The following is a 56,833-nucleotide window of genomic DNA, read 5'->3' as shown; positions in this document are numbered from 1 at the left end:
TGGGGTTGGCCAGTGCGAAGATGATCGGCTGATCAGCCATCTGATTGACCATCTCGGGGGTGAGCACCCCGGGGGCCGAGAGGCCGAGGAACATGTCCGCCCCTGCGATCACATCCGCGATGGTGCGCGCGTCGGTGTCCTGGGCATAGGCTTCCTTCTGGGGCGTCATCTCTTCGGTGCGGCCCTTGTAGACCACGCCCGCCACGTCGCACAGAGTGACGTTCTCGCGTTTCACCCCGAGTTTCAGCAGCATGTTGAGGCAGGCGATGCCCGCCGCCCCGCCCCCGGTGGAGACGATCTTGAGATCCTCGAAGGTACGGCCCGTCACGCGCAGGGCGTTGGTCGCCGCAGCCCCCACCACGATGGCGGTGCCGTGCTGGTCGTCGTGGAAGACGGGGATGTTCATCCGCTCCCGGCAGATCTTTTCCACGATGAAACAGTCCGGCGCCTTGATGTCTTCGAGGTTGATCGCCCCGAAGGTGGGCTCCAACGCGCAGACCAGCTCCGCCAGCTTTTCGGGGTCTTTCTCGTTCAGCTCGATGTCGAAACAGTCGATATTGGCGAATTTCTTGAACAGGACCGCCTTGCCCTCCATCACCGGCTTGGAGGCGAGACTGCCGATATTGCCCAGCCCCAGAACGGCGGTGCCATTGGTGACCACGCCCACCAGGTTGCCGCGCCCGGTATAGAGTGCGGCGGCGGTCGGATCGGCCTTGATCTCCAGGCAGGCCTCGGCCACGCCGGGGGAATAGGCGCGCGCCAGATCGAGCTGGTTGGCCAGCGGCTTGGTCGCGCGCACCTCCAGCTTGCCGGGCCGCGGGTGCGAGTGGTAATAAAGCGCGGCCTGACGGGCGCTGTCATCTTTGCTGGCAGACAAGGGTCCCCTCCCCGAATTGAAACTAGTTTAGCCTTAAACCATCTCGCCTCCCCTGTGAACACGGAATCCGCGCCGATGACCGCAGCCAGGCGGCACGGGCCGGGTTTGGGCACGGGCGGTCTTGCAAACCCCGGTGGGCCAAAGCACTGTGCGCCCATGCAGGAGGTGCTGAGATGGAGCTGATGGAGGCCGCGCGCGCGGTTCGCGAAAACGCCTACGCGCCCTATTCCGAGTTCAAGGTGGGGGCCGCGATCCGGGCCGCATCGGGGGCGGTCTATACCGGGTGCAACGTGGAAAACGTGGCCTATCCCGAGGGCACCTGCGCCGAGGCGGGCGCGATCGCGGCCATGGTCGCGGCGGGCGAGACCGTTCTGACCGAGGTCGCGGTGATCGCCGACAGCCCCAGCCCCGTGCCCCCCTGCGGCGGCTGCCGCCAGAAGCTGCGCGAGTTCGGCGCGCCGGAGACGGTCGTGACCCTTGGCACCACCGGCGGCGCGCGGGCCAGCATGACCCTGTCGGAGCTACTGCCCGGCGCCTTCGATCAGAGCCACATGGCCGCCCCGTGACCGCGCGGACGGTGATCGCGGCGGTGCGGGACGGCGCGCCGGTGGTGGCGGAGGACCTGCGCGCCTTCGCCCGGGGCCTCGCCTCCGGCACGGTCAGCGATGCCCAGGCCGGGGCCTTCGCCATGGCGGTCCTGTTGCGGGGCTTGGGCGATGCGGGGCGCGTGGCGCTGACGCAAGCCATGCGCGACAGTGGCGATGTGCTGGCTTGGGACCTGCCCGGGCCGGTGCTCGACAAGCATTCCACGGGCGGGATTGGGGATACGGTGTCGCTCCTGCTGGCCCCGGCGCTGGCGGCCTGCGGGGCTTACGTGCCGATGATCTCGGGCCGGGGGCTGGGTCATACGGGCGGCACGCTCGACAAACTCGAGGCGCTGGAGGGCTACCGCACCGACATTTCCGAGGATGCGCTGAGGGCGGTGGTGGCCGAGACCGGCTGCGCCATCGTCGGGGCCACGGGCCAGATCGCGCCCGCGGACCGGCGGCTCTATGCCATCCGCGACGTCACCGCCACGGTCGAAAGCATCGACCTGATCACCGCCTCGATCCTGTCCAAGAAGCTCGCGGCGGGGCTGGGCGGGCTGGTGCTGGATGTCAAATGCGGCTCGGGCGCGTTTCTGACCGACCCCGCGGCGGCCCGGGATCTGGCGCAGGCGCTGGTGCGCACGGCCAATGGCGCGGGCTGTCCCACCTGGGCGCTGCTGACGGATATGGATGAGAGCCTCGCCAGTGCCGCGGGCAATGCGCTGGAGGTGGCGGAGGTGCTGCGTATCCTGCGGGGCGACGCGACGAGCCCGCGCCTGCGCGCGGCGACCGTGTCCCTGGGCGGGGCGCTGCTGGCCCTGGGCGGGCTGGCGGACGACCCCGCGGACGGGGCGGCACGGATCGACGCCACTCTGCGCGATGGCCGCGCGGCGGAGGTTTTCGCCCGCATGGTCGCTGCCCTCGGCGGGCCGCGCAACGTGGTGGCCACGGGCCTTGCCGGGTTGCCCGAAGCGCCGGTGGTGCGCGAAGTGCCTGCGCCCGCGGCGGGCGTGCTGACCGCCTGCGATGCCAAGGCGCTGGGCTGGGCGGTGGTGTCCCTGGGCGGCGGGCGGCAGGTGGAAACCGACCCGGTCGACCCGGCGGTGGGCCTGTCGGATATCGCCCCGCTCGGCACCTCCGTCGTCCGGGGCGAGCCCATCGCCCGGGTCCATGCCGCCCGCGAAGAGGCCGCCGACCGCGCCGTGGTCGAGGTTCAGGCGGCCTTTACCCTCGGCACGAGTTTCGACGCGACGCCGCTTGTCCTCGGAGAGGTCCGCCCATGACCCGTGCTTTCCTGATCGTGATGGACAGCGTCGGCTGCGGCGGTGCCCCCGATGCCGCGGATTTCGGCGATGAAGGCGCCAACACGCTGGCCCATATCGCCCAGGCCTGTGCCGCCGGTCGGGCCGACGCGGGGCGCAGCGGCCCCCTGCGCATGCCGGTGCTCGACGGGCTGGGGCTGGGCGCGGCGATCCGGCTGGCCTCCGGCGCCGAGACGCCGGGGCTGGCGGCAACGCCCACCGGGCTCTGGGGGGCGGCGACCGAGGTGTCGCGCGGCAAGGACACCCCCACCGGGCACTGGGAGCTTGCGGGCGTTCCCGTCCCCTGGGAATGGACGACCTTCCCCGACACCGACCCGGCCTTCCCGCCCGACCTGCTGGCCGAGATGGCGCGGGCCGCGGGCACCGAGGGCACGCTGTGCAACACCCATGCCTCGGGCACCGAGGTGATCGAGCGTTTCGGGGCGGAACATCTGCGCACCGGCTGGCCGATCTGCTACACCTCCGTGGACAGTGTGCTGCAGATCGCCGCCCATGAAGAGGCCTTCGGGCTCGACCGTTTGCTGGACGTGTGCGAAACCCTCGCGCCGCGCCTGCACGCGATGAAGGTCGGCCGCGTGATCGCGCGGCCCTTCCTCGGCTCGGAGGCGACAGGCTTCGTGCGCACTCAGAACCGCCGCGACTTCGCCATCGCGCCCCCGGCGCCGACCCTGTGCGACCGGGTTCAGGCCGCCGGGCGCCGGGTCCATGCCATCGGCAAGATCAAGGATATCTTCTCGGGGCGCGGCATCGACACGGTCGCCAAGGGGTCCGATGCCGCGCTGATGGAGGCGCTGATCGCCGCCGGGCAGGTGGCCGAGGGGGGCTCCCTCACCTTTGCGAATTTCGTCGAATTCGACAGCCTCTATGGTCACCGCCGCGACGTGGCGGGCTATGCCCGCGCTCTGGAATGGTTCGACGCGCAACTGCCCCGTTTCCTCGCGACCCTGCGGCCCGGAGACCTCGCGATCTTTACCGCCGATCACGGCAACGACCCCACCTGGCACGGCACCGAACACACACGCGAACGCGTCCCGGTGGTCGGCTACGGCGTGGGCGTCCATGAAGTCGGAATTGTTGGATTTGGGGATATCGGGGCGACGATTGGCGCCCATCTTGGGATTGAAATGTTCGATATGGGCAAGGCGATGCTGCCATGAAAGAGCTTCCGAAACTGGAATTGCACCTGCATCTGGAGGGCGCTGCGCCACCCGCCTTCATCCGCGGGCTGGCCGCGGAGAAATCCGTGAACCTGTCGGGCATCTTCGACGCGCGCGGCGCCTATGCCTACCGCGATTTCGTCGATTTCCTGCGGGTCTACGAGGCCGCCTGCACCGTGTTGCAGACGCCCCAGGATTTCTATCGGCTCACCCGCGCGGTGCTGGAGGCGTCCGCCGCCGAAGGCGTGATCTATACCGAGGCCTTCCTTAGCCCCGATTTCTGCGGCGGCCGCGACCTGGATGCCTGGCGCGACTACCTCGCCGCGATGACCGAGGCCGCGGCAGACGCCGAGGCCGCCGACGGCATCGTGATGCGCGGCATCGTCACCTGCATCCGCCATTTCGGCCCCGAAGCTGCCCGCGAAACCGCCCGTTGCGCGGCGGAAACCGCGGGGGCGTTCATCACCGGGTTCGGCATCGCGGGGGAAGAGATGAAAGGTGCGCCCAAGGATTTCGCCTATGCCTTCGACATGGCGCGCGAGGCGGAGCTGCAGCTGACCGCCCATGCGGGCGAGTGGGGCGGGGCGCGGTCCGTGCGCGACGCGGTGCGCGACCTGGGCGTGACCCGGATCGGGCACGGGGTGCAGGCCATCGAAGACCCCGGGCTGCTGGAGGAGCTGGCCGAGGCCGGCATCACGCTGGAGGTCTGCCCCGGCTCCAACGTCGCGCTGGGGGTCTACCCCAACTGGCGCGCCCACCCGATCGAACGCTTGCGCAAGGCGGGGGTGCCGGTGACCGTCTCGACCGACGATCCGCCGTTCTTTCACACCACCATGAGCGGAGAATACGAAAACCTCGCGCAAAGCTTCGGCTGGGAGCTTCCGGATTTCGCCGCGATCACCTATGCCGCCCTCGACGCCGCCTTTTGCGACACCGCGACCCGGGAGGCTTTGCGCACCCGGCTGGCCCCCACATTCGGAGAGTTCACATGACCGAGCACTGCACCATCGTCGATCACCCCCTCGTGCAGCACAAGCTGACCTTGATGCGCGACAAGGGAACCTCCACCTCGGAGTTTCGGCGGCTGTTGCAGGAAATCGCGCTGCTGCTGGCCTATGAGGTGACGCGGGACCTGCCGCTCGGGACCGCGCGGATCGAGACCCCGCTGGAGCCGATGGACGCGCCGAAGCTGGAGGGCAAGAAGCTGGCGCTGATCTCGATCCTGCGGGCGGGCAACGGGCTGCTGGACGGGGTTTTGCAGCTGATCCCGTCGGCGCGGGTCGGGTTTGTCGGGCTCTACCGGGACGAAGAGACGCTGGAGCCGGTGGAGTATTACTTCAAGGTGCCGGAAAACCTTGAAGAGCGGATGGTGATCGCCGTGGATCCGATGCTGGCCACGGGCAACTCGTCCGCGGCGGCCATCGACATGCTGAAGAAGGCGGGCGCGAAGGACATCCGGTTTCTGTGCCTGCTGGCCGCGCCCGAAGGGGTCAAGCGGATGAAGGAGGCGCATCCGGACGTGCCGATCGTAACGGCGGCGGTGGACAGTCACCTCAACGAGAAGGGCTATATCGTGCCCGGTCTCGGGGATGCGGGCGACCGTCTGTTCGGCACCAAGTAGTCAGCCCTCGCAGAGCGCCTGCAGCACCACCCAGGCATTGTCGTCGAGCACCACGGGGCTTGCGGCATCGCGGTAGGGATCCGCCTCGATCAGGCCGAGCGTTGTTTCGCCGGTGACATCGAGCGCCCTTGCATAGGGCGTGGTGGCAACGCGGGCGCGGGCGAAGCGGTCGAGCAGGGCGGCTTCGGGAATGGCCTCGGGCGGGGTGCGCAGGGCGTGACGGGCATAGGCCTGCAGCGCGCGGTCGGGCAGCTTGCCCGTGGTCAGGAAGCGCAGGGTGGTGGTCGTGCCCATCACGTCGAGCATGTCGCGCAGGGGGTCGTGCAGCTCGGCCCGGGCCAGTTCCGACAGCAGCGCGCCTGCGGCCACGTCGGCGGTCTCGTGATCTTCGATCACGCTGCGGCCCAGCACGACAAGCGGACCCGGCAGCAGCAGGCTCGTCTCCACCCCGCTGCGCACCACGTGGACGCGCGGCGCATCCGGGCTGGCCACGCGGCGGGTAAGCTGGGCCAGCACCCGGCGGCCTTCGGGCGTGGTGCACGCCGGGCCGGTCATCTGTTCCAGCGCGCCGAGGGCCTGGGCACCGATGGCCGCGCGCTGGGCGACGGGCACGACGGAGGTGGCGTGGTCCTTGATCGCGTCGGGCAGCCAGAAGGCGCCCGCGGCGAGCACGAGCAGCGCGGCGCCCGCGGCACTAAGCAATCGCAGGCGTCCGGGTCTGGGTTCGGCGCGTTTGACCGCGCGCTGAACCCGTTCGATCGCCTCGATCATGTCGGTGTCTTCGATCTCCAGCGTCTCGTCTTCATCCGGGCCGGGGGCAAAAAGCGCGGGGCGCACGCCGGGATTGCGCCGCTCGATCGCGGGCAGGGACCAGTGGGAGAGGGGCGCTTCGGTCTTGTCGGCGATCACCAGCGAGGCGGTGCCCACGAAAACATAGACGTCGCGCCGCTGGGCCGCCTCGTCGGCGCGCCACAGACCCGTGGATTCCAGCCGGATATAGTCCTTGAGCGCGGTCACTGCCGGGGATGCCTGTGTTTCTCGTTGTGGCGCTCACCCTAGCCTGTCGCCGGGGCACGCTCAATCCAAACCGAGAGGGCGGGGTGGATTGGGGTGCGCGGCGAAACGCAGGGTGCGCGTCGGGCGGCGCGGGTCGGGCGGGTCACGTAGTGCGCCGTGCCGCGCACGTCGCCCGAAGCGGGGGCTTCGCCCCCGTCGCTGCGCGACCCCTCCTGGAGTATTTCGGCACACATGAAGGGGGGGCCGGGGGATCTGCGGGGTGGAAAAGCCCCGAAAGGTTAAAGCGGCAGGCCCGGGCCGGGGTGATCTTGCCGACAAATTTTTTTGCGAAATCCGGGCGGGTCAGGGGGTTACAGGGATTTGTTTCGCATGCGAAACATTCCAGTTCTTGAATAGGTTAACGCCCGCGCCGCCGGAGGGTGCGCGGGCGGCCGGGTTACAGGGCCTTGGCGCGGTTGCGCAGCTCGAACTTCTGGATCTTGCCGGTGGAGGTCTTGGGCAGTTCGGTGAAGACGACCTTCTTGGGGGTCTTGAAGCCTGCCAGCCGCTCGCGGGCGAAGGCGATGATCTCGGCCTCCTCGGCTGTCTTGCCGTCCTTCAGTTCGACGAAGGCGCAGGGCACCTCGCCCCAGGTCGGGTCCGGCTTGGCCACCACCGCGCAGAGCAGCACCGCCGGGTGGTGCATCAGCGCGCCCTCGACCTCGACCGAGGAGATGTTCTCGCCGCCGGAGATGATGATGTCCTTGGCCCGGTCGGCGATCTGGATGTAGCCGTCGGGATGTTGCAGAGCGATGTCGCCGGAGTGGAAATAGCCGCCTGCGAAGGCTTCGGCGGTGGCGTCGGGGTTGCGGTAATAGCCCTTCATCACCGAGTTGCCGCGCATCATCACCTCGCCCGTGGTGGCCCCGTCCATGGGCACCTGGCGCATCTCAGCGTCCATCACGGTGATATGCTCCATCTGGGGCAGGGCCACGCCCTGGCGGGCCTTGATCGCGGCGCGCTCTGCCTGGGGCAGGGTGTCCCAATCGGGGTTCCAGACGCATTCGGTCACGTGCCCATAGGTCTCGGTCAGCCCGTAGACTTGCGTGACGTTGAAGCCCAGCTCCTCGATCGCGGCAAGGGTGGCGGCGGCGGGCGGCGCGCCGGCGGTGAAGACCTCCACCGTGTGCGAAAAGGGGCGGCGGGCGGCCTCCGGCGCGTTGACGATCATGTTGAGCACGATGGGCGCGCCGCCGAAATGGGTGACACCGTTCTCGGCGATGGCGGTGTAGATCGCCTGCGCCGACACATCGCGGCAGCACACCACCGTGCCGCCGAGCATGGGCATCATCCAGCTGTGGTTCCAGCCGTTGCAGTGAAAGAGCGGCACGATGGCGAGCCAGCGGGGGTAGAGCACCATGCGCCAGGAGATCACCGTGCCCATGGTCATCAGATACGCGCCGCGGTGGTGGTAGACCACGCCCTTGGGCCGCCCGGTGGTGCCGGACGTGTAGTTGAGGGCCAGGCTTTCCCATTCGTCCCGGGGCATGATCCAGGGGAAGTCCGGGTCGCCGCCCGCGAGGAAATCCTCGTATTCCGTGTAGCCGCCCAGGGCATGGACCCCTGCGGCGTCGTCGGCTACCTCGATCAGGAGCGGCGCGGGCCCGTCGAGCCGTTCGCAGGCCTCGGCGGCGAGCGGCAGGAACTGGCTGTCCACCAACACCGCCTTGGCGCCACCGTGGGAGAGGATATAGGCGACCGTGTCCACGTCGAGCCGGATGTTGATCGTGTTCAGGACCGCGCCGCAGGCGGGCACGCCGAAATGCGCCTCGACCATGGCGGGGGTGTTGGGCAGGAGCGTCGCCACCACGTCGCCCGGGGCGATCCCGGCGCCCGCCAGCGCCGAGGCGAGGCGGCTGACGCGGCCGTGATACTCGGCATAGGTGAAGCTGCGGTCGCCGTAGACCACGGCCTCGCGCGCCGGATAGACCCGGGCGGCCCGCGCGAGATGGCTGAGCGGCGTCAGCGGCACATAATTCGCGGCGCATTTGTCGAGCCCGGTTTCATTTGCCAGCCAGCCCATGGCGTGCCCTCCCCTTGATTTTCGCAGCCTCTTGCCCGAATAGAGTGCGTCACCCCGCCGCGGTCAACTCTTGCCGTGCCGAAAGAGGTCCCGATGCAGATGTCGTCCAATCATGTGCCCGCTGCGGCGGGTCTGCTGTTGCTTGCGATGGCGCTGATCGCCTTTGTCGACAATTTCGTGCGGCTGATCGCCGAGGATGCGGGGCTGTGGCAATTCCTCGCCGTTCGCAGCGCGATGGCATTGCCGCTGCTGTGGGGTGTGGCGCGCTGGCGTGGCTGGTCGCTGCGGCCGGTCAGGTGGCGGGCGGTGATCCAGCGCTCGGTGCTTATGGCGACGGCGCTGACGCTGTATTTCGGCGCGGTGGCGGTGGTGCCGATCGCGATTGCGGGCGCGGGGCTTTATACCTCGCCGATCTTCGTGCTGCTGATCTCGATCGTGCTGTTCGGGGTGCGGATCGGGGTCTGGCGCGCGGCGGCGGTGGCCATGGGGTTTGCCGGTGTGCTGCTGGTGCTGCAGCCGGGCAGCGCGGCGTTCTCGCCGCTGACCTTGTTGCCGGTGCTGGCGGGGGCCCTCTATGCGGCCGGGGCGCTGACCACGCGGCGGCTCTGCATGGGCGAGAGCCCGGCCTGCCTCGTGTTCGGGTTTTTCCTGGTGATGGCGGTCTATGGGAGCCTGGGGTTGGCGGTGCTGGCCTTGGTCGGGGCGGGGGGCGCGCCGGGGGAGGCGAGTTTCTTCGGCACGGGCTGGCAGGAGGTGACGCCGCGGTTCCTGTGGCTGTGCCTGATGCAGGCGATCCTGTCGCTGGTGGCGGTGGGATGTCTCGTGCGGGCCTACCAGATCGCGGATCCGTCCTATGTGTCGGTCTTCGAGTACAGTTTTTTGCCCTTTGCCGGGGTTTGGGGATATTTGCTGTGGTCGGAGGTGCCGGGGCCGGTCGCGATCCTCGGGATCGGCTGCATCCTCGTGGCGGGCTGCGCGATCATCCTGCGCGGGCGGAAAGTGGCGGCCTGAAACGGCAACAGGCCCCGCCGGGGCGGAGCCTGTTGCGCGGCGCGACGGGTGCCGGGTCAGGCGGCTTTGCGGGTCTCCGCCCCGAAGCGGCCATAGAAGGTCTCGCCCTTCTCGGCCATTTCGCGCAGGAGCGCGGGCGTGGTGAAGCGGGCGCCGTGGGTGTCGGTCAGCGCATCGCAGATCTCCACCGCGCGGGCGGCGCCGATCATGTCGAGCCAGCTGAGCGGGCCACCGGACCACGGCGCGAAGCCCCAGCCGAGGATGGCGCCCACGTCGCCCTCGCGGATGTCCATGAGCACGCCGTCCTCCAGGGCGCGCACGGCCTCCAGCACCTGGGCCATGAGCAGGCGGTGCTGCACGGCGGTCAGCTCGGGCTGTTCCTTGGCCGCCGGGTAGCGGTCGGCCAGCCCTTCCCAGAGCAGACCGCGCTTGCCCGCCTCGTCATAGGTGTAGAAGCCCGCATTGGACTTGCGGCCCAGACGGCCTTCGTCGGCCATCCAGAACAGCACTTCGTCCACGGCCCCGTCCGGGTAGGCGTCGCCCATGGCCGCGCGGGTGGCCTTGGCGATCTTCACGCCCAGGTCGATGGAGGTCTCGTCCACCAGTTGCAGCGGCCCCAGCGGCATGCCCACCAGTTTCGCGGCGTTCTCGACCAGGGCCGGATTGACGCCCTCGGCGACCATGCGGATCCCCTCGTTGATGTAGGGGATGATGCAGCGGTTGGCGTAGAAGAACCGCGCGTCGTTGACCACGATGGGGGTCTTGCGGATCTGGCGCACGAAGTCGAGCGCCTTGGCCACGGCCACATCGCCGGTCTGTCTCCCCTTGATGATCTCCACCAGCAGCATCTTGTCCACGGGCGAAAAGAAATGGATGCCGATGAACTGCTCGGGCCGGGCGCTGGCCTTGGCCAGCTCCGAGATCGGCAGGGTGGAGGTGTTGGTGGCGAAGATCGCATCGCCGGGGATCACGGCTTCGGCCTTTGCGGTCACCTCGGCCTTGACGCCCGGATCTTCGAACACCGCCTCGACCACCAGGTCGCACCCTTCGAGGGCGGCATAGTCCGTGGTGGCGGTGATGCGGGCGAGCACCTGCTCCTTCTTCTCGGGCGTGACCTTCTTGCGCGCGATGCCCTTGTCGAGGATGCCCGCGGCATGGGCCTTCCCGCGATCCGCGGACTCTTGGGCGGCGTCGATCAGCACCACTTCAATCCCGGCATTGGCCGAGACATAGGCGATGCCCGCGCCCATCATCCCCGCGCCGAGGATGCCGACCTTCTTCACCTTCTGGTCGGGCACGTCGGGACGGACGGCGCCTTTTTCCAGCGCCTCCTTGTTGATGAAGAGCGAGCGGATCATGGCGCTGGACGACGGGTTCATCAGCACGTTGGTGAACCAGCGCGCCTCGATCTTGAGCGCGGTGTCGAAGGGAACCATGGCCCCTTCGTAGACCGCACTCAGCAGCGCCTTGGCCGCCGGGTAGACGCCCATGGTCTTGGAATGGATCATGGCGCTGGCGCCGACGAAGGTCATGAAGCCCGCCGGGTGGTAGGGCGCGCCGCCGGGGAACTTGTAGCCCTTGAGGTCCCAGGGCTTGACGATGTCGGCGTCCTTGGCGGAGAGCACCCAGGCCTTGGCGGCGTCGAGCAGCTCCTCCGCGGGCACCACTTCGTCCACGATGCCGGCCATCTTGGCCTTTTTCGGCTCGAAAAGCTTGCCTTCGAGCAGGATGGGCGCAGCCTGCATCGCGCCCAGCTTGCGCGACACCCGCATGGTGCCGCCCGCGCCGGGGAAGATGCCGACCATGATTTCGGGCAGGCCGATCTTGGCCTTGGGGTTGTCCGCGGCGAAAATCCGGTGACAGGCGAGCGGGATCTCCAGCCCGATGCCGAGCGCGGTGCCGGGCAGGGCGGCGGCGACGGGTTTGCCGCCCTTGTTGGTCTTGGGGTCCATCCCGGCGCGCTCGATCTTGCGCAGGATGGCGTGCATGGCCATCACGCCCTCGAAGAGGCCACGGGCCGGGTCGTCGCCGGCGTCGTCGCGCATCTTGGCGATGACGTTGAGGTCCATGCCACCCGCAAAGCTGTCCTTGCCGGAGGTGATGATGATCCCCTTGACGGTGTCATCGGCCAGCGCCTTGTCGACGAGCGCGTCGAGATCCTCGAACCCCTGCTGGTTCATGACGTTCATGGATTTGCCCTGAACGTCCCAGGTGATGATGGCGACGCCGTCGGCGTCTGTTTTCATGGTGAAATCGGTCATGTCTTTTCTCCCGCTCACACGCGTTCGATGATGGTGGCGGCACCCATGCCGGAGGCGACGCAGAGCGTGGCGAGGCCGGTGCCCTTGCCGGTGCGCTCCAGCTCGTCCAGGAGCGTGCCGAGGATCATGGCACCCGTGGCGCCCAGCGGGTGGCCCATGGCGATCGCGCCGCCGTTCACGTTTACCTTGTCGTGGTCCACATCAAAGGCCTGCATGAAGCGCAGGACGACCGAGGAGAACGCCTCGTTCACCTCGAATAAATCAATGTCCGAGATGCTCATGCCCGAATCGGCCAGGATCTTATCCGTGGCGGGGACAGGCCCGGTCAGCATGATCGTGGGATCCGTGCCGATCTTGGCCGTCGCCTTGATGCGGGCGCGGGGTTTGAGCCCGTGCGCCTCGCCGAACGCCTTGTTGCCGATCAGCAGGGCGGCGGAACCGTCGACGATCCCGGAGGAGTTCCCGGCGTGGTGGATATGCTCGATCTTCTCCAGATGGGGGTATTTCATCAGGGCGATCTTGTCGAAGCCGGGCATCTGCTCGCCCATATCCTTGAAGGCGGGCTTCAGCGCGCCCAGGGACTGCATGTCGGTCTCGGGGCGCATGTATTCGTCGTGATCGAGAATGTTCAGCCCGTTCTGGTCGCGCACGGTGAAGACCGAGCCGTTGAAGCGGTTCTCGTCCCAGGCGGCCTTGGCGCGGCGTTGGCTGGCCACGGCCAGCGCGTCCGCGTCATCGCGGCTGATGCCGTATTCCGTGGCGATGATGTCGGCGGAGATGCCTTGGGGGACGAAATAGGTCTTCATCGCGACGCTGGGATCGGCGGCAATGGCCGCCCCGTCGGAGCCCATGGGCACGCGGCCCATCATCTCGACCCCGCCGGCGATATAGGCGTTCCCGCCGCCGCCGCGCACCTGGTTGGCGGCGAGGTTCACGGCCTCCAGCCCCGAGGCGCAGAAGCGGTTGATGGCAAGGCCGGGGATGCTCTCATCCAGGTCAGACGCGAGCACGGCGGTCCGCGCGAGGCAGCCGCCCTGTTCCATCACCTGGGTTACGTTGCCCCAGATCACGTCCTCGACCGCGTGGCCGGTCAGCCCGTTGCGGTCCTTGATCGCGTTGAGGGTCTGGGCCGACAGGCTGACGGCGGTCACCTCGTGCAGGCTTCCGTCCTTGCGGCCCTTGCCGCGGGGGCTGCGGATCGCGTCGTAGATATAGGCTTCGGTCATGTGTCCTCCGGTCATGCCGCGGCCGGGTAGGCGCGGGGCATCAGGTCATAAGGGTGTTTCCAGCCGGGCAGGGCTTTGAGCCCGTCGAGCCAGCGGTCGATATTCGGGTATTCGGCGCGGTCGAACCCGAACGGTTCGGGATAGAAAAGGTAGGAGCAGCAGGAGATGTCGGCGGCAGTCACGTCGGGCCCCACGAGCCAGTCCCGGCCTGCGAGCGCGGCATCCAGCGTCCTGAGCGCGCCGCGCAGGCGGCCCTGGTGCCAGGCGATGACCTCGGCGGGTTGTTTGTAGGCGGGCAGGAAGTTCATCAGGAACCGGGTGACGCCCGCGACGGAGGACATCTTGTGATTGTCCCAGAGCACCCAGCGCAGCACATCGCGCCGGATCGCCGGGTCGTGCAGGCCGAAGCGGCCGGTTTTCTCCGACAGATAGTCGAGGATCACGCCGGACTGGGTCAGGGTCAGATCGCCATCCACCAGAACCGGGCACTCGCCCATGGGGTTCAGCGTCAGATGCTCGGGGCCGCGCCCGCCGCCCTTGAAGAAATCCACATAGACCGGGGTCCAGTCGATCCCGGCGAGAGTGAGCGCGAGAGCCGCCTTGTAGGAATGCCCGGATTCGCCGAAACAGTGCAGTTTCACGGTCATGCTGTACCTCCGGGCGTCGGTGCGGTTGTGAGTTTGGGACTTGAGTATTTGGACGCAAAAGAAGCCAGGATTTCTGTCTCCGATTCACCGGCCGTTAAGGTTAATCGCCTTAGTCTGGCGCCACGGTACAGGCTGGAGAGCCGATGGCCGTCGCAAGAGAAGTCGCCCCTGTCATCCCGCGCAAGGCCGGAGGGCAGGGGCGCACTCCCATCTTCTTTTGTGCAAAAATACTCACGGCAAGACGCCTGCAACGCGCGGGCGGCCGGGGTGGGGGGCCGGGTCACAGGGCCCTCCCGATCAATTCCTTCATGATCTCGTTGGTCCCGCCGTAGATCCGCTGGACGCGGGCGTCGCTCCACATCTGGGCGATGTCGTACTCGGCCATGTAGCCGTAACCGCCATGGAGCTGCACGCATTCGTCGATCACTTCGCCTTGCGTGTCGGTGATCCAGTATTTCGCCATGGCGGCTTTCTCGACGCTGAGCTTGCCTTCGAGGTGCTCGGCCATGCATTCGTTCAGGAAGGCGCGGGCCACGGTGGTCTTGGTTTGGCATTCCGCCAGCTTGAACCGGGTGTTCTGGAATTGCAGGATCGGGCCGCCGAAGGCCTGGCGTTCCTTGGCGTAGGCGACGGTGCGTTCGACGGCCCCCTCCATCGCGCCCACGGCGCCGGCGGCGATGATCAGCCGTTCCTGGGGCAGCTGGGTCATCATCTGGTAGAAGCCCTTGCCCTCTTCGCCGCCCAGCAGGTTTTCGGGCGGGATCGCGACGTTGTCGAAGAACAGCTCCGAGGTGTCGGAGGCGTGCATGCCCACCTTGTGCAGGTTGCGCCCGCGCGAGAAGCCCTCGGCGCCTTCGGTTTCCAGCACCACCAGCGACACGCCCTTGGCGCCTGCGGACGGGTCGGTCTTGGCGGCGACCACGATCAGGTTGGCATGCTGGCCGTTGGTGATGAAGATCTTCGAGCCGCTCAGCCGGTAGCCGTTGCCGTCCTTGACCGCGCGGGTCTTGATCCCCTGCAGGTCCGAGCCCGCGCCGGGTTCGGTCATCGCAAGCGCCCCGACCATCTCGCCCGAGACCATCTTCGGCAGCCATTTCTGCTTCTGCTCTTCGGAGCCGTAGGCCAGGATGTAGTGCGCCACGATGCCCGAATGGATGCCATGCCCGGCACCCCAGGCCGACAGGTTGGCGCGGGCGATCTCGATCAGGATCGCGGCCTCGTGCCCGAAATCGCCGCCCGGGCCACCATAGGCTTCGGGCACCGAGGGACAGAGCAGGCCGAGCTCGCCCGCCTGCTGCCAGATCTCGCGGTCCATTTCGCCCTGGTCGCGCCAGCGTTCGAAATTGGGTGCCCATTCGGTGGTGATGAAGTTACGGGTCATCTCGGCGAGCATCCGGTGCTCGTCGGTCATCCATGTTGCACTGCTCATGTGTCCCCTCCCCAGGAGAATTGGTCGTGTGCGGCCCGCCGGTTCCGGCGGGCCTGCGCGTGTTGGTTCGAGCTTAGAAGTTGGCTGCGTCCAGCGCCATGACCGGTTCGGCGCCGGACATGATGCGCGCCAGGTGCGTGCCGGTCATCGGCAGCTGGCGGGACATGTAGTAGCGGCCCGTGGCGATCTTGGTCGCGTGGAAGTCGGTATCGGTATCGCCTGCCTCCAGGGCGGCCATCGACGCCTTGGCCATCCGCGCCCACATCAGCCCCAGGCAGACATGGCCGAAGAGGTGCATGAAGTCATAGGACCCCGACAGAGCGTTGTTGGGGTTCTTCATGCCGTCGGACATGAAGTACATGCCGGCCGATTGCAGGTCCTTGGAGGCCGCCTTCAGCGGGTCGAGGAAGCCGGATTTCAGCTCGGCATTGTCTTCGTTCTCCTTGAGGAAGGTCTTGACCATGTCGAAGAAGGCCATGACGGTCTTGCCGCCATTCAGCCCCAGCTTGCGACCGACGAGGTCGAGGGACTGGATGCCGTTGGTGCCTTCGTAGATCATCGCGATGCGGGCGTCGCGGACGAACTGCTCCAGCCCCCATTCGCGGGTGAAGCCCGACCCGCCGAGGGTCTGCTGGGCCAGTACTGTGGTCTCGAACCCCTTGTCGGTCAGGAACCCCTTCATCACCGGGATCAGCAGCGAGATCATCGCATCCGCCTCGGCGTCCTTGTTGCGATGGGCCTGGTCGATCAGCGTGGCCCCCCAGAACACCAGTGCCCGGGCGCCTTCGACGAAGGATTTCTGGTCCATCAGGTTGCGACGCACATCCGGGTGCACGATGATCGGGTCGGCGGGCTTGTCGGGGGCCTGTGCGCCGGTGATGTCGCGGCCCTGGAGCCGGTCGCGGGCAAAGCCGAGCGCGTTCTGATAGGCGATGTCACCCTGCGCATAGCCCTGCAGCGCCACCGAGAGGCGGGCTTCGTTCATCATGGTGAACATGGCGCGCAGCCCCTTGTGCATCTCGCCCACGAGGAAGCCGGTTGCGCCATCATAGTTCATCACGCAGGTGGCGTTGCCGTGGATGCCCATCTTGTGCTCAAGCCCGCCGCAGGAGACGGCGTTGCGCGCGCCCAGGCTGCCATCGTCGTTCACCAGGAACTTCGGCACGATGAAGAGCGAGATGCCCTTCACGCCCTCGGGGCCGCCGGGGATCTTGGCCAGGACCAGATGCACGATGTTTTCGGACATGTCGTGCTCGCCCGCCGAGATCCAGATCTTCTGGCCGGTAATGGCGTAGCTGCCATCCTCCTGCGGCTCTGCCTTGGTGCGGATTAGGCCCAGATCGGTGCCGCATTGCGGCTCGGTCAGGTTCATCGTGCCGGTCCAGTTGCCCGCGATCATCTTGGGCAGGTAGGTCGCTTTCTGTTGGTCCGAGCCGTGCTCTGCCAGGGCCGACATCGCGCCATGGGTCAGCCCGTTATACATCTGGAACGCCATGTTGGCGGCCGAGAACATCTCGCCCGTTGCGGTCTGCAGGATGTAGGGCATGCCCTGGCCGCCGTATTCGGGATCCATGTCCAGCCCGGTCCAGCCGCCGTCGCACATGATCTTGTAGGCGTCCTTGAACCCCTTCGGCGTGCGCACCACGCCGTTTTCCAGAACGCAGCCTTGCTGATCGCCGACGGTGTTCAGGGGGTGCAGAACCTCCATCGCGAGCTTGCCGGCCTCGTCGAGCACGGCGCCGGTGAAGTCGCGGTCCAGCTCGTCATAGCCGGGGATGTCGTTTTGCGAGACCTGGAGCACGTCGTGCAGCAGGAACTGCATGTCCTTCGTGGGGGCGGTATAGGTGGGCATGGATCTCTCCGTTCGGGCGCGGCGCTGGCTCAGGCCGCGGCTTCTTTCTGTTTCAGGGTCGCGATCATCTTCGCGCCCCAATCGAGTTGTTCCTTGAGGTCGTCGATCGCCTCGTCGAGCTCGGCGCGCTGGCGTTCCATGTCGGCAAGGCGCTGTAGCGCGATGTCGTAGGTCTTCGACAATTGCGTGAGTTGCCGGTCGTCGCGATCATAGAGGTCGAGCAACTGCCGGATTTCCTCGAGGCTGAACCCGAACCGCTTGCCGCGCAGGATCAGCTTCAGCCGGGCCCGGTCGCGCCGGGTGAACAGACGTTTCTGGCCTTCCCGTTTCGGGAACAGCAGTTCCTTGGACTCGTAGAAACGCAGCGTGCGCGGTGTCACATCGTAGTGGTCGCACATTTCACGGATCGTGGTGTATTCGGTATGGGTCATTACTCATCTCATTCGTCAGCTACAGATTGCCATGTGTCCCGAGTGAGACCACGTTACAAGATCGCTTGACGTTGACGTAAGTAGGACGTTGCGTCACTTTTCGATCAACCCGACGTAAAGCCGAATGACGAGTAAAATATGGGTTAACGGTGGTGTCAGGGGCCTTGGAAACGCCAGGGCTGGTCGCCTTGTGCCGAGATCGGCACGGGGGCGGACCCGGGGTGAGCAGGCGGCGAAACGTGTCGTGGCGCTCGATTGACCGGTGGGTCGGACCGCTGATCGGGGCAGCGCACGCGGTCAGCGGTTCATTGTCGCCGGAGGGGAAACGGGACGCGGCGTCGTTCCCATCTGCGCGGCGCCCAGTGCTTGTTTTCCGCCAAGCGGCCCCATATGCCCGTCAGGTGCGTTGGTTGGGTTTCCCAAGTGTTCCTTAGTTGGTGAATGAATGACGATATATATCCTGGGAGGGTCCAGCACCGTGATGTCCGGCGGCTGGGCGGACAGCTTTGCAACGCAGATGGTGCGCGGCCAGGCCGTGCGCAATCTTGCGATCGGCGCGGGCAATACGCTGATGTCCCTGGTCCGGTTGACCGAGGAGGTGACCCTCGCGCCCGGCGATACGGTCGTCTGGGCCAGTGCGATCCGCGATGTGATGTGCCTGTCCAAGGGCGGGTATCGCGACGGGGGCTTGCTGCGCTACACCGAAGAGCTGATCCGCCATGTGGGGGCGTCGGGGGCGCGGTTCGTGCCGCTGCTGATGGATTCGATCGCGCGGGATCTGGATGTCCGGCAGGCGCCTTACAAGGCGGCCTTGCTGGACTTGCTGCACCATTACGGGCTGGACTGGGTGGATGTGACCGCGGAATTCACCCGCGAAACCGGCATGATGCGTGTGCCGCTGAGCTTCTTCGATTCCACCGGGCACATCATCGCGGGCTCGGAGATGAGTCTCTTCATCGCTGATCTTGCGGCCGAGGCGGTGCGCAGCGGGGGCGGGCATGTTCGGGATATTGCGCCGCTCCGTGTCGACCCGCGCCGCCCGGTGCAGGTGGTCACCCGGTTCAGCCCCGATACCCGGTCGGAGGCGTTTTCGAACAGGTTGCTGTCCACGACCCTCTGGACGCCGGGCATCGCGCTGGAACCCGGGGCGCGTCCCGAGGGCGATCTGGAACTCGAAGCCCTCGTCGTGATGGCCGATCCGGAGGGCGGGGCTTTGCAGGTCAGCACGGCCTCGGCGGGCTTCAACTTGTCGGCGGCGGCGGTGGTGGATTACTACAGCGGTCCGTTCCTGCTGAGTGCTTATGTGCCGAACCTTGTGGGCGCGCCCATGCGCGTCGCCGCGGCGGAGACTCTGCGCGTGGACTGGGACGCCACGGGGCATGACCTGCGATCCGACCTGCTGTTCGATCCCGCCCCCCAACCGGGCCCGAGCCGGGCGCGCCTGGCGGCGATGGTGTTCCGGCAGGCGGCGTGATCGGCGGCGCCTCTGTCGGCGGCGGGCTGCGCCGCGCCGGGGTCAGTGTGGCTCCGGTGGGGTGACGCTCTCGCGCAGGGCGCGCAGGTCCGCGATCGTGCGGTCCAACTCGTCCCGCTGGGCTTCGAGTTCTTCGAGCTTGCGCCCGGCCTCTTCGACCCAGACGCGGTTCTGCGCGTCGGTCCCCTCCCTTTCGTAGATCAGCAGCCACTGGCGGATTTCTTCGAGGCTGAAGCCGAAACGGCGCCCGCGCAGGATGAGTTTCATGCGGGCCACTTCGCGGGGGGTGTAGAACCGGCTGCGCCCGTCACGGATCGGGGCGAGCAGTTCGATATACTCGTAATAGCGCAGGGTGCGTGGCGTCACGTCGAAGGCCGCGCACATCTCCTTGAAGGTCAGGGTATCCTCCGCCATGCTCCCTCCCCAAGGTTGCGGTGGTCGTCCTGCCCCTTTTGTGCCCGTGCCGCAGACCGTGTGCAAGGGCAGCGGCGGACCGTGCAGCCCTGCAGGACAAGGTAAAGGACCCCATGACCGCCCCATCCCCCGCCGAGAAGGCGCAGATTGCCCGGCAATTCATCGAACTGATTCCCCATTCCCGGGCGCTCAACATGCAGGTGGACGAGATCGCGGACGGTGTGGCCGTGATCTCGATGCCCTATGATCCGCGGCTGGTGGGCGACACCAAGACCGGCGTGATCCACGGGGGCGCGGTTTCGGCCCTGATGGATACCTGCGGCGGGGCGGCCGTGATGTGCCATCCGGAGGCCCCGGCGGGCACCGCGACCATCGACCTGCGCATCGATTACATGCGCGCGGCGACCCCGGGCGACCGGCTGACCGCGCGCGCCGAGTGCCACCATATCACCCGCAGCGTCGCCTTCGTGCGCGCCGTGGCGATGGACAGCGACACCGCGCGCCCGGTGGCCATGGCCACGGGTGCCTTCACCGTGGAGCGCGCCTGATGGCCCGCCCCCGGCCCGAGCCGGTCCAGGTGGTCAAGCAGCGCCGAGATGCGGCGTTGAACGCGCTGGTGGCCGGTGTGCCTTACATGCAGTTCCTCGGCGTCACGGTGGAGCGGCGCGGGGACGAGTTGACGGCGATCCTGCCCTTTGCCGAGCGGCTGATCGGCAACCCGACGCTGCCTGCGATCCACGGCGGCGTGACCGCGGCCTTCATGGAGGTCACGGCCCAGATCGAGGTCAGTTGGGCGATGCTGTGGGACGATCTTGAGGGCGGTCGGATCGACCCTGAGACCCTTGGGCCCGATACCCTGCCGCGCCTGCCCAAGACCATTGATTTCACGGTGGATTACCTGCGCTCCGGCTTGCCGCGGGACGCCTATGCGCGGGCGCGGGTCACCCGGGCCGGGCGGCGGTATTCCACGGTGCAGGTGGAGGCCTGGCAGGACAATCGCGCGCGGCCCTTCGCCCAGGCCACGGCCCATTTCCTGATGCCCCGGCGCGATGGGGCGGCGGGTGGCTGACACCGCGGCGCGGGCGCCCATCACCCATCGCCGGGTGCTGCATATCGCGGTGCCCATCGTGCTGTCGAATGCCACCGTGCCGATCCTGGGCGCGGTGGACACGGGCGTCGTGGGCCAGATGGGCGAGGCTGCGCCCATCGGTGCGGTGGGCATCGGCGCGATCATCCTGACGGCGATCTACTGGATCTTCGGTTTCCTGCGGATGGGCACCAGCGGGCTGGTGGCGCAAGCGCTGGGCGCGGAGGACCGCGACGAGGTGTCAGCCCTGCTGAGCCGGGCGCTGATGATCGGGTTCGGGGCCGGGCTGGCGCTGATCGCGCTGCAATCGGCGCTGTTCTGGGGCGCCTTCCAGTTGTCGCCCGCCAGTGCGGAGGTCGAGACGCTGGCGCGGGAGTACATGGCGATCCGGATCTGGTCGGCGCCTGCGGCCATCGCGATCTACGGGCTGACCGGCTGGCTGATCGCGGCGGAGCGGACGCGCGGGGTGCTGGTGCTGCAACTGTGGATGAACGGGCTGAATATCGGGCTCGATCTGTGGTTCGTGCTGGGGCTCGGCTGGGGTGTGCCGGGGGTGGCCTTCGCCACCTTCCTCGCGGAATGGACGGCGCTTGGGCTGGGCCTGTGGCTCTGCCGGGATGCGTTCGCGCGGCCTGCATGGCGGGATCGGGCGCTGGTGTTCGCGCGGGCGCGGCTGCTGCGGATGGCATCGGTGAACAGCGACATCCTGATCCGGTCGGTGCTGCTGCAGGCGGCCTTCGTCTCGTTCCTGTTTCTGGGCGCGGATCTGGGCGATGTGACCCTGGCGGCCAACCAGGTGCTTTTGCAGTTTCTGCATGTCACCGCCTATGCGCTCGATGGGTTCGCCTTTGCCGCCGAGGCGCTGGTGGGCCAGGCGTTCGGCGCGGGCGCGGTGGACCGGCTGCGGCGCGGCGCGCTGCTGACGAGCGTCTGGGGCGGGATCACCTGCGTCGCACTGGCGCTGGGCTTCGCGCTGGCGGGGCCTTGGGTGATCGACCTGATGACCACGGCCGAGGAGGTGCGGGCGGTGGCGCGCAGCTACTTGCCATGGATGGTGGCCGCGCCGCTGTTGGGCGTCGCGGCCTGGATGCTGGACGGGATTTTCATCGGGGCGACGCGCACGAAGGACATGCGCAACATGATGGTGCTGTCCTTCGCGGCCTATGCGGCGGCGGTGGCGGTGCTGCTGCCGCTCTTCGGCAATCACGGGCTCTGGGCGGCGCTGATGGTGATGTTCGTGGTGCGCGCCGTGACGCTGGCGCTCCGCTATCCGGCTCTGGAGCGCGCGCTGTAGGCAGCCAAGCGGTTTCAAAACCGCTTGAATGCCCGGCTCGGAATGGCGCGCCTTTGGCGTGCGGTGGATCACCCCGCGCCCAAGCGGTTTCGAAACCGCTTGGCCCGGCTCAGACGATGTCGAGAACCTTCTCGCGCGGGCGCCCGATCACGGCCTTGCCATTGGCAAAGGCGATGGGGCGTTCGATGAGGATCGGGTGGCGCGCCATGGCGGCAAAGAGGTCTTCGTCGTCGCTCTCATTGCTCAGGCCCGCTTCCTTGAAGGCGGCCTCCTTGGTGCGCATCATGTCCAGCACCGGCCCGCCGAGCCGGGCGTGGACCGCGCGCAGCTCGTCCTCGGTCGGCTCTTCCGACAAGTAGCGGCGCAGGGTGACCTCATGGCCCGCCTCCTCCAGCAGCCTCACCGCCTCCCGCGATTTGGAGCAGCGTGGATTGTGCCACACCAGAACGTCCGTCATAGCCAGTCTCCTCGTCCCGTACCGACCGCGTCTGCCACGGTGGAAAACCCGTCCCGTTCCAGCAGCATGTCCAGCCCCGTGGCGATCTCGGCCGCCAGGCTGATCCCGCCATAGACCAGCGCGGTGTAGAGCTGAACGGCCGACGCGCCTGCGCGGATCTTGGCATACGCCGCCCCCGCACTGTCCACGCCGCCGACGCCGATCAGCGGGACAGTCCCTTCGGTGGCCTGCGACAGTCGCGCCAGCACCCGTGTCGACGCCTCGAAGAGCGGTGCGCCGGACAGGCCCCCGGCCTCGCCCTTGTGGGCCGAGACGAGCCCGTCGCGCGCCAGCGTTGTGTTGGTGGCGATGATGCCGTGCAGGCCCGCCTCCGTCACCACGCCGGCGATGTCGTCGAGGGCGGCGTCGTCCATGTCCGGGGCGATCTTGAGGAACACCGGGATCGGGCGGGCGAGGGCGGCGCGGGCGGTCATCACCCCCTCCAGCAGCGCGCGCAGGGCGGCGGGGCCTTGCAGGTCGCGCAGCTTTTCGGTGTTGGGCGAAGAGACGTTGACGGTCGCGAAATCCACATGGGCGCCGCAGGTCGCGAGCACCCGGGCGAAATCCCCGGCCCGGTCCGCGCTGGTCTTGTTTGCGCCGAGGTTCAGGCCGACCACCCGACCTTCGGGGCGCCTGGCCAGCCGCGCGGCGATCGCCTCGGCCCCGTCATTGTTGAAGCCGAACCGGTTGATCGCGGCGCGGTCCTCGGAGAGGCGAAACAGGCGCGGACGCGGGTTGCCGGGCTGGGGCAGGGGCGTGGCGGCCCCGACCTCGAGAAACCCGAAGCCGGTCTGCGCCAGCGCCCCGAGCGTTTCGGCATTCTTGTCGAACCCGGCGGCGAGCCCCACCGGGTTGGGCAGGCGCAGCCCGGCCAGTTGGGTGCTGAGCCGCGGGCTCGTAACCGGGCCGGAACGGGGCCCGAGCCCTGCGTTCAGCGCGCGCAGCGCCAGGCCATGGGCGGTTTCGGGATTGACTCGCTGCAAGGCCGCGAGGCCGAGGCGTTCGAGCGTGCTCATGCCAGCGGCTCCGGGAAGGCGTGCCGCCCGTCCACGAGCGGCAAGGGCCGCGACCAGAGGATGTCAGACCGGAACAAGCGCCGGTAGAGATGCGGAAAGAGCGCGCCGCCCCGCGACGGCTCCCATTTCAGTGCGTCACCGAGCCCGTCCGCGGCCACCGCCAGCAAAACCAACCCGTCCTCGCCCGCGAAATGCTTGGCGGCGGTTTCGGCCACCTGGTCGGTGGTGGAGAAATGGATGTAGCCGTCGGCCAGATCGATGGGCGCCCCGGCGGTTTCGCCGGCGGCCTCGAACGCCGCGTTTTCGGGCGCGCGGAGTATTTTGTAGATCACCATGTCCCGTGCATCGCCGGTCTCGCGGGGGCGGTCAAGATCGCGCTTGGATACGGGCGAGGATTGCTTTGACACCCCCCGCGCAACAGGTCAGTTTCATCTCAGAAAACAAACAGGGAGTAGACATGATGATGTCTCGGATTCTGAGTTCGGCGGCAGCCCTCGCGCTGACGACCGGCATGGCGACAGCGGAGTACACGCTGCACGTCATCCATATCAACGATCTGCACAGCCGGATCGAGCCGATCAACCGGTTCGACAGCACCTGCTCGGCCGAGGACGAGACCGAAGGCAAGTGCTTCGGCGGGGTCGGGCGCGTGGCCACCAAGATCAACGAGCTGCGCGACCAGATCACCGCCGAGGGCGGCAATGTGATCGTGCTGGACGCGGGCGACCAGTTCCAGGGCTCGCTGATGTACACGACCTACAAGGGCACGGTCGAGGCCGAGTTCATGGAGGCCATCGGCTTTGACGTCATGGCCGTGGGCAACCACGAGTTCGACGACGGCCCGATCAAGCTGGCGGAATTCGTGGACCTGGTGTCCTTCCCGGTGATTTCAGGCAATCTCGACCTCACGGGGGAGGACCTGCTGCGCGACAAGGTCGGCAATTCCGTCGTGCTGGAGGTCGGCGGCGAGCGGATCGGCATCGTCTCGGCGCTGGCGACCGACACGGTGGAGACCTCGTCGCCCGGGCCCAATGTGGTGTTCCAGAACGAGATCGAGGCCCTGGCGCAGGATGTGGCCGAGCTCGAAGCGGACGGTGTGACCAAGATCATCGCGTTGACCCATGTGGGCCTGCCCAAGGATCTCGCCATCGCCGAGGCCGTCGAGGGGATCGACGCGGTGGTGGGCGGGCATTCGCACACGCTCCTGAGCAACAGCGACGAGAAGGCCGCGGGCCCCTACCCGACCATGGTGGGCGACACCCCCGTGGTGCAGGCCTATGCCTACTCGAAATATGTCGGCCATCTGCAGCTGACCTTCGATGATGCGGGCAACGTGACCGCGGCCACGGGCGACACGATCCTGCTCGATGCCTCTGTGACGCCGGATGCCGGTATCGTCGCCCGGGTGGCCGAACTGGCCGGTCCGATCGAGGAGTTGAAGGCCCGCCCGGTGTCCGAGGCGGTCGAGCCGATCGAGGGGGATCGCTCCGTTTGCCGGGCGATGGAATGCCCGATGGGCAACCTCGTGGCAGAAGCCATGCTGGCGCGCGTCGCCGATCAAGGCATCACAATCGCGTTCCAGAACGGCGGTGGCCTGCGCGCGTCCATCGACGCGGGCGAGATCACCATGGGCGAGGTTCTGACTGTGCTGCCGTTCCAGAACACGCTGTCCACCTTCGAAGCCACCGGTCAGGACCTGATCGACGCGCTGGAGAACGGTGTCAGCGCGGTCGAGGAAGGCGCCGGTCGCTTCCCGCAGGTTGCGGGCATGAAGTTCACCTGGGATCCGGCGGCGGAGCCGGGCGCCCGCGTCACCGAGGTCATGGTGGCCGAAGGCGACGGATTCGTGCCGATCGATCCGGCAGCAACCTATGGCGTGGTGACCAACAACTATGTCCGCAACGGCGGCGACGGGTACGGGATGTTCGCAGGCGACGACAAGAACGCCTATGACTTCGGGCCGGACCTGGCGGATGTGACCGCGGCCTACCTGATGGAAAACGGCCCGTACCAGCCCTATACGGACGGACGTATCACCGCCCAGTAAGCGACACTGTATACAAGCAAAAGGCGCCTTTCGGGGCGCCTTTTCTCGTGGTCCGGGAGCTCAGCGCTTGGGCTTTTTCCACCGGGGCGTGGCGTCCGGGCCCTTGTTGGCGAAGGTCTTGCGCCCGCCGGGCTTGCCGCCAGGTTTCGCGCCGGGTTTGCCGCCCGGCTTCGCGGCGCCCTTGCCGCGTGCGCGCAGGGGCTTGCCATCGGGCCCGAGCCGCTGGGACGGGTCGCTCGCGGCGTTGGACCGGCGCGGGGCGACCTCCTCGACCGCGGCGGCTGCGTCCGGACGCGGGGGCTTGCGATCCTTGACGCGCGGTTTGCCCTTGTCGTCGCGCGGCCCACCCGCCTTGCCGCCCTTGGGGCTGTAGGGCGCGCGATCCTTGGGCCGGTCCCGGTCGGCGGATCTGGGCTTGGCCTTTGGCGGTTTCGGGCCGTCGGGTGTCGCGCCTTTCGACGCGGGCGGCTTGTCCTTGTGACGCGGCTTGCGCGCCGGGGGGGCGTCGTTGGCCTGGCTCGAGGCGGGCGCGGGGGCCGGTTCGGGGCGCGTGGCCTCGGGGGCCGGGCGCGGGGCGCGGGGTTTGCGTCCCGCCGCCGAAGGCCGGGTGCTGGACACCGGGCCGCGCCCCTCCCGGGGCTTGCGCGCGGGGCCGGAGCCATCCCGTTGCGACAGGTCGGGCGCCTCGGCGAGACGGCTGAGCACCGCGCCATCCTCCAGCGTGATCGAGGCCTCCGACCCCTGCAGGGTGTCGGGGACCGCGGCCTCCTTGATCTCGACGAAGGTCTCATCCTGCTGGATGCGGATCGCGCCGATCTCGTCACGGTCGAAACCGCCCACCCGGCAGAGCATCGGCAGGATCCAGCGCGGCTCCGCGCGGCTGGCGCGGCCCACCGACAGGGTGAACCACGCACTCGGCCCGAAGGGTACGCGCGGTGTGGGGGTCATGTCGCCCGCGCTGATTTCCTCGGGGGCGGAGCGTTGGGCGGATCCGGCGCGCAGGACGGCTGCGGCCAGCTGCTCCGGGCTGAACGCCTCCACCAGGCGCGCGACCATCTCGGCCTCGCCCTCGGCCACGGGGGTCTCCCAGGCGGGATCCTCCAGCAGGCGGGCGGCATCCTGGGCGCGGACATCCTCGGCGCTGGGCGGGCTGACCCAGTCGGGGGTGACCTTGGCCCATTTCAGCAGCCGCTCGGCCTTCTTGCGGAATTTCACCGGCACGATCACCGCGCTGACGCCCTTGCGCCCGGCCCGGCCCGTGCGGCCCGAGCGGTGCAACAGGGTGTCGGAACTGCTGGGCAGTTCCGCATGGACGACGAGGTCGAGATTGGGCAGGTCGATCCCGCGGGCGGCCACATCTGTGGCCACGCAGACCCGCGCGCGCCCGTCCCGCATCGCCTGCAGGGCATGGGTGCGCTCGGACTGGGTCAGCTCGCCCGAGAGCGCCACGACCTGGAACCCGCGGTTGGAGAACCGGGTGGTCAGCCGATTCACCATGGCGCGGGTGTTGCAGAACACGATGGCATTCGCCGCCTCATAGTAGCGCAACACGTTGATGATCGCGTTTTCCTCGTCGCGTGGCCCGACCACCATGGCGCGGTAGGCGATGTCCGCATGCTGCCGGGTCTCGGCGCGGGTGCTGATCCGGCGCGCGTCCTTCTGGTAAAGCTGGGCGAGGCTGGCAATCGCGGGCGGCACCGTGGCGGAGAACATCAGGGTGCGCCGCTCCGACGGGGCTGCGCCGAGGATGAATTCCAGGTCCTCGCGGAAGCCCAGGTCCAGCATCTCGTCGGCTTCGTCCAGCACCACGGCGCGCACGGCGTCGAGGTCGATATTGCCGCGCTCGATATGGTCGCGCAGACGACCAGGGGTGGCCACGACCACGTGGGCGCCGCGGCCCAGGGCGCGCCGCTCGTCCCTTGCGTCCATGCCGCCGACGCAGGAGGTGATCTGGGCGCCCGCCGGGCCGTAGAGCCACTCAAGCTCCCGCCGGACCTGCATGGCCAACTCGCGCGTGGGCGCGATGACGAGGCCAAGGGGGGCCGCGGCGGGGCCGAACGCGGCCGCGTCGGCCAGCAGCGTAGGCGCGATGGCGAGCCCGAAGGCAACGGTCTTGCCCGACCCGGTCTGGGCCGAGACCAGCAGGTCGGCCTCCACCAGCGCCGGGTCGGAGACGGCAATCTGGACTGGCGTCAGGGTATCGTAGCCCTTGTCGGCCAGCGCCGCGGCAATGGGCGCGGGCAGGGGGGGCATCACGGGATCTTGGGGAGCATCGGTGGGCACGGCAGGCTTTCGGGTTTGACGGCGCCCCGGTCGCGGGACGCGCTCAACAAGCCGCCGGACTTAGGGGCTTTGGGCGCCTGCGTCCAGCCTGAACTGCGATGCGGCGCTGCGGCATAGCCGACCTGTCGCTCTGGTCCGGGGGCGCGCAGGGGGCTACACTGGACCGATGTGCGGACGTTTTTCCCTGACCCTGCCGACCGAGGCCATGGCGCAGCTTTTCGAGGCAGCGCCAGCCAATGCCCTGCCAGACAGCCCGCGCTACAACATCTGTCCCACCAATGACGTCGCGGTGGTGACCTCGGATGCGGGCACGCGACACCTGCGCCCGATGCGCTGGGGGTTTCTGCCGCAGTGGTACAAGAACCCGACCGACGGGCCGCTCCTGATCAACGCGCGAGCCGAGACCATCGCCGAGAAACCGGCCTTCCGCGCCGCCTGCCGCGCGCGGCGCGGCCTGATCCCGGCCACGGGGTTCTATGAATGGACCAAGACCGCGGAGGGCGCGCGCCTGCCATGGTACACTCACTCCAGGGACAACGCGCCCCTGGCCTTCGCGGCGATCTGGCAGGACTGGGAAGGCGTCGCGGCCCGGTTCACCACCTGTGCAATCGTGACCACCGCCGCCAATGCACCGATGTCGGCGCTGCACCACCGGATGCCGGTGATCCTCGGGTCCGGGGACTGGCCGCTCTGGCTGGGGGAGGCGGGCAAGGGGGCGGCAAGGCTGATGCGGCCCGCACCCGAAGACCTTCTGGCCTTTCACCGGGTCGATGTGGCGGTGAATTCCAACCGGGCTGCCGGGCCGGACCTGATCGCGCCGCTTCCAGCCTGACGGGGATCCCCTGCCCGCGCGGGTCGGGCCGGGCGGCGCACGCTGCGGCGCAAGCCGGGGCGTGCAGCATGGAATGCGCCGCAGGCGCACCGCTTAGTTAACCTGCACGACAGGCGCGACTTTTGGACCACCCGGAGGGTCAAAACCGGCCTTGCACGCCCGGCTTCAACCCCGATATACAAACCGAGACCCGCGGGTATAGCTTAATGGTAAAGCCCCTGCCTTCCAAGCAGGCTATGTCGGTTCGATTCCGTCTACCCGCTCCAATCCTTCGGAACCCATGGTGCGGGCGTGGGGCCGCCGCCGGGGGGACGCCAGAGTGTGAGAGCCGCTGCCCATGGCCCGACAATCCGCGCCCGCCGCGCCACAGACCGCTGAAGAAGAGCGCGCGAAGTCGAAGAATATCGGCGCGCTCAAGACGCTGTTTCCCTATATCGCCCCCTACAGGACCCTTCTGGTTTCGGCGGGCGTGGTCCTCGTTCTGACGGCGTTCTTGTCGCTGCTGCTGCCGATGGCGGTGCGCCGGGTGGTCGACGGGTTCGACGCGCGTGATACCGCCCTTCTGGACCAGTATTTCGGCGCGGCGATTGCGGTGGCAGCCCTACTCGCCCTCGGGACGGGCCTGCGCTACTACCTCGTGACGCGGCTGGGCGAGCGGGTCGTGGCCGACATCCGCAAGTCGGTGTTCGACCGGACCCTGGGCATGAGCCCGGCGTTTTTCGAGAAGATCATGACCGGCGAGGTGCTCAGCCGCCTGACCACGGACACGACGCTGATCCTGTCGGTGATCTCGTCCTCGGTGTCGATCGCGCTGCGCAACTTCCTGATCCTGATCGGCGGCATGATCCTGATGTTGCTGACTTCGGGCAAGTTGACGGGGCTGGTGCTGCTCCTTGTGCCGCTGGTGCTGGTGCCGATCGTGGTTCTGGGGCGCAAGCTGCGCAAGCTCAGCCGGATCAACCAGGACTGGATCGCGGCCAGTTCGGGCAACGCCTCCGAGGCGCTGACATCAGTGCAGACCGTGCAGGCCTTCACCCATGTCCGTGAAAGCCGCGCCGAGTTCGACCGCATGACCGAGCTGTCCTTCGACAGCGCCAAGCAGCGGATCGGGGTGCGCGCGGCGATGACCGTGATCGTGATCTTCCTGATCTTCACGGGCATTGTCGGGGTGTTGTGGATGGGCGCGCGGGATGTGCGCGACGCGCTGATGACGCCGGGCGAGCTGGTGCAATTCGTGATCTATGCGATCATGGTGGCGGGCTCCGTCGGTGCGCTGTCCGAGATCTGGGGCGAGTTGCAGCGCGCGGCCGGCGCCACCGAGCGGCTGGTGGAGCTCCTGACCATGAAGGACACGGTGGAGGACCCCGAAAACCCCCGCCCGATGCCGGCCAATTGCGAGGGGCGCATCACCTTCGAGGAGGTCAGCTTCACCTATCCCGCGAGGCCGGGGACCCCGGTTCTGGACGAGATCGCCTTCGATATCAGGCCGGGCGAGACCGTCGCCCTTGTGGGCCCGTCCGGTGCGGGCAAGTCGACCATCCTGCAACTGCTGTTGCGGTTCTTCGATCCCGACGAGGGCCGGATCAAGCTGGATGGGATAGACCTGCGCGACGCCAGGCGCGACGATTTCCGCCGCAAGATCGCCTTCGTACCCCAGGATGCGGTGATCTTCGCCACCTCGGCGCGGGAGAATATCCGCTTCGGGCGGCCCGACGCCACCGATGCCGAGGTGGAGGCCGCGGCCAAGGCGGCGGCAGCGGACGAGTTTCTGGCCCGTCTGCCCGATGGCTACGAGACCTTCGTGGGCGAGCGGGGCGTGATGCTCTCCGGTGGGCAGAAACAGCGCATCGCGATTGCCCGCGCGATCCTGCGGGATGCGCCCGTGCTTCTGCTGGACGAGGCGACCTCGGCGCTCGACGCGGAATCCGAGCAGGCGGTGCAGCACGCGGTCGAGCAGCTTTCCGAGGGGCGCACGACCCTGATCGTGGCGCACCGGCTCGCGACGGTGAAAAAGGCCGACCGCATTCTGGTGTTCGAGCGGGGCCGGATCGTGGCCGAGGGCACCCATGATGCCCTGGTGGCCCAGGGCGGGCTTTATGCCCGTCTCGCCCGGCTGCAATTCACCGCCGGACTGGCGGCGGAGTAAGTCGCGGACCCCCTGCCGACGCTGAATTTTCCGGATAGATCCCGTCAGATCGGCGCGCGCGTTGCCGGGTGACGCCACGGCGCGCGCCTTCGGGACGTAACGTCCCTGCGCTTGCGCCATTGCAGGTTTTGCCGTTCTTTGGTGAGCAATGCCCGCCGTCTGGAGGGACGGCACACCAACTGGCATCGAGACATCATAGGGGGGAGAGCGCCATGGGGATCACCATCGCGACGCTGGCGGACAAGGCAGAGGTCGAGGCCGCGCATCCGTGGGAGGCCGCACAGCCGGCGCAAACGCTCTACGAGCTGCTGACACGGACCAGGAACGCCCATGGGGATCGGCGGGCGATGACCTTCACGCTGACCTCTGATCCGAAGGACGCGGGCGAGACGCTGACCTGGCGCGAGCTGCACGGCAAGGCGACCCAGGCGGCGAACCTGTTCCGCTCCCTCGGGATCGGTGAGAACGACGTGGTCGCCTACGTGCTGCCCAACGCCTCGGAGACGGTCTGGACCTATCTCGGCGGGTCGGTGGCCGGAATCGTCAACCCGATCAACCCGCTGCTGGAGCCGGACCAGATCGCATCGATCCTGAACGAGACCGGGGCCAAGGTCGTGGTCACGCTCAAGTCCTTCCTGAAGACCGACGTGGCCCAGAAAACCGCCGAAGCCGTGGCCATGGCGCCCGCGGTGACCCATGTGCTCGAGGTGGATCTCAAACGCTATCTCAGCCCGCCCAAGAGCTGGATCGCGGGTCTGCTGCGGCCGAAAAACCCGGTCAGGCATCACGCCAAGGTGCTGGATTTCAACGCCGAGCTGGCGCGCCAGAAATCCGACGGCCTGACCTTCCCCGACAGTTTCGAGGACCGCGTGGCCGCCTATTTCCACACCGGTGGCACCACGGGCATGCCCAAGGTCGCGCAGCACAAGTATTCCGGCATGATCTACAACGGCTGGCTCGGGGCGGAGTTGCTTTTTACCCACGAGGACACGCTGATCTGTCCGCTGCCGCTGTTTCATGTGTTTGCCTGTTACCCGGTGCTGATGTCGGTCATCACCTCCGGCGGGCATGTCGTCTTCCCGACGCCGCAGGGCTACCGCGGCGAGGGCGTGTTCGACAATTTCTGGAAGCTGATCGAGCGGTGGGAGGTGACCTTCATGATCACCGTGCCCACGGCGCTGGCGGCACTGATGCAGCGCCCGGTGGACGGGGATGTCTCGACCCTGCGGATCGGGATTTCCGGCTCCGCCCCCCTGCCGATGGAACTTTACAGCCGCTTCAAGGAGGCGACGGGCGTCAGCATCGCCGAGGGCTACGGTCTGACCGAGGCCACGTGCCTGGTGTCCTGCAACCCGATCGACGGGGTGCAGAAGGTGGGCTCCGTCGGGATCCCGCTGCCCCATACGGAGGTACGCATCCTGCATTGCGAGGATGACGGCACGATCAGCCATGAATGCGCGACCGACGAGATCGGCGAGATCTGCATCGCCAATCCCGGGGTGTACGAGGGTTCGACCTATACCGAGGTCGGCAAGAACCTGGGGCTCTATGCGGACCAGATCTACCTTCGGACCGGGGATCTGGGCCGGATCGACGAAGAAGGCTACCTGTGGATCACCGGCCGGGCCAAGGATCTCATCATCCGCTCGGGCCACAATATCGACCCCGCCGAGATCGAGGAGGCGCTGATGGCCCATCCCGCGGTCGCCATGGTCGGTGCTATCGGACAGCCGGATGCCTATGCCGGCGAATTGCCCGCGGCCTATGTCGAACTGGTGGCCGGCGCGCAGACCACTGTCGAGGAGTTGATGGCATTCGCCAAGGAGCATGTGCACGAACGCGCGGCCCATCCCAAGCACCTGGAATTTCTCGACGAGTTGCCCAAGACCGCCGTGGGCAAGGTGTTCAAGCCCGATCTGCGCAAGCTCGCGATCAAGCGGGTCTATGACCGGGCGCTGGCAGAGGCGGAGCAAGCCGCCGAGGTGGCCGAGGTAGTCGAGGACAAGAAGCGCGGGCTGGTGGCACGCCTGCGCAAGACCGGGGACGTGGACGGCGACGCGGTGGCGCGCACCCTGGGCAGCTACACCCGGCCCTGGGAGTGGATCGACTGAATTTTATGGAGCTTGCAAGGCTCCGTTAACATTTCGGTAAGGATTGCGCCGCACCCTCTTGGGAGTGACCTCCTGGAGGAAGATATGATCTACGCGATTCTCGGCACGGCATTCGGCGGACTTGGCGCGATTGTTTGTCTCTTCCTCGGGGCGCCGGTGCTCGTGGCGCTTTCGGTCTATATCGGCACGGGGTTGCTTTGCTGTCTGCTCGGGATCGCCCTTGCCGGGCTCTGCCTGTGGCGGAACCCGGATCAGGACGACGGGCGCTTTCCGGAAGGGATGCAGTAGCGCGGCTTGGTCAGGGGGCGCTGCAACGCTCAGACCGCGCCGACCGGTGCCACATCCACCGATTGGGCACTCGTGCCCTTGGCGGCGGTGCGCAAGACCCCCTTGATCGGCGAGACATCCGAATAATCGCGGCCATAGGCCACCACGATATGATCCGTCTGCACGGCAATGTCGTTGGTCGGGTCGTACTCGACCCAGCCCAGTTCCGAGCCGCACCAGGCGCTGACCCAGGCATGCATCGCGTCCGCGCCTTCCAGTCGGGGCTGACCCGGCGGGGGCAGGGTCCGCAGGAAGCCGCTGACATAGCATGCGGGGATCGCCAGGCTGCGCAGGGCCGCGATGAAGATATGGCTGTAATCCTGGCAGACGCCGTGGCGGTTGACGAAGGCGTCGATCATCGGCGTGTCCACCGTGGTCGCCGTCGCATCGAAAGTCATCTCGGCATGGAGCGCGTGGCCCAGCGCCTGCATCTGCGCCAGCACCCCCCCCGTGACCGGCGCGGTGATGTCGGCCGCAAAGGCCGCGATCTCGGACCGGGCCGGCACCCGCGGCGAGGGGCCGAGGAAGTGATGCGGGGCCTGCCCGTCGAGATGGCGAACCTCGGCGATTTCCTGTGCGAGCCGGTTCCGGTCGGGGGAGATGTCGAGCTGCGGCTCGCGCGTCAGGCAGCGCACGCGCGCCTGCATGGTGATCCGCATCTTGTCATGGGGCGCGTCGTGGTAGAACACCGTCGCCCGGTTGCCGAAGAAATCCACGAAAGCGTTCCGCGTGTCCGCCACGGGGTCGCAGGTCAGCAGGCTGGTCTGCACGATCTGTCGCCCGGGCAGGGCCGCGGGCATCACCCGGGTCAGGTGCCGCGCGCCGCCCGCTCGGCCCGCATAGGTGTGATCGAGCTTCAGCCGGATGTCATAGAGCATCGCCCGCCCTCATGTCAGGTACGTGGCCGCGAGCAGGTCCGAAAGGGTCCAGATCTGCCGCTGCAGGATGCGCAGCCGGTCCGGGGTGAGCGTGTCGGGCACCTGCACCGCGAGGTCCGTGTGCACCTGCAAGGCCGCGCGGGCCACCGGCGACAGGCCCGGGCTGCGCCGGGTCTGGGGCAGGGCGTCGATATGGCTCTTGAGCCGCCCCAGGTGATAGCCGACCGCGCGGGGATTGTCGGGGTCCAGCGCAAGGATCTGGCGCAGACTGTCGGGGCTCACCGACCTGAGGAACCGCGCCCGGTGGGCCATGGTGCTGTCGCCCAGCTCCAGCGCAAGATCCAGCGCTCCGTCCGGCGCATCCGGGTCCAGCACCCGGGCGAGGATGGCGCACATGGTGCTGGCCCGCTCCACCGACATGCCGGCACTCATGAACCGCCAGCCCGCCGAGCGGTACATGTTCTCGTGCACCAGCCCGGAAAACCCGGTCAGCTTGCGTAGCAGGATGCCCACCGCCGCCGCCGCCTCTTCGACCGCGATGGGGTTTGCGCGCAGCTTCCGGCTCGCCTTCAGCAGGTCCTTCAGTGCCAGCATCCCGTCCACCGAGACCTGGTCGCGGATGCGCGCGGCACAGTCGACCGCGGCTTCCAGCGCGGACTGGAACCCTTCGGACAAGGCCACCGGGTCGCGGCCCGTGCTGTTCAGAAACGCGCGCAGGATGAAATCGGGCAGGTCCGCGTCGGGTTCGACCCCGGCGCTGATCAATCCGTAATAGGCGCGGTAGGCCCGCATCGCCCCTTCGGCTCGTTCGATATAGCGCCCAAGCCAGAAGAGGTTGTCCGCCGCCCGGCTGGGCAGGCTGTAGGCGGAATTCAGCCCCCCCGGATCGCCGCTCGGGGCGGGCATGAGGCTGGGTCTGGGCACCGGGCTGTCGCTGACCACCCAGACATCCGACACCGACCCGCCCGCCTGCATGGCGATGGCCGATGCGTTGTTGCGTGAGGCGACCCGGGCATAGCCGCCCGGCATCACCCGCCAACCCGTCGCGGTGCGCGCGAGGAAGATGCGCAGGGACATCGGGCGCGGGGCCAGTTTGCCGTCCTTCCAGACAGGGGTCGTGGAGAGCGTCACAATCTCCTGGCCCACCAGGTCGCCGCCCCGATCCTCCAGCAGCTTCGCCACCCGGGCGCTGCCCTCGGCGCTGTAATCCTCCGGCCCGCTGGTCCCGCCGGGGTCGTCATAGGGCAGGCGCGTGGCGTAGGCCGAGCTGATCATCATCTTGTCGCGGTGGGCCAGCACATGGGCGCGTTCGGCCGCCTGGCCGCACCACCAGGTCGCGATGTTGGGCAGCGCCAGGGGTGCCCCGGTCAGCGCGCGGGAAATCTTCGGCAGAAAGGCCAGCATCGCGCGGGTTTCCAGCACCCCGGCCCCAAGCGCGTTCACGCAGGACACGCCGCCCCGGCGCACCACGTCGACAAAGCCCGCCGTGCCCAGTGTCGAGGCCTCGTTCAGCTCCAGCGGATCGCAGAACTCCGCATCCAGCCGACGCCACAGCACCGAGATCGGGCGCAACCCGTTGACCGAGCGTACCTTCAGCTGCCCCTGGTCCACGGTCAGGTCTTCGCCTTCCACCAGCAGCATCCCGAGATAGCGCGCGAGATAGGCATGCTCGAAATAGACATCGTTCATCTGCCCCGGCGTGAGCAGGGCCAGAGGCTCGTCGCGGTCCTGCCGCTGGCCCACGAGCGTGTCGCGGAACGCCTGGAAGAACCCGGCGAGCCTGTGGACATTGGCGCGGGCATAGAAGTTCGGGAAGGTCCGGCTGGTCGCGATGCGGTTTTCCAGGGCGAAACCCGCGCCGGAGGGGGCGTCCGTCCGGTCGCCCAGCACCCACCACTGGCCCGAGGGCGCGCGCCCGACCTCGAAGGCGATGAAGTTCAAAAAATGGCCCGAGGCCGGTTTGACCCCCACCATCGGGCGCAGCCAAGCGGGGTTCTGGGCGATCAGCTCCGCAGGCAGGTGTCCCTCGGCCAGCAGCCGGTTCTCGCCATAAAGATCGGCGACCACCTGTTCCAGCAGGTCCGCACGCGCGATCAGCCCCGCGGCGATCTCGGTCCATTCCTCCTGCGACAGCAGGACGGGGATCGGGCTGAGGGGCCAGTCGCGCTCGCTCGCAGCCTCCGCGCCGTATTTGCGATAATAGACCCCGGCATCGCGCAGATACTGCGTGCCCCGGTCGAACCGCATGGCCACCCCTTCGGCATCGATCCGGCCCAGGTGTTCCAGGAACGGGCGCCAGACAGGGCGGATGGCCCCCGTCGCATCGAAGAGCTCATCGGCCACGCCCGGTTGCGGGACATAGCTGCCCAAGAGGCCCCCGAAGGAGCCGGGATCACCCGCGGGCGCAGTCAGGGGATCGGGCATGGGCCATGTCAGACATTCGGGGGCCGTCTCAGGTCCAGGGTCATCGGGAATTCCGGGTGCGGGGTTTCCGCAACCGGCGTGTGGTCGCCTGCAGTATGACCGTGCGCTTCGAACCGGGCAAGGCGGCGGGCCTCGGCCTCGTTGCCGTTGACCGGAAAGGTGTCGTAATTGCGCCCGCCCGGATGGGCCACGTGGTAGCGGCAGCCGCCCAGGGCCCGCCCGGTCCAGCTGTCGAAGATGTCGAAGGTCAGCGGGGCCTGCACGGGCAGGGTCGGATGCAGGCTCTCGGCCGGTTGCCACGCCTTGTAGCGGACCGCCGCCACCCGGGTTTCGGGGCAGGCGGTCGGGCGCAGGGGCACGCGGCGGCCATTGGCGGTCACGGTGTAGCGCGCGGGGTCCGCCCCGGTCAGCTTGACCTGCAAGCGCTCCACCGAACTGTCGGTGTAGCGCACCGTGCCGCCGATCGCCCCCGTCTCGCCCAGCACATGCCAGGGCTCCAGCGCCTGGCGCAGCTCCAGCGTCATGCCCTCGTACGTGACCTCGCCGCAAAACGGGAAGCGGAATTCCGACTGGGCGGTGAACCAGGCCGGGTCCACGGGCAGGCCGTGCGCGGCCAGATCGCGGCAGACCTCGGTGAAATCCTCCCACAGGAAATGGGGCAGCATGAACCGGTCATGGAGCTGCGTGCCCCAGCGGGTCAGCGGCCCCGACAGCGGCGCCTCCCAGAACCGGGCGATCAGCGCCCGGATCAACACCTGCTGGGCCAGCGACATGCGCGGGTTGGGCGGCATCTCGAAGCCGCGGAACTCCACGAGGCCCAGCCGCCCCGTGGGGCCGTCGGGGGAGTAGAGCTTGTCGATGCAGATCTCGGACCGGTGCGTGTTGCCCGTTACGTCGATCAGCGCGTTGCGCAAGAGCCGGTCCACCAGCCAGGGCGGCGGGGCCGCGCCCTTGTCCGGATCGGGGATGTTGGCAAGCGCGATTTCCAACTCGTAAAGGCTGTCATGCCGGGCCTCGTCGATGCGCGGTGCCTGGCTCGTGGGGCCGACGAAGACGCCGGAGAACAGGTAAGAGAGGCTCGGATGCCGGTTCCAGTGCAGGATCAGCGAGCGCAGCAGGTCCGGGCGCCGCAGGAAGGGGCTGTCCTCGGGGGTGGCCCCGCCGACGACCACATGGTTGCCGCCGCCGGTGCCGGTATGGCGCCCGTCGATCATGAACTTGTCCGCGCCAAGCCGCGCTTGCCGCGCCTCTTCATAGACCGCTTCGGTGATGGCGACGCAGTCGTCCCAGCTGTGCGCGGGATGGACGTTCACCTCGATCACGCCCGGGTCCGGGGCCACGCGGATCACGTTGAGGCGGCTGTCGCCCGGCGGCGCGTAGCCTTCGATATGGACGGGCGTGTCCTGGGCGGTGGCGGCGGCTTCGGTCGCGGCGAGCAACTCGAGGTAATCCGCCGCCGACTCCACCGGCGGCAGGAAGACGCAGAGCTTGCCCTCGCGCGGCTCGACGCTGATCGCGGTGCGCACCGGGCCGCCGATCTCCGTCAGGTACTGCGCGGTCTGGGTCTCGCCGCCTTCGGAGGCTGTGCTGCTGGCAGGGGCGCGTTCGCGCCGGTCGCGCAGACGCTCGGCTTCGCGCGCCACGAGGTCGGGCTCGGGCAGGGGGGCCTGCTCCGCAAACGGGTCGGCCGGATAGGTGTAGGGGTAGCTGGCCGCCGGCACATGGGGCAGGGAGCCCAGGGGCAGCCGGTAGCCCACGGGGCTGTCGCCCGGGGTCAGGAACAGCTTGCCACGCCGGAGCGACCAGCGCTCCGAGCGCCAGCCCGCGCCCGCCTTCGCCTGCCAGCGCTGCACCGGCAGGACGTAGCCCGACGGCTCGGTCAGGCCGCGCTCGAACACCCGCGCGATGCGGTGGCGCTCTTCGGGGTCTTTCAGCTTGGAATTCTCGGGGCTCACGTTCTCGGGCAGCTGCGCCTCGCGCACCAGCCACTCGGCCGGGTCCTCATAGGCGGGGGTCACGTTGTCCTCGGGCACGCCAAGGGCTGCCGCGATGCCCGACAGCAGGGATTCGGCCGCCTCCGGGCCGGGGGTGGCGTCGGTCTTCTCCCGCGCGATCAGGTCCGCATTGGTCCAGAGCGGCTTGCCGTCCCCGCGCCAGTAGAGCGAGAAGGTCCAGCGCGGCAGGGTCTCCCCCGGATACCACTTGCCCTGCCCGTAATGCAGAAACCCGCCCGGCGCGAAGCGGTCGCGCAACCGCCGGATCAGCGTATCGGCCAGCGCCCGCTTGGTCGGGCCCACGGCGGCGGTGTTCCATTCCGCGCTCTCGAAATCGTCGATCGACACGAAGGTCGGCTCGCCCCCCATGGTCAGCCGCACGTCGCTCGCATCGAGCTTGGCGTCGACCTTGCGGCCCAGATCGTTCAGAGCCTCCCACGCCGCTTCGGAAAACGGCTTGGTGATGCGCGGATGCTCGGCGGTGCGCGTGACCTGCATGTCGAAGTTGAACTCGACATTGGCGGCACTGGCTACACCGGCAATCGGGGCGGCGTTGCGGTAATGGGGGGTGGCGGCCAGCGGGATGTGGCTCTCGCCCGCCAGAAGCCCGCTGGTGGGGTCGAGCCCGATCCACCCCGCGCCGGGCAGGTACACCTCGGCCCAGGCATGCAGGTCGGTGAAATCGTGATCCGTCCCCGACGGGCCGTCCAGCGCCTTGAGATCCGGTTTCAACTGGATCAGGTAGCCCGAACAGAACCGCGCCGCGAAGCCCAGGTGCCGCAGGATCTGGATCAGCAGCCAGGAGCTGTCCCGGCACGACCCCTTGCCCACGGTCAGGGTCTCTTCAGCGGTCTGCACCCCCGGCTCCATCCGGATGACATAGCCGATATCCCGCGCGATCCGCGCGTTCAGCCCGACGAGGAAATCCACCGTCCGCGACGTGTCCCGCGGCAGCGCGTCGAGATAGGCCCGCAGGCGCGGCCCCGCCGCCTCGGGCGCCTTGTAGATGCTCAGATCCGCGGCGAGATCCTCGGGATAGGCAAAGGGCCATTCCTCGGCGGTGTCCTCCACGAAGAAGTCGAACGGGTTGTAGACCGACATGTCCGCGACCAGGTCGACCTCGATCTTCAGCTCCCGCACCGGCTCCGGGAAGACGAAGCGTGCCATCCAGTTGCCATAGGGGTCCTGCTGGTGGTTCACGAAATGCCCCTCGGGCGACACCTTCAGCGCATGGGAGATCACCCGGGTCCGGCTGTGCGGCGCCGGGCGCAGGCGTATGATCTGCGGCCCGAGCGTCACGGGGCGATCGTATTTGTAATGGGTCAGGTGATAGATGCTGGCCGTGATGGACATGGACTGCCGCCTTCCGGGAAATGGCCTCTGTTGGTTCGTCCTAGACCACCCGGTCGGTTTTGCAAGGGCCGGATGGCCGGGGCGAAGCCGCCGGTCCGGGGTGCTGGGGGCGGGCAGGGGCCAGGGGGGGGCCGCCTTGCGGGTTGGACCGATGCGGCGCTGCTCCGGGCGCGCGGCCCTTGTGGCGACCTCGATATCCTCTGGTCAGAGCGCGGGCAGTTTGGCCGGGACCGGTTTGATCCCGGGGCGCGGCCCCTACACGCCCAGCCAGCGGTTGGTTTGCTCGGCCCCAAGCGCGTCGATCGAACCGGACCAGACCGTCCTGCCCCGGGCGAGGATGACCGCCGTATCGGCCACCTGCCGCAACTCCCGCAGGGACTTGTCCACCAGGATCAGGCTCAGCCCGCCTTCCGCGCGCAGCCGCGCGATGGCCGCCCAGATCTCCTGCCGGACCACCGGGGCCAGCCCCTCGGTGGCCTCGTCCAGCACCAGAAGCCGCGGATTCGTCATCAGCGCCCGCCCGATCGCCAGCATCTGCTGCTCGCCCCCCGAGAGCGACCGCGCCACCTGGTCCCGGCGCTCGGCCAGCCGCGGGAAAAGCGCGCCCACCCGCGTTATGTCCCACGGCCCCGGACGTGCCGCGGCCAACAGGTTCTCTGCCACGGTCAGCGGCGCGAAACACCGACGCCCCTCGGGCACCAGCCCGACCCCGAGCCGCGCGATCCGGTGCGCGGGCCGCCCGGTGATCTCCACCCCCGCCAGGCGCACGCGGCCGCCGGTCGGCGGCAGCAGCCCGCACAGCGTCTTGAGCGTCGTGCTCTTGCCCATGCCGTTGCGCCCCATCAGGGCCAGCGCGCCGCCCTCTTTCAGGGTCAGGTCCACCCCGAACAGCGCCTGGGATGCCCCATAGGCGGCGGTCACGCCCTCGATCTGCACCAGCGGGCTCACGGTCCCTCCTCGCCCAGATAGGCGACGCGCACATCGCGGTTGCGGCGGATCTCCTCCGGCGCGCCGGTGGCGATCACCTCCCCCGCGACCAGCACGGTGATCCGGTCTGCCAGGGCAAAGACCGCGTCCATGTCATGCTCTACCAGCAGGATCGGCGCCTCGGCCCGCAGCCCGTCGAGCAGCCCGGTCATCGCCGCCGTCCCCTCCAGGCCCAGCCCGGCCATGGGCTCGTCCATCACGAACAGCCTCGGCGCGAGTGTCAGCGCCACGGCGACCTCCAGTTGCCGCCGCTGCCCGTGGGACAGCTCCGCCGTGACCGCGCCCGCATGTTCGGCCAGCCCGACGCGCTGCAAGGCCGCCTCGGCCACCGCGCGCAGGGCAGCGTCCTTGAGGATCGGCCGCCAGAGCGACAGCCGCGCGCCTGTCGCCCCCTGCGCGCCCAGAACCGCGTTCTCCAGCACCGTGTGCCCCATGGCCAGTTGCGAGATCTGAAACGTCCGCGCCAGGCCGAGCCGCGCCCGCGCCGGGGTGGGCAGGCCGGTGATGTCCCGCCCTTCCAGGCTCACCGTGCCCGCATCGGGCCGCAATGCCCCGGTGATCTGCGCGATCAGGGTGGATTTGCCCGCCCCGTTCGGCCCGATCAGCGCGTGGATCTCGCCAAGGCGCAGATCGAGGCTGACCGCCCGGCTCGCCTCCAGTGCGCCGAACCGCTTGGTCACCCGGTCGAGGGCGAGGATCGGCGCGCTCACGCCCGCCCCCGCAGCAGCGTGCCCACCAGCCCGCCCTTGGCAAAGAGCACAACGCCGAGCAGAAGCGCCCCGAGATAGATCAGCCAGTACTCGCTCAACCCGCCCAGCCAATGCTCCAGCAGGATGAAGAGCGCGGCGCCCGCCACCGGCCCGAAGAGCCGCGCGACCCCGCCAAGGATCACGAAGACCATGATCTCGCCCGAGGTGTGCCAGCTGAACATGGCGGGGCTGACGAACCGGTTGAGATCGGCGAAGAGCGCGCCCGCCAACCCCGTGATCGCGCCGGAGATGGTGAAAGCGATGAGCCGAAGCCGGAAGGGCGAGAAGCCCAGCGTCTCCGCCCGCGCCGGGGCCTGCCGCGCGGTCGACAGGGCCAGGCCAAAGGGCGAGGCGGTGATGCGCGCACAGACGAACAGCGCGAGTAGCAGCAGCCCGTAGCACAGCAAAAAGAACTGGATCGGGTCGAGCGTGTTCAGCCCCGGAAAGCCGTTGCGCACATAGATCGACAGCCCGTCCTCGCCGCCATAGGCCGGCCAGGAAATGGCGAAGTAGTAGAACATCTGGCCGAAGGCGAGGGTGATCATGATGAAATAGACCCCCGTGGTGCGCAGGGACAGCGCACCCACGGCCAGCGCGGCCAGCGCGCTCAGGACCATCGCGGTCAGCCATATCACCGGCATCGACTTCGTGCCCTCGATCACGAAGGGCGCCTCCATCAGCGGATCGAAGGTCTGCGCGTGGTGGGCGAGAATGCCCATCGCATAGCCCCCGATCCCGAAAAACAGGGCATGCCCGAGGCTCACCATCCCCCCCAGCCCCAGCGCCAGGTTCAGCCCGACACCGGCCAGCGCCAGGATCGCCACCCGGGTCGCCAGCGTGATCGTGAAAGGCTCGTCCGCGACCCAGGCCCAGAGCGGCACGGCCAGCAGGCCGAGCGCGATTGCGAAGTTGATCCAAGTCTCCCGGCTCATGTCAGCTCTGCCCGAACAGGCCGTTGGGCCGGAAGATCAGCACCCCGGCCATCAGGATGTAGATCGCCATGGAGGCCAGCGCCGAGCCCACCGCCGTGGCCATGGACGGCTCCAGCACCGTGCCGAACGCCACGGGCAGGAGCGTGCGCCCCAGCGTGTCGGTCAGCCCCAGCAGGAGCGCGCCGACAAAGGCCCCCTTGATCGACCCGATCCCGCCGATCACGATCACCACGAAGGCGAGGATCAGCACCGGCTCGCCCATGCCGACCTGCACCGACTGGAGGGCGCCCACCAGCGCCCCCGCCAGCCCCGCAAGGGCCGCGCCAAGAGCAAAGACCAGCGTGTAGAGCCGGTCGATATCCACGCCCAGGGCCGCGATCATCTCCCGATCCGCCTCGCCCGCCCGGATCTGCACGCCGATCCGGGTCTTGGCGATCAGCCAGAACAGGGCCGCGGCAATCGCCAGCCCGATCCCGATGATCGCCAGCCGGTAGGCCGGGTATTCGATCCCGAAGGGCAGGGTGACCGGGCCGGAAAGCGCCGAGGGCACCTCCAGGAACAGCGGAAAGGACCCGAAGATCCAGCGCGTGCCCTCCGAGAAGATCAGGATCAGTGCGAAGGTCGCAAGCACCTGGTCGAGATGGTCGCGGGCATAGAGCCGGCGGATGATCGTCACCTCGATCAGCGCGCCCGCGGCGGCGGCGGCCGCCAGCGCGGCCGCGAGGCCCAGCACGAAGGAGCCCGTCGCCCCAGCCACGGCGGCGGCGGCAAACGCACCGACCATGTAGAGCGAGCCATGGGCGAGGTTGATCAACCCCATGACGCCGAAGACCAGCGTCAGCCCGGCGGCCATCAGAAACAGCATCACGCCGAATTGCAGCCCGTTGAGGACCTGCTCGATCAGGAGGATCGCACTCATCTGCCTGCCTGTGCCTTCACCGTTCCGGCCCTGCCGCCCCGGGGCGAACCCCGCGCGACCAAGGCTCTTGCAAGAGCCTTGTCAAGCGCCTTGCAAGGCGCTTGGTCGCCCCGGCTCACCCGGTCTGCCTACATCCGGCACTCGTCCGCATAGGCGTCGCCGCGGTCCTCCAGCGCCACGCCCAGGGTCTTGTTGGTGAACACGTCCCCCTCCTGGATCACTTCGCGCACGTAGATGTCCTGGATCGGATGGTTGTTCGGCCCGAACCGGAAATCCCCGCGGGTGGAGGCGAAATCGGCCTCCTTCAGCGCCGCGCGAAAGGCCTCGGTGTCCGACACGTCCGCCTTGGCCATCGCACTCAGCAGCAGGTTGGCGGTGTCGAACCCCTGGCTGGCATAGAGCGAGGGCAGCCGCCCGTACTCCGCTTGGAAGCTCTCGACAAAGGCCACGTTCGCCGGGTTGTCGAGATCCTTGTTCCACTGGCTGGTGTTCTTCACCCCCAGCGCGGCCTCGCCCACCGCCTGCAGGATCCCCTGGTCGAAGCTGAAGGCCGGGCCCACGACCGGCAGGTCCACACCGGAAGCTGCGTATTGCTTGAGGAAGGAAATCCCCATGCCCCCGGGCAGGAAGAAGAACACCGAGTCCGCCCCCGACGCCCGGATCTGCGCGATCTCGGCGGCATAATCGGTCTGGCCCAGCTTGGTGTAGAACTCCCCCGCCAGCGCGCCTTCATAGAACCGCTTGTACCCGGTCAGCGCGTCCTGCCCCGCCGGATAGTTTGGCGCGAGGATATAGGTGTTCTTGAACCCGGCCTCGTTGGCATAAGCGCCTGCGGCCTCGTGCAGGTTGTCGTTCTGCCAGGCTACGTTGAAATAGTTCGGGTGGCACCCGCGCCCGGCCAGCGCCGAGGGCCCCGCATTGGGCGACAGGTAGAACTTGCCCTGCGCGGTCGCCGCCGGGATCACCGCCATGGCGAGGTTGGAAAAGATGATGCCTGTCAACACATCGACCTTCTCGGACTGGATCATCTTGTCGGCCAGCTGCACCGCGATGTCCGGCTTGCGCTGGTCGTCCTCGATCACCACCTGCAGGTCCGGGTTGCCCGCCTGCTTGACCGCCAGCATGAAGCCGTCGCGCACATCGATGCCCAGCCCCGCGCCCCCGCCCGACAGTGTCGTGATCATCCCGACCTTGACCGGGTCGGCCCAGCCCGCGCCCGCGGTGGTCGCGGCCAGCAGGGCCGCCATCAGGGTGGTTTTCAGCTTCATGTGGTCTCTCCCCTATCGGTGTCCGGCGTTTCTCAGAACGCCTTGAAGGTCAGTGTTGTCAGCGTCCGCTCGATCCCGTCGATATCGAGCAGGTTCTCGTTGATGAACCGCCCCACATCCGCGCCTTCGGGGATATAGAGCTTCATCAGCAGGTCGTATTCGCCGCTGGTGGAATAGAGCTCCGAGTGGATCTCGCGCAGGGTGATGTCGTCGGCCACCCGATAGGCAGTGCCCGGACGGCAGCGGATCTGGACAAAAACGCAGGTCATGGCAGACGCCTCCCTTTTGGCGAACCGAACCCGTTTTCGGCCCGAAAGACCAGACTTCATGCACCTGATTTCGGGAATTTTCGTCGCCTTTCGCGCAAAATCGCGGCTTTGATGCCGGGATTGTGCACGAGCCCGCGCGATCGAGACTATCCTCGACAGTCCCAAGGGGTCACACTACCTGCTTGTCAACGCACACGGAGACAGGGAGGTCTCGATGGTCAGCTTCACGCTCAATGGCGCGCCAACCACGGTCGATGTCGAACAGGACATGCCGCTGCTGTGGCTGCTGCGCGACGAACTCAACCTCACGGGGACGAAATTCGGCTGCGGGGTCGCGTCCTGCGGGGCCTGCACCGTGCATGTGGACGGGGTCGCCATGCGGTCCTGCCAGATGGCGGTGGGCGATCTCGAAGGCGCCTCCGTGACCACGATCGAAGGCGTCGACAGCAAGGCCGCCGCCGCGGTGCAGGCCGCCTGGATCGAAGCCCAGGTGCCCCAATGCGGCTACTGCCAGTCGGGCCAGATCATGTCCGCCGCCGCCCTGCTGGTCGAGACACCCAAACCCACGGACGCGGATATCGACCTCGCCATGGACGGCAATCTGTGCCGCTGCGCCACCTATGCCCGGATCCGCAAGGCGATCCACCGGGCCGCCGAAATCATGGAGGCCTGATATGCTGCATTACCTCGACGCCGCCCTCGCTGCGCCCAGGCCGTCGCGCCGCGCCTTCCTGAAACTCTCTGCCGGTGCGGTCGGCGGGCTGCTGCTTGGCGGAGCGTTGCCGCGCGCGGCCCAGGCCATGGGCGATGACGCCTTTGTGCAGCCTTTCGTGCATATCACGCCCGACAATGTCGTCACCGTGCTGGTCAAGCATCAGGACATGGGGCAGGGGGCCGCGACTGGCCTTGCCACCCTCGTGGCCGAGGAACTGGACGCCAGCCCGGACCAGATCGCCGTGGAATTTGCGCCCTCCAACCCGCAGGTCTATGCCAACTCCCTGTTCGGGGTGCAGGGCACCGGCGGGTCCACCGCCATGCGCAATTCCTTCACCCAGTACCGCGAGGCCGGGGCCTCGGCCCGCGCCATGCTTGTGGCCGCGGCGGCGCAAGCCTGGGGCGTCGCCCCAGAGGCCGTGACCGTTGCGGACGGCACGCTGTCGAGCGGCGCGAATTCCGCCAGCTTCGGCGACATGGCCAGTGCCGCCGCCGCACAGCCGGTGCCGGAGGCGGTGACGCTCAAGCCCGCCGACCAGTGGCGCCTGATCGGCAAGGACATGGCCCGGGTCGAAATTCCGGCCAAGACGCGCGGCTCGGTGGGCCTCTTTGGGATGGATGCCAAGCCCGAGGGCGCGCTGATCGCCGTCACCGCCCGGCCGCCGCGCTTCGGCGCCACCGTGGCTTCGGTCGATGCCGAGGCGGCGCGGGCCATGCCGGGCGTGCAGGCGGTCCTGACCATCCCGCAAGGGGTCGTGGTGGTGGCCGACAACACCTGGCGCGCCATGCAGGCCCGCGACGCGCTGGAGATCGAATGGGATATGTCGGGGGCCGAAACCCGAGGCACCGAAGAGATCACCGCCGAGTTCGAGGCGCTGCTGGACCAGCCCGGTCTCCCGGCCGTCGCCCGCGGCGATGCGGCGGGCAAGCTCGCGGGCGCCGCGCAGGTGGTCGAGGCCAGCTATCACTTCCCCTATCTCGCCCACGCGCCCATGGAGCCGCTCAACATGACCGTGCTCTTCGATGGTGAACGGGCGACGCTCTGGGGTGGCAGCCAGATCCAGACCATCGATCATAACGTGGCCGCCGGGGTGCTCGGCATCCCGTTCGAGAACGTGGCGATCAACACCATGTGGGGGGGCGGCTCCTTCGGGCGGCGCGCCACCGCGGACGGGCACCTGGTGGCCGAGGCCGCGACGATTGCGGCCGCCTGGCTGGGCGAGACGGGCAGGCCCGCGCCGATCAAGCTGGTCTATACTCGCGAGGACGACATCAAGGGCGGCTATTACCGGCCTCTGACGCTCCACAAGGTCCGCGCCGGTGTGGATGCCGAGGGCAATATCGCGGGATGGGAGCATCGCGTGGTCGGCCAGGGCATCATGATCGGCACGCCGTTCGAGGGGTTCCTCGTCAACGACGGGGTGGATCATTCCTCGGTCGAGGGGGCGGCGGATACCACCTACAGCCTGCCGGACATGGCGATGGACGTGCATCACCCGTCCGCCGGGGTGCCGGTGCTGTGGTGGCGGGCCGTGGGCCATACCCACACCGCCTATGTGATGGAGACGATGATGGACGCACTGGCCGAGGCCGCGGGCCGCGATCCGGTGGAATTCCGGCTCGCCCATCTCGGGGACGACCCGCGCCTGGCGGGTGTGCTGCGGCTGGCCGCCGAGAAGGGGGGCTGGGACAGCCCCGCGCCCGAAGGCATCCACCGCGGCGTCGCGGTCCACAAGAGCTTCGAGAGCTACGTGGCCGAGGTGGCTGAGGTGCGGATCCGCGAGGACGGCACCGTGAAAGTCGAGAAGGTGACCTGTGCGGTGGATTGCGGCGTAGCGATCAACCCCGACAACATCGTGGCGCAGATCGAGGGCGGGCTGGCCTACGGCCTCTCGGGGATCCTGCGCGAGGAGATCACCATGACCGACGGGGCGGTGGACCAGTCCAACTACCCCGATTACGCGGCGCTGCGGATCGCCGACATGCCCCGGGTCGAGGTCCATATCGTGCCTTCCACCGAAGGGCCCAGCGGTGTGGGCGAGCCGGGCACGCCGCCCATCGGCCCCGCCGTGGCCAACGCGGTCGCCCGCGCCACGGGCCAGCGGATCACGGTCCTGCCGTTTTCCAAACACGGGCTCGCCTGAGCCCCGCCCGGCGCAATCTCGCGCGCGGGGTCGCGCCGGGCCCAAGCGCCTTGAAAGGCGCTTAAGCCGCTTGCAAGCGGCTTGCCCCGCGGCGAAGTGGATTGATCTTCGGCCCGGCGCACGGCAGCGTGGCGGGCATGACAGCTTCCCCCTCCGCCCCCGCGGTCTGGCTTCACGGCGCCGGGCTTTCCTCGCAGACCTGGGACGGCAAGGCTCAGGGGCTCTGCCTCGACCTGCCGGGCCATAACGGCCTCCCGCGCGTCGCCACGCCCACCATCGCGGGCTATGCCGCGGCCCTTGCGCCCGCGCTTCCGGCCCGTTTCGCCCTGGTCGGTCATTCCCTGGGCGGCATGATTGCCCTGCACCTGGCCGCCACCATGCCCGACCGCGTCACCCGCCTCGTCTTCGCCGAGAGCGCCTACACCATGCAGGCCCGCTGGATCGACCGGAAGGGCGCCAAGTTCGCCAGCTGGCTCACCGCCAAGCTCGGCCCGCGCGGCACCGCCAAGCTCGCCGCCATGGGTGAGAAGGGCGCGGCCAAACAGGCCTACCTGACGGAGATGAGCGTGATGGACCCGGGCGGGCTCAACGACGCGATGCAGGCCGCCCATGGTTTCGACGGGCGCGACCTGGTCGACCGGGTGCGCTGTCCGACCCTGATCCTGACCGGGCGGGGCAACCCGCGCACCCATCCGCAATCCCTCGACCTCGCCCGCCGGCTCCCCCATGCCACCCACCGGATGCTGGAGGGCGGGCACATGCTGCACAAGGACGCGCCGGGCCCGTTCTATGATCTGATCCATGCCTTTCTCGCGCCGGAGCCCGCGCCATGACACGCCTGCCGCAAGCCGCCCCGCCCACAGCGCACCCCACACCGCCCAGGGCCCCGGTGCCCGAGGGGGCCTGCGACGCCCATGTCCACATGGTCGCCGACGACATGCCGCTCTGGGACGGGCGGGTGGAGGATCCGGCCCCCGGCACGCTCGCCCAATGGACCGCGCGGCTCGAAACCCACCTGGACGCGCTGGACATGGCCCGCGTCGTCATCGTCCATTCCATCCTCCATGGCGGCGACAACCGGGTGACGACCGCCGCCGTCGCCGCCCTCGGGGACCGCGCCCGGGGCATCGGGCTGGTGCGCGACGGGGCCTCCGATGCGGAACTAGCCGCCCTGGCGCAGGCGGGGGTGGTGGGCGTTCGGCTGAACTACGTCCATGGCGGCATCCTCAGCTGGGCAGGCGTGCGTGAAATGGCACCGCGCCTGGCCGCCCACGGCATGCATGTGCAGATGCTGATGAACGCCCACCGCCACATGGCCGAGCTGGCCGCGGATGTCCGCACCCTGCCGGTGCCCGTGGTCTTCGACCATATCGGCTGGCCCGACCTGGCCGCCGGTCCCGACGAGCCCGGCTTTGCCGCCCTGCGCGCGCTGGTGGCCGACGGGGCGGCCCATGTGAAGCTCTCGGCGCCCTACCGGCTCTGCGACGCGCCCTACGACCGGGCCGCCGAGGCGATCGCGGCGCTGGTCGCGGCCAATCCCGACCGCTGCCTCTGGGGTAGCGACTGGCCCCACCTGATGCTTGCCGAGGCCCAGCCGCCCGACGCGGGCGCCCTGCTCAACGCGTTCTTCGACGCGGTCCCGTCCGAGGACGCCCGCCGCCGCATCCTGGTGGACACACCGGCGGCGCTCTACGGGTTCTGAGGCCGCTTACCTGTCGGGGAAACTGCAGGTCCCGCCCCAGGCCGGATAGGCATAGCTCTCGTCCCCATCGGCCACCATGGCGCAATGGCGCAAGAGCCAGCTCTTGGCCTCCAGCCCGTCGCTGCGCGCCCCCAGCGCACCGGCGCTGAAGCCCAGGCTGAGATACCCCGCCACCAGGGCCGAGGCCGCCGAGGTGCCCCCGAAGCTGCAGAAGTAGGAGCCGAATTCGCGCAACCCCTGCTCCGGCTCGCGGGAGGCATAGGGGCTGTCGGAATAACCGTGGATGCCCGGCACATCGGTCGAGATCACGTCGTAATGGGAATACTTGTGGTTCTCGTTCGGCTCCGGCACGCCGATGGGGTCGTAATCGTGCCGCCGCGTGTCCAACCGGACCTGGGTGCGGTCGAACACCTCCGCATCGCCCGAGGGCCCCATCACGGTGATGTTCTGCGACGCCGAGAACCCCGCCAGATACCCCTTGGCGTTCATCGCCCCCACCGAGATGATCCCGTTATGGTCCGAGGCGAGGTTCGCGGGATAGATCCCGTTCTCCTCCCCCGCGTTGCCCGCTGCACAGACCACCGGCCGCTTGAGCGAGACATTGACGATCAGCTCCGCCAACTCCGCCCAGAGCCGCGCCTCTTCGGGCGTGGTGGCCGCCGGGGCCGTGGCCTCGGCCAGGGACACGCCGCCGATCTCGCGGCCCGCGATCTCCGGCACCGTGCGCGCGGGGTCGGGGATGTTGCGCGGCAACAGCACCACATCCGCGTCGATCAGGTCCGCATAGAGGAATGCCACGATCAGGACCTCCGGGTCCGGATCGAAATTGGTCGAAATCGGCACGATCTCGCAATGGGGATCGACCCCGACATAGGGCAGCGGGATCTCCGCATCGCCCTCGTCGTCCACGGGCCGCACCGCCTTCACCCGGGCCGGGCGCGCGCCCACTAGCCCGGCGATGGCCGTGCCGTGGTTGGAAAATTCCTCGCCCACGCAGGGCTGCAACCGCTCCGGCCAGGCCCGGCTGCCATGGGAGGTGCGGTCGATCAGCCGCGTCAGGATCTCGGTGATCCCGGGCAGGCCCTCGGCCACATGGGTGTCGGTGCACAGGCCCAGATCGCCCAGCTTGGCGTCCGGCGCGCGGTAGGCAAAACAGCCCAGCGGCGCGGTGAAAAGATCGAGCGCCAGGTCCTTGTTGATCGCCGGGGCGAGGTTGGGATGTTTGACCGCGACCGAGGTGTCGATGATCGCCACCCGGGTGCGGCGCTTGTCCTTGCGCCCGTAGGCCCAGCCGTTCGGCTTGTGATCGGGGGTGCGCACGCCCATGGACACCAGGTGCCACAGCGCGTCGTAATCGGGGTAGTCTTCGCGTCCTGTTGTCATCTCGCCGCCCCTCACATCCATTCCGATGCCGCCGCGAGCATCTGCTTTTTCAACACCTTTTCCAGCACCGGCGTCACCATCCGCGCCAACTGGTAGCCGCATTCGGTGTCGGAGGCGTAATGCACCCCGGCCCATTCGCGGTTCTCCGCGATCCGGCGGGCCGAGCGGAACAGCTCCGAGCTCGCCGGATGCTCCGGCAACATGCGCGAGAACACGAAGGCCAGCGCGAAGGACTGGAACGAATGGTTCGACGGCTGGCTCTCATGGCCCGGATAGGGGATGAACGGGCGCAGCCGCGGCTCCACCTGGTTCGGCCGGGGCGTGTTGAACCGCCGCTTGTAGCGCAGCCCGATCTCGTCGGTCAGCGCCAGCACCACCTTGAACAGCCCCACCGTGGCATCGAGCCCGCCGACGCCCTCGCCCTCCAGGGGGCGCAGATAGCCCGACAGCTCGAAGGACGCCTCGCGCAGGATCTCCTCGCGCCGCTGGGCGCCCTCGGGCCGGTGCAGCAGAACCTGCTTTTCCAGCAGGTCGATCGCCTCGGCGCGCAGCTGCTCGGGGCTCGGGGGCAGGGGGACCGGCAGGTCGATCCACTCGTCGAGACACTTGTAGAGCGCCTCCCGCTCCTGCCAGGGCTCCTGCATGCCCGCATTGGCCGCCCCGTCGTCATGGCCGCGATTGCGGTTCCGGTTCCTGTTGCGATTGCGGTTCCGGTTGCGATTTCGGTTCCGGTTGCGGTTCAGGGCCACCAGCACCCCGCCCGAGGCCACACCGCCCCCGCCCGCCGCGCCCACCGGCCCATCGCCCTGGGCGTCGTCCATCCCCGACAGCTTCAGCCCCACGGCGGTCACTTCGAACTTGTGGCTTTGAAGAATATCGTCGTCCTCCGGCCGGTCTTCCATGGGTCATCCCCTCACGATGTCAGTCTTTTTATGATGCTCAGAACGTTGGTCTCGTCCTGTTTCTGGGCAAAGCGGAAGCGCTCCTTCTGCACCTCCGGGTCGCCGAAATCCGGGTCCACGGCGGTCAGCCGCGTGAACATCTCCTGGGCCTCCGCCTCGCGCCCGAGCTTTGCGTAGTTCAGCAACAGATACCGCATCGCGGCGGCAAAGCGCGGCTGTTTGCGCAAGGCCCGCTGCCCGGCCATGATCGCGCGGCGGTGATCGCCGGCCATGGTCGCGGCCATCGCCAGCGTGGTGTCGTAGCTGTAGCTGATCGGGCTGAACGCGCCGAGCGCCGCGCCGCGCTCGGCGGCGCGGTAGGCCGCCTCGAACTCCCCGGAATAAAGCTTGTGCAGCGCGTAGTGATCCCACACGAAAGGTTGCGACGCGTTCAGGTTCAGCGCCTGCTCCAGCAGCCCGCCGGCCATGTCATGCTCGTGAAACACATAGCCCATCACATGGGCGATACAGGCCAGCGAGATCGAGTTGAACGGGTTCTGCCCCAGGGCGGCCTCGGCGTTGGCGCGCGCATCCTCCAGCTCGCCGCGGTTCAAAACCCCCATGTTCTCGCCCAGCTTGAAGGTCGTCAGATAGGCGCGCAGGGCCGGGTAGATCGGGCTGTCCTCTTCGCTCTCGGCCCCGCGCAGCAGCATGGATTCCGAGTTGCTCAGCGCGTTCTCGTCCAGCTTGAACATCAGGTTCAGCGCCGAATACCCGACCTTCGGCGGCCAGTCCTCGCGGTTGTCCAGCATCCGCAACCGGTCCTCGAACATCGACTTGGCCATCCGGTCGACATTCTGCGCGATGAACCCCTCCAGCAGCATGGAATTCTGCACGATCTCGTCCGCGGAAGTCTGGATCGACTGGGACCATTCCAGCGCCATCCGGCTGGACCGATAAAGGAAAAACGTCAGGGTCAGGCTGTCGCGCACCTGCAAGGTCCGCACGCGGGTGTAATACTCGGTCTCGAATGCATTGGTGAACCGGTCCGAATGGACGCCCGGATCGCGGAAATCGAACACCGCCACCGGCTCGAACTCCCGCAGGTTCCGCGCCACCCCTTCCAGCACGTAATCGGCCAGGTGCTGTGTCGCCCCGTCGCAGCCTTGCTGGATGTTGGGCAGAAACCCGATGGAGCAGGTCTGCGGCGCCTGCGTCTCGCTCAGATCCTCGGTGCTGCGCGCAGGCACCAGCAGCCCGCGGGTCTGCGCCGGGGTCGGCCGGGCCGCCGGGGCGGGGCGCGGATGCGCCTCCAGCAGGTCGATCGCCTTGTCGTACCAGATCTGCCGCTCCATCTGGAGCCAATCCTCGAACTCCTCGTCGACCACGTCGATCCCTTCGAGCAGTTCGGTGTCCTCGGTGATCTCCAGCTCGTGCAGCTGCGCGGGATCCGCCATCACCGTGGCATGGTCGATCCAGACCCGGTCGAGCCGCAGCCCGATCGACATCCGGTTGATGTCGAGGATCTCATCGGCCAGCGCGCCCAGGTCCTTGCGCAATTCGAACACCGTCTGCCGCAGGGAGGATGCAGATTTCTGTTCGTCACTCGTACTCCACAGCTTGTCGCGCAACCAGACCCGGGTACGCTGCCCCCGCGGAGCCAGCGCCAGAAGCGCCAGCAGACCCTGGGCCTTCTTGCCCCGCGGCGTCAGATTTCGGTCCCCGGCAGAAAAGAGACCCAGCGGGCCAAGCACATAAAGCTTGACCAGCTGGGTCGTGCCCTGCTCGGGACCAGTACTCATTACGGACCCCTGCTCGGGCTTGAACAGAGCGGAGGGCTGGGTTTGGGGATGCACCGACCGCTCTGCTTCCACCGGGAAGGGTGCACCTGGACAGGATTTGGACGCATCGAAGTCGAGCTCCAGAGTTTGGTTCTTCAAACGTGTCGGGCGGGAACAGTGCCCTTGATTGAAATGATAAGCTACTGAAAAATTGCTTGTGTTCAAAGGTTTGAAGCCTTCTTTCGAGTACGCTACCGCATCCTGTCCAGATGCCCTCTGACCTTGCGTCATCTACCGTTAGGAAACTGTTAGTGATTCCTAACACCCTGTCGCGTGGCGTGATCCTGAAATGGGGCCGGCGCCGTTAACCTTTGTTTCCAAGGCCTTGCGGCAGGGGGCGGCAGGCCCCCGAGGGCCCGACAGGCCCGCCGCTCCGGGACCGGACCCGCACCTTCCCGGCTCGGAGCGCCGTGCCCGAAGCCGCCTGAACGAGAACCTCGGCGCCCGTGGGCGCACCCAGCCCGCGATCCGTCGAAATGCCGGCCCAGAGGCGCGGTTGACGTTGGGGCGGGGGCAATTCGCCCTTGCGTTCCTGTGCCGGGCGGTCATTCTTTTCTGCGGTGCCTGCCAAGCCGGTCCGCAACAGACGGTCCCAGGCAGCGCGGTGGGGGCGGCCTCGCGCCCCTCCGCCGAAACTCAACTGGGAGATACATCACCATGCAAAAAACCACCCTCCTGCTGGCCACATCGGCGCTCGTTCTGACGCCGATCCTCGCCAGCGCCGAAACCCTGCGCTGGGCGCGGGCGGGCGACAGCCTGACCCTCGATCCCCATGCCCAGAACGAAGGGCCCACCCATACGCTCGCCCACCAGATCTACGAGCCGCTGATCATCCGCGATCATTTCGGCCAGTTCCAGGGGGCACTGGCCACCGAATGGGCCCCCAAGCCCGATGATCCCAGTGTCTGGGTCTTCAAGCTGCGCGAGGGCGTGACCTTCCATGACGGCTCGGCCTTCACCGCCGAGGACGTGGTGTTCTCCTTCGAGCGGGCGAAATCCGAAACCTCCGCCATGAAAGAGCTGCTGACCTCGATCTCCGAGGTGCGCGCGGTCGACGACATGACGGTGGAGTTCGTGACCGAAGGACCGAACCCGATCCTGCCCAACAACTTCACCAACCTGTTCATCATGGACAAGGGCTGGACCGAGGCCAATGGCGTCACCCGGGTGCAGGACATCGCCAATGGCGAGACCACCTTCGCCGCGACCAACGCCATGGGCACCGGCCCCTACGTGCTCACCAGCCGCGAGCCGGATGTGCGCACCGTGCTGACGATCAACCCAGACTACTGGGGCGCGGATGACTTCCCGCTGCAGGTCACCGAGATCATCTATACCCCGATCCAGAACGCCGCGACACGGGTGGCGGCCCTTCTGTCGGGCGAGGTGGACTTCATCCAGGACGTGCCCGTGCAGGATCTCGAACGCGTGGCCGGGACCGACGGGCTGGAGGTGCAGACCGCCGCCCAGAACCGGGTGATCTTCCTCGGCATGAACTCCGGGGCCGACGATCTCGACAGCGACAATGTCGAAGGCGCCAACCCGCTGGCCGATGCGCGCGTGCGCAAGGCAATGAACATGGCGATCAACCGCGACGCCATCAAACAGGTGGTGATGCGTGGCCAGTCCGCGCCCGCCGGCATGATCGCGCCGCCCTTCGTCAACGGCTGGACCGCCGAGATGGACGGGGCCGCCATGACCGATATCGACGCCGCCAAGGCGCTGATGGAGGAAGCAGGCTATGGCGACGGCTTCTCGATCCAGCTCGACTGCCCCAATGACCGCTACATCAACGACGAGGCGATCTGCCAGGCGGTCGTGGGGATGCTCGGCCAGATCGGCGTGACCGTGAACCTCGACGCCAAGCCCAAGGCACAGCACTTCCCGCTGATCCAGAACGGCGAGACCAACTTCTACATGCTGGGCTGGGGTGTTCCGACCTATGACAGCGAGTATGTCTTCAACTTCCTGGTGCACACCCGCGAGGGTGACCGGGGCTCCTGGAACAACACCGGCTTCTCGAACGCCGAGGTGGACGCCAAGATCGTCAGCCTGGCCTCCGAGACCGATCTGGCGGTCCGCAACCAGACCATCGCCGAGATCTGGCAGGTGGTGCAGGACGAACAACTCTATCTGCCGATCCACCACCAGGTGCTGAACTGGGGCAACACCTCCGCCGTCGGCTACCCCAACGTCTCGCCGGAGGACGACCCGAAGTTCAAGTTCTTCGAGATGAACTGAACTATTCGATCCGTTCGGGGAAAAGGGCGGTGCTCCGGCGCCGCCCTTTGCAGTTTCCGATCGACGCGCAGTGCGTCAAGTTTACCAAACCGCAAATTGCACAAGGACGAATCGTGCCTGTACGTGCTAGAAATCATTAAAGAAGTGTTAACGAGGAAGGCATAGTAGATATGCACAAACAGTTTGCGGCTATTTTTTGTCTCTTCGCATCTGCACAAATCGCTCAGGCGGCACCGGTTGATTTCCAGACCTATACGTTCGAGGCGATTGGGACCTATGAGTATTCGTATCAGGCCGATTACGATTATCTGAGCAAATTGTATTACGAGGATGTACCCGTCGGATCGAAGGATGTCTTCAGGTCGGAACTGGGGACGGTTATCTTCACGGTCAGGGGCGCTGATCGGAATGCAAACGGCAAGATCGATGCACGCGCTCGGGAGTTGGATTATTACAACGTCAGCTTTCGGTTTATTGACGGATCCACAACCTCCGTGGCTTTTGGACGCGTTGACGAGAGCAATTACAGCGTGAGTGGATCTTTCGACTTGGCGACCCGACAGATGAACTTCCGTCATCAGTTTCTCAACGTTGCAGGAGATTTGATTTATCAGTACGGCTATGTTGAGGGCACAAGGGCCAGTGAAACTTTAGAGTTCCTCGACGGCAATTATCGAACGTCTGCTATAGCCTCGAACGCGCTGCGTCAGGTTTCTGGCCCCCAAATTCCTGCGCCCTCGGCAGTGCCACTTCCCGCATCCGGTTTGATGCTGCTTTCCGGCTTTGGTCTCTTCGCCTTGCTGCGCCGTCGGAAAAACCAGCCCGGCGCCTGACCGCCTTCACACCCCCGTGAGCCAGCCGCTTTGCCGGTGACCCTGCCGCATTTCGGCGGCATGCTGCGCCGGTTGCTGCACTCACGACGAAGGACACACCATGATACGACTGCTGAGCCCGGCGGCCCTCGGGCTGCTGGTCGCCCTGCCTGCGGCGGCCAACGAATTCCGCTGGGCCTCCACCACCGACCCGCAGACCATGGACCCCCACGCGGTCAACTCCGCCCCGGTCCTGGGGTTTCTCAACAACGTCTACGAAGGCCTCGTCCGCCGCGGCAAGGACATGACCATCGA

The 56,833-nt window shown here is 67.8% G+C and carries 48 protein-coding genes and 1 tRNA gene (2 of these 49 running past the window's edge); 23 read left to right on the top strand and 26 right to left on the bottom strand.

The window, feature by feature from the left end:
* On the bottom strand, positions 1–877 hold the 5' end (the start) of the coding sequence (locus PVW48_RS17030; protein WP_274582196.1) for an NADP-dependent malic enzyme. The gene continues 1,403 nt to the left of window position 1, outside the view; the window shows 877 of its 2,280 coding nt (coding positions 1–877); it begins with the start codon at positions 875–877; the stop codon falls past the left edge of the window.
* Between the two features lie 173 nt (positions 878–1,050).
* Between PVW48_RS17030 and PVW48_RS17025 the strand changes: the two genes are divergently transcribed.
* The 5 genes from PVW48_RS17025 to upp are packed head-to-tail and all read left to right on the top strand — an operon-like array spanning position 1,051 to position 5,564.
* A complete protein-coding gene (locus PVW48_RS17025; protein WP_012177505.1) occupies positions 1,051–1,443 on the top strand; it encodes a cytidine deaminase in 393 nt (130 codons plus the stop codon).
* Positions 1,440–2,747: a thymidine phosphorylase gene (locus PVW48_RS17020; RefSeq protein ID WP_274582195.1), complete on the top strand. Its 1,308-nt coding sequence runs from the start codon at positions 1,440–1,442 to the stop codon at positions 2,745–2,747. The genes PVW48_RS17025 and PVW48_RS17020 overlap by 4 nt, the downstream gene beginning before the upstream one ends.
* Positions 2,744–3,943, top strand: coding sequence for a phosphopentomutase (locus PVW48_RS17015; RefSeq protein ID WP_274582194.1), 1,200 nt, complete (start codon positions 2,744–2,746; stop codon positions 3,941–3,943). Before PVW48_RS17020 ends, PVW48_RS17015 begins: the two co-directional genes overlap by 4 nt.
* Positions 3,940–4,935 carry an adenosine deaminase gene (locus tag PVW48_RS17010; RefSeq protein ID WP_274582193.1) on the top strand — a complete coding sequence of 332 codons (996 nt, stop codon included), beginning with the start codon at positions 3,940–3,942 and terminating at the stop codon, positions 4,933–4,935. Before PVW48_RS17015 ends, PVW48_RS17010 begins: the two co-directional genes overlap by 4 nt.
* Positions 4,932–5,564 (top strand): uracil phosphoribosyltransferase, encoded by a 633-nt coding sequence (gene upp / locus PVW48_RS17005; RefSeq protein ID WP_012177509.1) that lies wholly within the window; start codon positions 4,932–4,934, stop codon positions 5,562–5,564. The genes PVW48_RS17010 and upp overlap by 4 nt, the downstream gene beginning before the upstream one ends.
* On the opposite strand, the gene PVW48_RS17000 is transcribed toward upp, so the two are convergent.
* Both PVW48_RS17000 and PVW48_RS16995 read right to left on the bottom strand, forming a co-directional pair.
* On the bottom strand, positions 5,565–6,581 hold the full coding sequence (locus PVW48_RS17000) for a hypothetical protein (RefSeq protein WP_274582192.1): 1,017 nt from the start codon (positions 6,579–6,581) through the stop codon (positions 5,565–5,567). It lies immediately after the preceding gene.
* 436 nt (positions 6,582–7,017) lie between these two features.
* Complete coding sequence (locus PVW48_RS16995; protein ID WP_274582191.1) at positions 7,018–8,643, bottom strand: long-chain-fatty-acid--CoA ligase; 1,626 nt, start codon at positions 8,641–8,643, stop codon at positions 7,018–7,020.
* 93 nt (positions 8,644–8,736) lie between these two features.
* Between PVW48_RS16995 and PVW48_RS16990 the strand changes: the two genes are divergently transcribed.
* On the top strand, positions 8,737–9,654 hold the full coding sequence (locus tag PVW48_RS16990; protein ID WP_274582190.1) for a DMT family transporter: 918 nt from the start codon (positions 8,737–8,739) through the stop codon (positions 9,652–9,654).
* Between the two features lie 56 nt (positions 9,655–9,710).
* On the opposite strand, the gene PVW48_RS16985 is transcribed toward PVW48_RS16990, so the two are convergent.
* The 6 genes from PVW48_RS16985 to PVW48_RS16960 form a co-directional block, all read right to left on the bottom strand.
* Entirely contained in the window at positions 9,711–11,915 is a 2,205-nt protein-coding gene (locus PVW48_RS16985) for a 3-hydroxyacyl-CoA dehydrogenase NAD-binding domain-containing protein (RefSeq protein WP_274582189.1), read from the bottom strand.
* 14 nt (positions 11,916–11,929) lie between these two features.
* Positions 11,930–13,141, bottom strand: a complete 1,212-nt coding sequence (locus PVW48_RS16980) for an acetyl-CoA C-acetyltransferase (RefSeq protein WP_274582188.1) — start codon at positions 13,139–13,141, stop codon at positions 11,930–11,932.
* Between the two features lie 11 nt (positions 13,142–13,152).
* Positions 13,153–13,788, bottom strand: a complete 636-nt coding sequence (locus tag PVW48_RS16975; RefSeq protein ID WP_274582187.1) for a glutathione S-transferase family protein — start codon at positions 13,786–13,788, stop codon at positions 13,153–13,155.
* A 280-nt stretch (positions 13,789–14,068) separates the two neighbouring features.
* A complete protein-coding gene (locus PVW48_RS16970) occupies positions 14,069–15,217 on the bottom strand; it encodes an acyl-CoA dehydrogenase family protein (RefSeq protein WP_274582186.1) in 1,149 nt (382 codons plus the stop codon).
* Positions 15,218–15,290: 73 nt separating this feature from the next.
* A complete protein-coding gene (locus PVW48_RS16965; protein WP_274582185.1) occupies positions 15,291–17,069 on the bottom strand; it encodes an acyl-CoA dehydrogenase C-terminal domain-containing protein in 1,779 nt (592 codons plus the stop codon).
* A gap of 29 nt (positions 17,070–17,098) precedes the next feature.
* Positions 17,099–17,500 (bottom strand): MerR family transcriptional regulator, encoded by a 402-nt coding sequence (locus tag PVW48_RS16960; protein WP_012177518.1) that lies wholly within the window; start codon positions 17,498–17,500, stop codon positions 17,099–17,101.
* A gap of 445 nt (positions 17,501–17,945) precedes the next feature.
* Between PVW48_RS16960 and PVW48_RS16955 the strand changes: the two genes are divergently transcribed.
* Positions 17,946–18,974 (top strand): hypothetical protein, encoded by a 1,029-nt coding sequence (locus tag PVW48_RS16955; protein WP_274582184.1) that lies wholly within the window; start codon positions 17,946–17,948, stop codon positions 18,972–18,974.
* Positions 18,975–19,016: 42 nt separating this feature from the next.
* On the opposite strand, the gene PVW48_RS16950 is transcribed toward PVW48_RS16955, so the two are convergent.
* On the bottom strand, positions 19,017–19,388 hold the full coding sequence (locus PVW48_RS16950) for a MerR family transcriptional regulator (protein ID WP_012177520.1): 372 nt from the start codon (positions 19,386–19,388) through the stop codon (positions 19,017–19,019).
* Between the two features lie 113 nt (positions 19,389–19,501).
* On the opposite strand from PVW48_RS16950, the gene PVW48_RS16945 reads away from it, so the two are divergent.
* From PVW48_RS16945 to PVW48_RS16935, 3 genes are read left to right on the top strand one after another with little or no spacing between them, the layout of a single operon-like run.
* Positions 19,502–19,936, top strand: a complete 435-nt coding sequence (locus tag PVW48_RS16945; RefSeq protein WP_012177521.1) for a PaaI family thioesterase — start codon at positions 19,502–19,504, stop codon at positions 19,934–19,936.
* Positions 19,936–20,457: a PaaI family thioesterase gene (locus tag PVW48_RS16940; protein ID WP_274582183.1), complete on the top strand. Its 522-nt coding sequence runs from the start codon at positions 19,936–19,938 to the stop codon at positions 20,455–20,457. The genes PVW48_RS16945 and PVW48_RS16940 overlap by 1 nt, the downstream gene beginning before the upstream one ends.
* The gene (locus tag PVW48_RS16935) at positions 20,450–21,769 is read left to right on the top strand and encodes an MATE family efflux transporter (protein WP_274582182.1); all 1,320 of its coding nucleotides are present in this window, start codon (positions 20,450–20,452) and stop codon (positions 21,767–21,769) included. The genes PVW48_RS16940 and PVW48_RS16935 overlap by 8 nt, the downstream gene beginning before the upstream one ends.
* A gap of 109 nt (positions 21,770–21,878) precedes the next feature.
* Here PVW48_RS16935 and arsC read toward each other — a convergent pair whose 3' ends face one another.
* The 3 genes from arsC to PVW48_RS16920 are packed head-to-tail and all read right to left on the bottom strand — an operon-like array spanning position 21,879 to position 23,616.
* Positions 21,879–22,226, bottom strand: a complete 348-nt coding sequence (gene arsC / locus PVW48_RS16930) for an arsenate reductase (glutaredoxin) (RefSeq protein ID WP_274582181.1) — start codon at positions 22,224–22,226, stop codon at positions 21,879–21,881.
* On the bottom strand, positions 22,223–23,281 hold the full coding sequence (locus tag PVW48_RS16925; protein WP_274582180.1) for a quinone-dependent dihydroorotate dehydrogenase: 1,059 nt from the start codon (positions 23,279–23,281) through the stop codon (positions 22,223–22,225). The genes arsC and PVW48_RS16925 overlap by 4 nt, the downstream gene beginning before the upstream one ends.
* Positions 23,278–23,616: a DUF952 domain-containing protein gene (locus tag PVW48_RS16920; RefSeq protein ID WP_274582179.1), complete on the bottom strand. Its 339-nt coding sequence runs from the start codon at positions 23,614–23,616 to the stop codon at positions 23,278–23,280. The genes PVW48_RS16925 and PVW48_RS16920 overlap by 4 nt, the downstream gene beginning before the upstream one ends.
* 125 nt (positions 23,617–23,741) lie before the next feature.
* On the opposite strand from PVW48_RS16920, the gene PVW48_RS16915 reads away from it, so the two are divergent.
* The gene (locus PVW48_RS16915; protein WP_274582210.1) at positions 23,742–25,328 is read left to right on the top strand and encodes a bifunctional metallophosphatase/5'-nucleotidase; all 1,587 of its coding nucleotides are present in this window, start codon (positions 23,742–23,744) and stop codon (positions 25,326–25,328) included.
* A gap of 60 nt (positions 25,329–25,388) precedes the next feature.
* Here PVW48_RS16915 and PVW48_RS16910 read toward each other — a convergent pair whose 3' ends face one another.
* Positions 25,389–27,581, bottom strand: a complete 2,193-nt coding sequence (locus tag PVW48_RS16910) for a DEAD/DEAH box helicase (protein ID WP_274582178.1) — start codon at positions 27,579–27,581, stop codon at positions 25,389–25,391.
* 196 nt (positions 27,582–27,777) lie between these two features.
* On the opposite strand from PVW48_RS16910, the gene PVW48_RS16905 reads away from it, so the two are divergent.
* The 5 genes from PVW48_RS16905 (at position 27,778) to PVW48_RS16885 (ending at position 32,988) form a co-directional block, all read left to right on the top strand.
* Positions 27,778–28,443, top strand: coding sequence for an SOS response-associated peptidase (locus PVW48_RS16905; protein ID WP_274582177.1), 666 nt, complete (start codon positions 27,778–27,780; stop codon positions 28,441–28,443).
* Positions 28,444–28,635: 192 nt separating this feature from the next.
* Positions 28,636–28,709 (top strand) — tRNA-Gly (locus PVW48_RS16900).
* Positions 28,710–28,780: 71 nt separating this feature from the next.
* Positions 28,781–30,589, top strand: coding sequence for an ABC transporter transmembrane domain-containing protein (locus PVW48_RS16895; RefSeq protein WP_274582176.1), 1,809 nt, complete (start codon positions 28,781–28,783; stop codon positions 30,587–30,589).
* Positions 30,590–30,801: 212 nt separating this feature from the next.
* Positions 30,802–32,700, top strand: a complete 1,899-nt coding sequence (locus PVW48_RS16890) for an acyl-CoA synthetase (RefSeq protein ID WP_274582175.1) — start codon at positions 30,802–30,804, stop codon at positions 32,698–32,700.
* 84 nt (positions 32,701–32,784) lie between these two features.
* Positions 32,785–32,988: a hypothetical protein gene (locus PVW48_RS16885; RefSeq protein ID WP_012177532.1), complete on the top strand. Its 204-nt coding sequence runs from the start codon at positions 32,785–32,787 to the stop codon at positions 32,986–32,988.
* Between the two features lie 29 nt (positions 32,989–33,017).
* Here the strand turns inward: PVW48_RS16885 and PVW48_RS16880 are convergent, their stop codons facing one another.
* The 9 genes from PVW48_RS16880 to PVW48_RS16840 form a co-directional block, all read right to left on the bottom strand.
* The gene (locus PVW48_RS16880) at positions 33,018–33,905 is read right to left on the bottom strand and encodes a transglutaminase family protein (protein WP_274582174.1); all 888 of its coding nucleotides are present in this window, start codon (positions 33,903–33,905) and stop codon (positions 33,018–33,020) included.
* A gap of 9 nt (positions 33,906–33,914) precedes the next feature.
* Positions 33,915–36,329 carry a circularly permuted type 2 ATP-grasp protein gene (locus tag PVW48_RS16875; RefSeq protein ID WP_274582173.1) on the bottom strand — a complete coding sequence of 805 codons (2,415 nt, stop codon included), beginning with the start codon at positions 36,327–36,329 and terminating at the stop codon, positions 33,915–33,917.
* Positions 36,330–36,337: 8 nt separating this feature from the next.
* Positions 36,338–39,676 carry a transglutaminase family protein gene (locus PVW48_RS16870; protein ID WP_274582172.1) on the bottom strand — a complete coding sequence of 1,113 codons (3,339 nt, stop codon included), beginning with the start codon at positions 39,674–39,676 and terminating at the stop codon, positions 36,338–36,340.
* A 255-nt stretch (positions 39,677–39,931) separates the two neighbouring features.
* Positions 39,932–40,624, bottom strand: a complete 693-nt coding sequence (locus tag PVW48_RS16865; protein WP_274582171.1) for an ABC transporter ATP-binding protein — start codon at positions 40,622–40,624, stop codon at positions 39,932–39,934.
* Positions 40,621–41,373 carry an ABC transporter ATP-binding protein gene (locus PVW48_RS16860; protein ID WP_274582170.1) on the bottom strand — a complete coding sequence of 251 codons (753 nt, stop codon included), beginning with the start codon at positions 41,371–41,373 and terminating at the stop codon, positions 40,621–40,623. Before PVW48_RS16860 ends, PVW48_RS16865 begins: the two co-directional genes overlap by 4 nt.
* On the bottom strand, positions 41,370–42,344 hold the full coding sequence (locus tag PVW48_RS16855; protein WP_274582169.1) for a branched-chain amino acid ABC transporter permease: 975 nt from the start codon (positions 42,342–42,344) through the stop codon (positions 41,370–41,372). Before PVW48_RS16855 ends, PVW48_RS16860 begins: the two co-directional genes overlap by 4 nt.
* A 1-nt stretch (position 42,345) precedes the next feature.
* On the bottom strand, positions 42,346–43,263 hold the full coding sequence (locus PVW48_RS16850) for a branched-chain amino acid ABC transporter permease (RefSeq protein WP_274582168.1): 918 nt from the start codon (positions 43,261–43,263) through the stop codon (positions 42,346–42,348).
* 128 nt (positions 43,264–43,391) lie between these two features.
* A complete protein-coding gene (locus PVW48_RS16845) occupies positions 43,392–44,531 on the bottom strand; it encodes an ABC transporter substrate-binding protein (RefSeq protein WP_274582167.1) in 1,140 nt (379 codons plus the stop codon).
* 32 nt (positions 44,532–44,563) lie between these two features.
* Positions 44,564–44,800, bottom strand: a complete 237-nt coding sequence (locus PVW48_RS16840; RefSeq protein ID WP_012177541.1) for an Lrp/AsnC ligand binding domain-containing protein — start codon at positions 44,798–44,800, stop codon at positions 44,564–44,566.
* A 214-nt stretch (positions 44,801–45,014) separates the two neighbouring features.
* Here PVW48_RS16840 and PVW48_RS16835 point away from each other — a divergent pair, with 214 nt between their 5' ends.
* The 4 genes from PVW48_RS16835 to PVW48_RS16820 all read left to right on the top strand — a co-directional run bounded on the left by PVW48_RS16835 (position 45,015) and on the right by PVW48_RS16820 (position 49,360).
* On the top strand, positions 45,015–45,473 hold the full coding sequence (locus PVW48_RS16835; protein ID WP_274582166.1) for a (2Fe-2S)-binding protein: 459 nt from the start codon (positions 45,015–45,017) through the stop codon (positions 45,471–45,473).
* A gap of 1 nt (position 45,474) precedes the next feature.
* Entirely contained in the window at positions 45,475–47,658 is a 2,184-nt protein-coding gene (locus tag PVW48_RS16830; RefSeq protein WP_274582165.1) for a xanthine dehydrogenase family protein molybdopterin-binding subunit, read from the top strand.
* A 137-nt stretch (positions 47,659–47,795) separates the two neighbouring features.
* Positions 47,796–48,491 carry an alpha/beta fold hydrolase gene (locus tag PVW48_RS16825; protein WP_274582164.1) on the top strand — a complete coding sequence of 232 codons (696 nt, stop codon included), beginning with the start codon at positions 47,796–47,798 and terminating at the stop codon, positions 48,489–48,491.
* Complete coding sequence (locus PVW48_RS16820; RefSeq protein WP_274582163.1) at positions 48,488–49,360, top strand: amidohydrolase family protein; 873 nt, start codon at positions 48,488–48,490, stop codon at positions 49,358–49,360. The genes PVW48_RS16825 and PVW48_RS16820 overlap by 4 nt, the downstream gene beginning before the upstream one ends.
* 6 nt (positions 49,361–49,366) lie before the next feature.
* On the opposite strand, the gene PVW48_RS16815 is transcribed toward PVW48_RS16820, so the two are convergent.
* The 3 genes from PVW48_RS16815 to PVW48_RS16805 are packed head-to-tail and all read right to left on the bottom strand — an operon-like array spanning position 49,367 to position 53,564.
* Positions 49,367–50,743: a S8/S53 family peptidase gene (locus tag PVW48_RS16815; RefSeq protein ID WP_274582162.1), complete on the bottom strand. Its 1,377-nt coding sequence runs from the start codon at positions 50,741–50,743 to the stop codon at positions 49,367–49,369.
* Between the two features lie 11 nt (positions 50,744–50,754).
* Positions 50,755–51,645, bottom strand: coding sequence for a phosphatase PAP2 family protein (locus PVW48_RS16810; RefSeq protein ID WP_274582161.1), 891 nt, complete (start codon positions 51,643–51,645; stop codon positions 50,755–50,757).
* A gap of 11 nt (positions 51,646–51,656) precedes the next feature.
* Positions 51,657–53,564, bottom strand: a complete 1,908-nt coding sequence (locus PVW48_RS16805) for a transcriptional regulator (RefSeq protein WP_274582160.1) — start codon at positions 53,562–53,564, stop codon at positions 51,657–51,659.
* Between the two features lie 558 nt (positions 53,565–54,122).
* Here PVW48_RS16805 and PVW48_RS16800 point away from each other — a divergent pair.
* From PVW48_RS16800 to PVW48_RS16790, 3 genes are all read left to right on the top strand, one after another.
* On the top strand, positions 54,123–55,706 hold the full coding sequence (locus PVW48_RS16800) for an ABC transporter substrate-binding protein (RefSeq protein ID WP_012177550.1): 1,584 nt from the start codon (positions 54,123–54,125) through the stop codon (positions 55,704–55,706).
* Positions 55,707–55,876: 170 nt separating this feature from the next.
* The gene (locus PVW48_RS16795; protein WP_274582159.1) at positions 55,877–56,539 is read left to right on the top strand and encodes a VPLPA-CTERM sorting domain-containing protein; all 663 of its coding nucleotides are present in this window, start codon (positions 55,877–55,879) and stop codon (positions 56,537–56,539) included.
* Positions 56,540–56,639: 100 nt separating this feature from the next.
* Positions 56,640–56,833 carry the start of an ABC transporter substrate-binding protein gene (locus PVW48_RS16790; RefSeq protein WP_274582158.1) on the top strand. The gene runs 1,372 nt beyond the window's last position, so 194 of the gene's 1,566 nt are visible here — the first part of the coding sequence; its start codon is at positions 56,640–56,642; its stop codon lies beyond the right edge, outside the window.

Source organism: Dinoroseobacter sp. PD6, assembly GCF_028807315.1.
Taxonomy (GTDB): Bacteria; Pseudomonadota; Alphaproteobacteria; order Rhodobacterales; family Rhodobacteraceae; genus Dinoroseobacter; species Dinoroseobacter shibae.
Note: the sequence above shows the minus strand (reverse complement) of the source record. Positions and strands in the feature narration are given on the sequence as shown.

What these genes read in the sequence shown, in the direction of transcription:
- PVW48_RS16990 (WP_274582190.1), top strand. Translation starts at nt 8,737, where the DNA reads ATGCAGATGTCGTCCAATCATGTGCCCGCTGCGGCGGGTCTGCTGTTG.
- PVW48_RS16915 (WP_274582210.1), top strand. Translation starts at nt 23,742, where the DNA reads ATGATGTCTCGGATTCTGAGTTCGGCGGCAGCCCTCGCGCTGACGACC.
- PVW48_RS16825 (WP_274582164.1), top strand. Translation starts at nt 47,796, where the DNA reads ATGACAGCTTCCCCCTCCGCCCCCGCGGTCTGGCTTCACGGCGCCGGG.
- PVW48_RS16950 (WP_012177520.1), bottom strand. Translation starts at nt 19,388, where the DNA reads ATGGCGGAGGATACCCTGACCTTCAAGGAGATGTGCGCGGCCTTCGAC.
- PVW48_RS16940 (WP_274582183.1), top strand. Translation starts at nt 19,936, where the DNA reads ATGGCCCGCCCCCGGCCCGAGCCGGTCCAGGTGGTCAAGCAGCGCCGA.
- PVW48_RS16835 (WP_274582166.1), top strand. Translation starts at nt 45,015, where the DNA reads ATGGTCAGCTTCACGCTCAATGGCGCGCCAACCACGGTCGATGTCGAA.
- PVW48_RS16840 (WP_012177541.1), bottom strand. Translation starts at nt 44,800, where the DNA reads ATGACCTGCGTTTTTGTCCAGATCCGCTGCCGTCCGGGCACTGCCTAT.
- PVW48_RS16995 (WP_274582191.1), bottom strand. Translation starts at nt 8,643, where the DNA reads ATGGGCTGGCTGGCAAATGAAACCGGGCTCGACAAATGCGCCGCGAAT.
- PVW48_RS16965 (WP_274582185.1), bottom strand. Translation starts at nt 17,069, where the DNA reads ATGCCCACCTATACCGCCCCCACGAAGGACATGCAGTTCCTGCTGCAC.
- arsC (WP_274582181.1), bottom strand. Translation starts at nt 22,226, where the DNA reads ATGACGGACGTTCTGGTGTGGCACAATCCACGCTGCTCCAAATCGCGG.
- PVW48_RS16845 (WP_274582167.1), bottom strand. Translation starts at nt 44,531, where the DNA reads ATGAAGCTGAAAACCACCCTGATGGCGGCCCTGCTGGCCGCGACCACC.
- PVW48_RS16810 (WP_274582161.1), bottom strand. Translation starts at nt 51,645, where the DNA reads ATGGAAGACCGGCCGGAGGACGACGATATTCTTCAAAGCCACAAGTTC.
- PVW48_RS16800 (WP_012177550.1), top strand. Translation starts at nt 54,123, where the DNA reads ATGCAAAAAACCACCCTCCTGCTGGCCACATCGGCGCTCGTTCTGACG.
- PVW48_RS16895 (WP_274582176.1), top strand. Translation starts at nt 28,781, where the DNA reads ATGGCCCGACAATCCGCGCCCGCCGCGCCACAGACCGCTGAAGAAGAG.
- PVW48_RS16910 (WP_274582178.1), bottom strand. Translation starts at nt 27,581, where the DNA reads ATGCCCCCCCTGCCCGCGCCCATTGCCGCGGCGCTGGCCGACAAGGGC.
- PVW48_RS16875 (WP_274582173.1), bottom strand. Translation starts at nt 36,329, where the DNA reads ATGCCCGATCCCCTGACTGCGCCCGCGGGTGATCCCGGCTCCTTCGGG.
- PVW48_RS16960 (WP_012177518.1), bottom strand. Translation starts at nt 17,500, where the DNA reads ATGACCCATACCGAATACACCACGATCCGTGAAATGTGCGACCACTAC.
- PVW48_RS16850 (WP_274582168.1), bottom strand. Translation starts at nt 43,263, where the DNA reads ATGAGTGCGATCCTCCTGATCGAGCAGGTCCTCAACGGGCTGCAATTC.
- PVW48_RS16975 (WP_274582187.1), bottom strand. Translation starts at nt 13,788, where the DNA reads ATGACCGTGAAACTGCACTGTTTCGGCGAATCCGGGCATTCCTACAAG.
- upp (WP_012177509.1), top strand. Translation starts at nt 4,932, where the DNA reads ATGACCGAGCACTGCACCATCGTCGATCACCCCCTCGTGCAGCACAAG.
- PVW48_RS17010 (WP_274582193.1), top strand. Translation starts at nt 3,940, where the DNA reads ATGAAAGAGCTTCCGAAACTGGAATTGCACCTGCATCTGGAGGGCGCT.
- PVW48_RS16830 (WP_274582165.1), top strand. Translation starts at nt 45,475, where the DNA reads ATGCTGCATTACCTCGACGCCGCCCTCGCTGCGCCCAGGCCGTCGCGC.
- PVW48_RS16970 (WP_274582186.1), bottom strand. Translation starts at nt 15,217, where the DNA reads ATGAGCAGTGCAACATGGATGACCGACGAGCACCGGATGCTCGCCGAG.
- PVW48_RS16815 (WP_274582162.1), bottom strand. Translation starts at nt 50,743, where the DNA reads ATGACAACAGGACGCGAAGACTACCCCGATTACGACGCGCTGTGGCAC.
- PVW48_RS16890 (WP_274582175.1), top strand. Translation starts at nt 30,802, where the DNA reads ATGGGGATCACCATCGCGACGCTGGCGGACAAGGCAGAGGTCGAGGCC.
- PVW48_RS16820 (WP_274582163.1), top strand. Translation starts at nt 48,488, where the DNA reads ATGACACGCCTGCCGCAAGCCGCCCCGCCCACAGCGCACCCCACACCG.
- PVW48_RS16795 (WP_274582159.1), top strand. Translation starts at nt 55,877, where the DNA reads ATGCACAAACAGTTTGCGGCTATTTTTTGTCTCTTCGCATCTGCACAA.
- PVW48_RS17015 (WP_274582194.1), top strand. Translation starts at nt 2,744, where the DNA reads ATGACCCGTGCTTTCCTGATCGTGATGGACAGCGTCGGCTGCGGCGGT.
- PVW48_RS16980 (WP_274582188.1), bottom strand. Translation starts at nt 13,141, where the DNA reads ATGACCGAAGCCTATATCTACGACGCGATCCGCAGCCCCCGCGGCAAG.
- PVW48_RS16985 (WP_274582189.1), bottom strand. Translation starts at nt 11,915, where the DNA reads ATGACCGATTTCACCATGAAAACAGACGCCGACGGCGTCGCCATCATC.
- PVW48_RS16905 (WP_274582177.1), top strand. Translation starts at nt 27,778, where the DNA reads ATGTGCGGACGTTTTTCCCTGACCCTGCCGACCGAGGCCATGGCGCAG.
- PVW48_RS17025 (WP_012177505.1), top strand. Translation starts at nt 1,051, where the DNA reads ATGGAGCTGATGGAGGCCGCGCGCGCGGTTCGCGAAAACGCCTACGCG.
- PVW48_RS16880 (WP_274582174.1), bottom strand. Translation starts at nt 33,905, where the DNA reads ATGCTCTATGACATCCGGCTGAAGCTCGATCACACCTATGCGGGCCGA.
- PVW48_RS16925 (WP_274582180.1), bottom strand. Translation starts at nt 23,281, where the DNA reads ATGAGCACGCTCGAACGCCTCGGCCTCGCGGCCTTGCAGCGAGTCAAT.
- PVW48_RS16855 (WP_274582169.1), bottom strand. Translation starts at nt 42,344, where the DNA reads ATGAGCCGGGAGACTTGGATCAACTTCGCAATCGCGCTCGGCCTGCTG.
- PVW48_RS16870 (WP_274582172.1), bottom strand. Translation starts at nt 39,676, where the DNA reads ATGTCCATCACGGCCAGCATCTATCACCTGACCCATTACAAATACGAT.
- PVW48_RS16885 (WP_012177532.1), top strand. Translation starts at nt 32,785, where the DNA reads ATGATCTACGCGATTCTCGGCACGGCATTCGGCGGACTTGGCGCGATT.
- PVW48_RS16945 (WP_012177521.1), top strand. Translation starts at nt 19,502, where the DNA reads ATGACCGCCCCATCCCCCGCCGAGAAGGCGCAGATTGCCCGGCAATTC.
- PVW48_RS16955 (WP_274582184.1), top strand. Translation starts at nt 17,946, where the DNA reads ATGACGATATATATCCTGGGAGGGTCCAGCACCGTGATGTCCGGCGGC.
- PVW48_RS16920 (WP_274582179.1), bottom strand. Translation starts at nt 23,616, where the DNA reads ATGGTGATCTACAAAATACTCCGCGCGCCCGAAAACGCGGCGTTCGAG.